We start from the raw sequence: 57671 nt of genomic DNA, 5'->3' as shown, positions 1-57671 counted from the left end.
GCCGAGCATGGCTTTGCGTGCCCCATCAAAAGCGTCCCACTGTCCGTCGTCGTGAAGCGGCGGTATCGTCACCGGTTCGCGACGATCAAAGCCGACCAGGGCAGCATCCACCAGATCGCCCACTTCCATGACATTGTTCATGGCGTTTACATCTGCGCCGACATGATCCCAGATTTCGGTGCGGGTCGTTGCAGGAAGCACAGCCTGAATGTAGACGCCCTTGGGGCCGAGTTCGTGCGCAAGCCCCTGCGAGAGGAACAGGACAAAAGCCTTGGTCGCGCCGTAAACCGTCATGCCGAATTCCGGCGCGAGGCCAACGACCGACCCGATATTGACGATTGCACCCTCACCCGCTGCGGCAAGACGCGGCGCAATGGCGCCGGCAAGCCGGACAAGCGCGGTGGCGTTGAGTGCAACGAGCTTGGTCATGTCGTCTATGCTCTGGTCGACGAAACTTCCGCCGATTGCCGTTCCGGCATTGTTGACGAGAATGCCGATGCGCGCATCGTCCCGCAGCCGGGTCTCTACCTTAACAAGGTCCGCCGTATTCGTGAGATCGGCCGGGAGGATATCGATCGTCACGCCGGTTTGCTGGCGAAGACGGCTGGCAAGCGCTTCCAAGCGGGCCACGTCTCGGGCCACTAGCACAAGATCATGGCCCCGACGCGCGAAGCGTTCGGCATAGGTTGCGCCGATGCCAGTTGAGGCACCCGTTATCAGGACTGCAGGAATTTGGCTCATCGGATTGCTCTTTTCTGTCGTTGATCCTATATTCATGACGATCATCATGAATGGATTTAAATATGATAGCCATCATGTAAAAGTCAACTGTGATTACGGAGAAATTTGAAATGAAGGTCAGCCGGGAACAAATGGCGGAGAACAGACGCCGCATTCTGGACGTCGCCAGCCTGTTGTTTAAGGACAAGGGGTTTGAGGCGGTCAGTGTTGCAGAGGTTATGAAGGCGGCCGGCCTGACCCATGGCGGGTTCTATGGGCATTTCAGCTCAAAGGATGATCTGGTGGCGCAGACGCTGGCGCACGCGCTTGCGGCAGATAGTTTCGCAGGCGCAACCTTCAGCGATTTCGTTGCCTCCTATCTGGCGCCTCGACACCGTGACAACCCCGGCAATGGATGCCCGACCGCCGGTCTGGCCGCCGCCATTCGCCACCAAACGCCCGCAGCGACAGCCGCGATGACCGAAGGTCTGCGCGCACAACTCGCCCGCATCGAAAAGGCGCTTCCGGACCAAGGTGCGACCGACGCGCGCCGTGCAGCAATAGGAAGCTGGGCAGCAATGGTGGGCGCAATCATTCTGGCCAGAGCGGTCGATGATCCCGAATTGTCAAACGAGGTTCTTGATCAGACCCGCGCCTGGATCGACACGCGTGTCGGAGAGGTCGCGCATGAGTAGAACATGCGCACTCAAGCAACCGAACGCAGAACGGCAAAGACTGGCGTGATACGATGTGCTCACAACCCTTCTCAATCCTGAAAATTTGGTTGATGGCACCGCGGTTACCATAGGGGCGAAAACGGCAAAACAGTCGTGACCTCACCGTGACGCGCGGCGTGAACACCTGCCCCCAGGGGCAGGCAGATTTGTCTGGACAAGCGATCTCCTCAATGACATTGCCCCTCAAGAGCAGCGTTAAGGAAAATTACAGTTTTTTGCTAAATGTTTGAGGCGGTTGTAGACTGACGGCTTGACCCCACTCACAGCACATTTTGACACGAGTGCCAGGCACAGACTTGACCCGATCGCATCCGACATTTCACACTGAACGTCTTCAGCATCTTCATTACGCATGCCGCTGCGCGTTGCCTCTAGCCGCCCTGGTAAGCGGCGCATGGATACCGTTTTTTGTTCTAATCCAGAACTGGCACCTGGTCGCCATCGAGAGCACGCTGTTTGCGTTCTTGACCTTGAGTTGGCAGATTGGCCGTCACTGGAACATGTCTCTTGGCATGTTGCTGGCCCAGATGGCCTGCTTACTGTTTATATTTTACTTCTCGATCTATTTTGATGTCCCGAGTGAAGAGGTTCCGCGTGTCTCTCATTTGTATCTACTCATCATTGCGTTAGCTGGTTACGGAAACTTCCAGAGAGACCGCAGTCAGTTGCAGCTTGCGATAATTTTCTTGTCGCTCGCCGGTTTTGCTGTCTTTTCCAGTACGTCGTTGAGGTTCGACTTCGCCCTTCCCCTACCCGATTCAGTGCGTTTGATAACGGCATGGATACATGTGAGTTTCCTTGCTGCGCTGTTGTGCGTTGGTGTTATTCTCCTTCAGGAAGGCATGACCGTTGATAGCAAGTTACGCCGGGAACTGCGGTCCGCGATTCCAAGGCAGCAGTTCGAGCTTTTTTTCCAGCCTCAAGTCAATCGTGATGGCCGATTGATAGGAGCGGAAGCGCTCATTCGCTGGAAGCATCCGAAACGTGGTTACATCCAGCCCGGCCACTTCATCCCTACGGCAGAGCGCGCCGGATTAATGGCCGATCTGGGTAACTGGGTCGTAGAGAACGCGGTTAAAACGCTAGCGGATTGGACAAATCAGGAAAGCACACGTGATCTCGTCATAGCTGTCAACATTAGCGCAGACCATTTCTTGAAACACGACTTCGTCAGCAGACTGATAGCTACCCTCAACGCGCACCAGGTCTCGCCATCCAGATTGAAGCTCGAACTGACCGAGAGTGTGTTTGTGACCGAGGTAGACGAACTGATTGGCAAGATGAAAGTCCTGCAGCATCATGGTATTTCGATTGCGCTCGATGATTTCGGCACCGGTTATTCATCGCTGAGCTATCTTCGCCGCCTGCCGCTTCAACAGCTAAAAATCGATCGAAGTTTCGTTCGGGCCATAGCGGAGGGCAGCCGGGGCGCATCGCTGGTCACACGCATTTCGCAGATGGGACAGGACTTGGGCCTCGAAATGTTGGCGGAGGGGATCGAGAATGATGAGCAATTTCAGTTTATGCTGTCTTGCGGCTGCCAATCTTTCCAGGGCTATTATTTCGGACGTCCGGTCGCCCTCGAAACATTTGAAGAGCGGATACGAGGTCTGATCAATCCAGCAGATCATTGAAACACGACTTCAAAACGCCCGACCGGCGCTCCCAACGCGCCGTACTTAGGGAAAATTTGCATCATTGCCGTCATCCGGTTTCCTTGGCATCGAGCGCTTTACGTTGCATGCCAAGTTCAGTGGGACAGGATCAAAAACCGAAACCGAGAGGGATGGATTGGCAGCAACACCGCGGCCTTGGTATTCGACGCTGCATTATTGCCTAATGCTGTGTCCAACGAATAAGGCTCACGTCATAACCTAATGACTTGGCTTTTCTCGCCAGCATCTCCCGCGTGCGTTGTGAAGGGTTGGCGGTGCGGGTCAGAATCCAGAGGTACCGCCCTGACGGTTCGCCCACTATCGACCAAGTGTAATCAGGGGCGCGGTCAAGTACCCAGTAATTGCCAAAGAAAGGCCCGAAAAACGAAACTTTTAGCTTGGCATTGCCGCTGGAAGGCACGATTTTTGCCCGACCTTCAACGGATTTGACGCTGCCATTGATCCCGCCCTGACGGCAGGTATTGATCACCTTGATCATACCATCATCACGCAACGAGTAATCAGCAGTGACGCCTTCGCAGTCAGTTTCAAACCGGTTTTCATAACGAGCCTGTTCGAACCAACGTCCAAGATAGCGGTTCAGTTCTACCGCTTTGACAGGCTGGGGAACTGACGTATTGCCAACCGGCCCGGACGGACTGCAGGCTGCGAGCAAGCCGGCGATAAGAAGTAATGAAAGTGATTTCGTTTTCATGAACCGTTAAATGAAGCACCCCGCCTAAAGTTCCAGCCTGTACCTTTCCCAAAGCAATGCTTTGCACATTAAATGCATGCGCCGGTCACTTTGGGCAGATGGCAGTGCAAGCAAGGCTTCGCCGTGTCTGTACTATAGCTTGGGAAGTCAGCCGAACATCGCTTGCAATGTGTCAGGCGGCTACGATCGTCCCTGGCCTTGCCCTGATGAGTTTGCGGATGGGGGATTTAAGTTCAACTGCCATGACGTCGGAAAGCGCACCTTGGACCGCTTCTGCGATAGTCGAGGAAATGAAATCGGCACTTATTTCGCCCGGGTCAATGGCAACGATTTCTTCTGCTTCGAGCAGCGGAATGACGATTCCCACCCGCAGGGACGGCTTTTGACGCTTCAGTCTTCTTATGATCTGACGGGCGTGTGGCTTTGATTTCGGGTTCAGGAAAACGATAATCGCGGTGTCTGCCTCACCAACATTTGGCAATTTTACACGGTTTACCGCAGGCATTGCTAAGTCATCCGCGAGAACGGTTGCCCCCTGGACCGCCAGTACCTGCGAAATCATCGCCGCAGCTGCCATGTCTATCGGGCCTCGCCCACCGACGCATAGAAGCGTTTTACCTGCCCCGTCGGGCAGGGAATTTTCCAGGGCTTCGGCATCCTGCGAACCGTCACTCTCCTCCTCTAAGGCGATGTCAGCCAGGTTGCCAACCAGTGTCATTGTCGTTGCCGCGAAAAGAGCCAGTTGCTCGTCCGTCATTACCCCGCGTTGGCGATCAGCCTCGCCAAGAGACAAGGCAGGCAACCCCACCTTGTCATAATAGTCGATGAGATACTCCTCTTCGAGGAATTCCTCAGCGTTATCAGTTGCCTCGCTAGGATCTCCTGCAAGCAATCGCTGGTAGAGCTTCTCTTGAGGCTCGAGCACCGGATTATTGCCCAAAAGTACATCGAGGAAGCTGAATTCCGGCACATATCGTCCCAGCACGACCAGACACACTGTCAGTGGCGTGGACAACATGAGCCCTAAAGGTCCCCATAGCCAAGACCAAAAAATGGCAGATACGATAATAGCCAGAGGTGAAAGTCCTGTGTGGCTCCCGTATAACCAGGGCTCAACCACATTGTTGCTGATCAGCTCAGTGACAATGAACAAACCAGCAACCCAAGCCAGCAATGACCATCCAGGCGCGATTGCAAGTGCTAGGAAAAGCGGGAGGATCATTCCTATGACAGGTCCAATATAAGGCACAAAACGAAGCACCAGTGTCAGGAGCCCCCACAAAATCGCATTCGGGATTCCCAGCCACCACAGCCCGAGTGCAATAGGGATCGCGTAAAGGGAGTTCACGACCAGTTGCATCAGCAAGTATTTTCCCACGCGGCTGCCGGCATCCTTGAGCGCCGCAGTTGTTTTATGCAGGTCGCCCAGCCCAACTAACCTTATAAACCGATCACGCAGATCTTCACGTTCGAGCAACATGAAAACCACAAGGACTATGACCAAACCGGCAGTCGCAAATGGGCTTATCAGGGGGATGATGAAATTTCCCAGTGTCTGGACCGGATTAGACCTCGTGACGATTTCAACGGGCATGGGTTCCTGACGGGAAGGCCCAACTGCCTGACTTTCACTTGCCCTGTCCTGCAGCTCGGCCCCTACTCGCTCAACGACCTTGCTTAAGTGTTCGAGAACCCCGTTTCCCGAACCAGGCTGGCTAAGTGTCTGTATCTTGAGAACGATATTTCGTTGATATGTCGGAATATTTTCAGCAAGATTTGCCACTTGGCCCGCTACGACGAAGCTAAACATGGCAATCGCCAAGAAAGCCACCACCACAGCGGAAATCACCGCTGCGACCTTTGGAACGTGTCGACGCTTCAGGAATGTAACAATTGGGGAAAGGGTGAATGTCAGAAGTAAAGCGAGCGCAAGCGGTACAAATATCTCCTGCCCTACATGGAGAATAACGGCGACCGAGACCAAAATCAGCAACGTTCTGCCTGTAATCGCAGACGTTATATGCCCGCCGGGCTGAGGCCCTGTGCTTGCGGCGACGAGGATCTTATTTTGTTCTACAGCCAAGGGAACACCTCTAATGTTAGCCGCCAATGAACAAAGATTGTCTGCGTAGACCGTATTTTAGCTTGATGATTCGACCCGGCGGGCAGTTTCGGGTTTGAAGGTAACGACCCTGTACGCGTAAGCGAGTATGATCCCACAAAGCACCGTTGATGCCACTGGATCGACGTAGTCTTTGACCGTATCGTATGCCTGACCCAAGCCAAATCCCGCAATTGCGAGGATCGTCGTCCACATAATGCTGCCTAACGCGGAGTAAAAGGCAAACTGCCAAAACGGCATGCGAGCCAACCCTGCCGGTATGGAAATGAGTGTCCGTATGGTCGGTATAAGGCGGCCTAACAGCACAGACATTTTGCCATGACGGCGAAAGCGGCCGCGTGCGACCTGAATGTCATTTGGCGACAGTGTAAGCCAGCGCCCGTGGCGAGAGGCTATTGCCTCGATCTGCTTCTCGTTCACAACTCGCCCTAGAACGTACCAAGGCAAGATCCCCATGACGGCGCCGACTGACCCGGCTGCAATGACTGAGAAAACGTTTACTTCCCCTTTTGCGGCCAGATAGCCCGCCAAGGGCATGATAAGCTCGGAAGGAATTGGCGGAAAGATATTCTCAAGGAACATCAATAAACCAATGCCAAATAGCCCCAGTTCCTGCATGGTCCATTGAACAAAACTTTCCATACTCACGCCGCCAGTTTTTATTGCGACGCAGTCGAGCTTTGCTAAGCCTATGCGATCAGCAAGGATGATCGCATTTAACTCGCTGGAGATCGAAAGGATGCATCAACAGCGAGATATATATTTAAGGCCGTTAGATAACCTCACAGCACTGGCTCAAGCGGTGCTGCCATTGCGAAAATCAAGTTCATAGCACCATTCGTTTAGACGATTGCTGCGAAAGAAATTCACCGATATCAGGTTCTCTCATGGGCCGCGCATAAACATAGCCCTGCACCAGGGTAGCCCCGAGACCTTCCAGAGCCGCGAGCTCCTCAGGTATTTCGACCCCCTCAACCACGCATTCCAGCCCCATGTCTCGACTTAGGGTCAGGAGGGATTTCACGATTTTATAACTGGCTGGCTTTTTATGCAGATCAGTCACGAAGCTGCGATCAATCTTGATCTTGGTGAGTGGTAGAGCATGCAGCCGTGTCAGGCTGGAATAACCCGTGCCGAAATCATCCAGCGAAATACCACAACCCAGGCGCCGCAACACCTCGACCGACTGTCTGACCTGTTCGAAATCATGCGCAAAGGCCGTTTCGGTAATTTCAAGGTCAAGCCTTTGCGGATCAAAGCCGCTGTTTTCAATGATGCCGACTAATCTCAGCACGCCTTCGCAAGAGTTGAGATCATGGGCGGAAAGATTGAAGGACAACCTGAGGGATGGCTCCCATGCCGATGCAGCAGTCAGGGCCGTTTTGAGAAGGGGCCGAGTGAGTGAGCTTACGATACCAGCCCGTTCGGCAATAGAGAAAAACTGGTCAGGTGGCACTTGGCCGAGGACCGGGCTGTGCCAACGCGCCAGTGCTTCAAAACCGTTGGCTCGTCCATCGCGTATATCAACGATAGGCTGGAATACGACAGAAAGCTCTTTTTCCATATCTTTCTGTTTGAGCATATGTTCGATGCGGGCCTCTATATTGATCTGCTTTTCATGCTCTGCATCGAATAAAACAGCATCGCCACGCCGGGTCTTCTTAGCGTGGTAAAGCGCATAATCTGCTCGGTCGAAAAGCTGTTCAAGCGTCGAGGCAAGGTTTGGAAAAACCGCGATCCCCATGGAAGCGGACACATGCACTGTTCCTTCCGGCATGTGGTAGGGCGCTCTCAACTGCTCCGAAATAGCATTCGCATTGGCGACAAGTTGCACATCGTCCGGTATGATCGGGGCAACAATGGCAAATTCATCGCCACCGAGCCGAAACGCCCTGCTTGCCTTGAGAGAAGCGCTAAGACGTTTACTTACATTGACCAAGAGCCTGTCGCCCACAGAGTGTCCATAGAGGTCGTTGACTGGCTTGAAGCCATCAAGATCAATAACGCCGAGCGCCAGCCGGGTTCCCGTAATCTTGGCCTTTTCGAGTTCGGATTCCAGATGCGTGAAAAAGGCCCGGCGGTTCGGTAGCTCCGTCAGGCTGTCGATATTTGCAAGCAGCAGGTTCTCATTGCTCAGCGCTTCAGTACGCTGTTGGGAAACGACCATGCGCTCGAAATTGCGATAGTTGGTCAACAAGATGGACATCATGCCCGCACAAACCAGCAGAACATTGATGGCGATGGCAATGAATGTCGGTTGTTGTGAGGCCAGAAAAAAGACAATGAACGCCCCATTGACAATGACCGTGACAATAAAGGCGGCCGACCGCACATACATCAGACAAAAGATGCAGGAAATGACGGTAATTGCCATGTAGAAGGCGACGTGGGATTGCGTGTAGGCGTTCCCATAGGGCACGAGCGAAAAAGACCAGAGCGTGAATGCTATTGCGATCCCGACGGCCAGCCGGTTTGTGCGCTGTAGTGCGGCATGCGCAACCTTTGGCGAGGGATCGACACCGCGCGTCCGCCACCAGAATGCGATCCTGAGTGTACAGCCGACTGTGAACACAGCCGGTACTCCAATTGTGAGCCAAGACGGCGCCACTTCCACATGCGTCGTGGCAAGTGCCCAGGTGCTTGAAAGCAGTATAAAGTACATCATCGGCATTTGCCGGGTGAAGGCACGATATTGTTCTCGTAACAGGTCCGAATTATCAGCCCGTACAGACATAAAATACTGCAGTTTCTGCTTGGCGATTAATATGTTCATTCACACGACCCATCAAGTACAGAGTCGGTTATGTAACAAATCTATCTTTCATCATCGGAAATACAAAAGGTGAATCAAGCGGAAATGAAATCAACTGCAAGGTGTGAATGCATATTGATACATGATGCGTAATCAATACTGTTTCAAATCTGTGCTGGTCGTAAGCCTAAATATACTTGTTTACTCTACTTTCGAAAGCGTATGGCCTTTACCCAGCCCGTCCCGAGGAGCGAGATTTTTGGCATCGAGAATGAAACTCGACACTGCTACTCTGACGTGGTGTGATTTCTGTCCACTGTCTTCGCGTAATTCGCCGGTCCAGACGCTTGGGAGCCGATGTGGCGCAAGTGCATTTCGCCACATCCGGAGCAGATTGAAGCATAGCGGCTAGGGGAATTCCGTCACTTCTAGTTGGCAGGTCCCAACCTTCCCGGCAGCACTCCATGCGTTCGATGGCCCGACGAACCTCTATTCTGCGGCCATCGCCGGCATGGGAGCCGGCTCGTCGATCTGGGCCGGTTGCGCATGGTGCGCCCCCTTTGGCGGCTTGATCCGGCACCACACGGCATAAAGTGCAGGAAGAAAAAGGAGGATCATCACGGTACCCGCCGCCGTACCGCCGATCAGCGTATAAGCCATCGATCCCCAGAACACTGAATGGGTCAGAGGTATGAACGCCAGGATCGCAGCAAGCGCGGTCAGGATCACCGGGCGCGTCCGCTGAACGGTCGCTTCGATGACGGCATGGTAATCATCGAGACCTGCGGTCTGGTTTTCCTTAATCTGCTCTGTCAGGATCAACGTGTTACGCATGAGGATACCCGCCAGTCCTATCAGGCCAAGAATTGCGTTAAAACCGAACGGCTGATTGAACAGGAGCAATGTCGGCACGACCCCTGCGAGACCAAGCGGCGCTGTCAGCATCACCATAGTCATCGTCGACAGGCTGCGAACCTGCAGGATGATGACGATCAACATGGCGGCAATCATCAACGGAAATACTTGCACAAGAGCGACGTTTGCCTTGAGGGACTCCTCGATATTGCCTCCCATCTCGATCCGGTATCCGACCGGGAGCGACGCGATGAGCGGCTGTAGTGCTTTCATGACCTGTTGCGAAACTTCCGGTGGCTGCGTCGCCTCGTTGATATCAGACCTGATCGTGATGACCGGAGTCCGGTCACGACGCTTCAAGATCGGCTCTTCGAACCGGATCTCGGAATGCCCGAGTTGATCCAGCGGCACCTGACGGCCATCCCTGCTCATCAGCGAGAAGTCGGCAAGACGCGACGGGTCGAGACGGATTTCGCCAGCGCTTCGCGCAACGACAGGCACGTTGCGGATGTTGTCGCGGACCTGCGTGACCGGAATCCCGCTCAGAAGCATCTGCAGCTGCTGGGCCGCCTCCGCTGGCGAAAGGCCAATCAGATTGAGCCGCTCCTGATCAGGGACAAATCGCAGAACAGGTGTTCGATTGCCCCAGTCGCGGTTGGCTTGGCGGACATCGGGAACGGTCTTCATCAGCGCCAGAGCTTGCTCCGAGATCTTGTAGAGTTCGGTTTGATCAGGTCCCATGATCCGGAATTCGACGGGGAACGGCGTGTACGGACCAAATACGAGCTGCGTCACCCGGACAGATGCTTCGGGGACAAGTCCTTCCGATATGGCAGCGCGAAGGCGGTGCTTGAGTTCTTCGCGTGCATGGGCATCGGGTGTGAGCACGACGACCTTGGCGAAGGCAGGGTCAGGCAGTTCCGGTGCCATTGCAAAGAAGAAGCGCGGTGCGCCCTGCCCTACGTAGGACGTGACGATGTCGGACTCAGGCTGGGTCTGCAGCCAGTCTTCAACTTTCTTGACCGCAGATGTCGTCGCCTCGATGCTCGTGCCCTCTGGCATGCGCACTTCGACCAACACCTCAGGACGGTCTGATGTCGGGAAGAATTGCTGTTTGACCCCGCCCATCCCAATGACAGAAACTGCCATAGAAATGCCCACCACGGCGCAGACCATAAATTTATGGCGAACTGCAAACTCGATGGTTGAGCGCAACCGGCGATAATTTGGCGTATTGTATATCGCCTCGTGGCCGCCCTCGACGGGTTTGATGTCCGGCAACATCTTCACGCCGAGGTAGGGTGTGAAGGTCACAGCGACAATCCACGATACGATCAGGGCAAAGCCGACGACCCAGAAAATGTTGCCGGCATATTCGCCGGCAGTGGACTTCGCAAAACCGACGGGCATCAGTCCGATGATCGTAACCAGCGTGCCGGATAGCATAGGGGCTGCGGTATGGCTCCAGGCATAAGCGGCCGCCTTGATGCGGTCCATGCCTTCTTCCATCTTCACGACCATGACTTCAATGGCGATGATAGCGTCGTCAACTAGAAGGCCAAGCGCGAGGATCAGTGCACCAAGCGTGATGCGATCGAAGAACCGTCCCGTTTCCAGCATGATCAGGAAGACGAGGGCAAGCGTCAGTGGCACTGCAAGCGCCACGACAATGCCGACGCGCCAGCCGAGCGCCACCAGGCTCACGAACAAAACAACGCCAAGCGCCATCGCAAACTTGAGCATGAACTCGCCAACGGCTTCATCGATGTTGACGGCTTGGTCGCTGACCTTGGTGAGTGTCATCCCCAGCGGCAGCGTCTGCGCGATCGCAGCCGACCGGGCCTCAAGCGCCTTGCCGAGATCAAGACCGTTCCAGCCCGCTTGCATGACGGCACCCAGCATAATCGTGGGTTCGCCTTCGTGGCGGATAATGTAGGTCGCTGGATCCTGATAGCCTCGACGCACCTCCGCCAGGTCGGAGAGCTTCAGCGTTCGTCCGGCGGCAACGATCGGCGTGTCGGCGATGGCCTGCACACTGTTGTAAGCTCCATCGAAGCGGATGAAGACCTGTGGTCCTTTGGTGTCGATTGATCCCGCGGGCGTTACCGTGTTCTGTCTTTGCAAGGCGGCAGCGATATCCTGCGCGGATATGCCGAGCGTCGCGAGTTTTGCATAGGAGAACTCGACGAAGATCTGTTCGGGACGCTCGCCGACGATGTTGATTTTCTTGACACCAGGCACGTGCAGGAGATCCTGCCGGATGACTTCCGCTTGCCGAACCAGATCGCGCATCGGCATTCCCTTTGCCTTCAGGGCATAAAGGCCGAAACTCACGTCGGAATACTCGTCGTTGACGAATGGGCCCATCACGCCCGGAGGCAGGTTTCGAGCCTCATCGCCGAGCTTTTTGCGCGCCTGATAGAATTCTTCTGCCACAGCACTGGACGGCGTATTATCCTTGAGGGTGACTGTCAGGAACGCGTAACCAGGCCGCGTTGTCGTTTCGACGCGGTCGTACCAGGTCAGTTCCTGAATACGTTTCTCAAGCGGCTCAGCGACGAGGTCCTGCATTTCTCTCGCGGTGGCGCCCGGCCAGACTGACGTGACCGTCAGTGTCTTGATCGTGAACGACGGATCTTCGGCGCGTCCCAGCTTTACAAAGGCATAGGCCCCAGCGGCTGCCAGCAGCACGATAAAGAAAAGAGTGATGGCACGTTCGCGAACCGCGATGGCGGAAAGATTGAAGCTCATTAGTTTTTAACCTCTTGTTGCGAGGCAATCCTGACGTTTGCGCCATCGTTGAGAAGATGTGCCCCCAAGGCAACGACCTGCTCTCCAGTCACAATCCCGGTAACAAATGCCGTCTCCTCGCCGATCTGGCGAACCTTGACTGGTGTGAACTTCACAGTCGAAGTGGTGCTGTCGACAACCCACACGCCTGTACGATTTCCGTCGTCCAGGAGTGCACCCACGGGTATCGCAACTTCCGACTGGCGGTCAGTGTCGGGGATTTTGATTGTCACAGTCGAGCCAAGCGGGGCTGAAGCCGCATTGCCCTCAAGAATGTAACGAGCCTCGTAAGTCCGGGTTTGGGGATCGGCAGAATCGGACATCTGCCGCAGCCTGGCCTTGCCGCTCAGACTGCCGCCTCCGTAAACATCGGCCTGAGCCTCGGAGCCTAGAGCGGGCCGTAGGGTCTCAGGAAGCCAGACGATGGCTTCACGTGGTCCGGACTGCGCCAGTTGCACGACCGTCTGGCCTGCGGCAACGACCTGCCCGGGATCTCCAAGGGTCTGGACTATGGTTCCGTCAGCGTCTGCGACGAGAAGCGTGTAGAGGGTGTTGTTTTCAGCCACTTGGGCGTCGGCTTCTGCTGCCGCGAGTTGAGCCGTCGCAGTGTCAAGCGCTGCTTTTGCCTGTTCATATCGCTGTGGAGTGGCTGCCAAACCATTTTTTACCAACGCTGCATAGCGTTTCTCGTCTAACTGCGCCTGGACCAGAACGGCGCGTGCTGCGGTGACTGCATTTCGTCTGGCGATGAGCGCCAGTTGCAGGTCGGTTTCATCAATTCGCATGAGCGCCTGGTCTTTGCTGACCTGCTGCCCCACATCGACCATCCGCTCGACAATCTTGCCCGGAACACGGAAACCAAGGTTGCTCTGGACGCGGGACGCGACCGTTCCTGTGAAAGAGCGCTCAGTCATTCCGGTGTTCGTGACCTCGGCAACCCGAACCAGGGGGGAGGCTGTCCTCGGATCAGCCGCCAAAGCTTCCTGCCTCGTCGGCTCGTAGAACATGAAGAAGGCTCCGGCAGAACCTGCTGCTGCCACGAGGCCTACGAGAGACAGGACATATTTGCGTTTCATTGTTGCGTTCTCTTCTTGACCAGCGATCCAAACGAATTAGATTGCGACCTAACTCTATTTTCATTATAGATGTCAATCGAAATCTAATTGGAGGTCGAAATGCGAGTGAGCCGCGCACAGGCTGAAGAGAACAGGGACAGGGTCATCGATGTGGCAAGTCGCCTGTTTCGAGAGCATGGCTTCGATGGGATCGGCCTCAAGGACTTGATGAAGGGTGCTGGACTTACGCAAGGCGCCTTCTACAAACAGTTTGCGTCAAAAGAGGACCTCGCGACCCTTGCGTCGGCGAGAGCAATGGAGAGCGCCACGGCACGATGGTCGGACGCCGCCGCAACCAGCTCCGATCCCCTCAAGGCGGTGATGGGCTTCTACCTCTCCACAGATCACCGGGGAGAAAAGGCCGAAGGTTGTCCTTTGGTGGCTCTGGGATCGGATGCGGCTCGTCAGAACGCTGAGGTCAAGCAACCATTTGAAGACGGAATTCGCGCTCATTTCGATGTGCTGGAAAATTTGGTGGGCGGACCCGAGGACCCAACAGCCAATGGCAAAGCCTTGGCGATACTCTCACTGATGGTCGGTGCGGTCACGCTTTCACGTCTCATACAAGACGAAACCTTGTCCCGTGGCATCCTGGATTCAGCAGCTGGCGAGGTCCGCAGGATCGCGGGTCGCGATGTTCCAGCGTGACGTTCATCAACTCCAGCGCCTGACGTTGACAGAGCCAGACGACATGACCGGCACGGGTGGTATTCGGATTGAGATTTCGGTTTTGGCGAGGTTAATACCAGAGCAGTTTTGATCGGTTTCGCGTTGTGACGAAGACGCCCACGTTGACGCGGCGCGTCTGTTGTATTTCGTTTCTCGGTTAATGACGTTGGCGGAAAAGATTGACAGGTTTCAAATCAGCGCACGGGAGGCTGCGGCCTCACGTATTGTCTGCATCAAAAGAGACATAGCCACCGAAGGGACAGCATCCGTTCGCATTGTCAGGCCAACGGGTCCTCGCGTTTCGTTCGTATCAATCGGCAATACGCACAGCCGTCCGTCATCGATATCACGCGCCACGACACCGGCAGATATGATCCACACCGCATCGCTTGAAAGAACGAAGGCACGGCCGAAGGCATCTGACACGGTCTCGATCTGGTTCGGCAGGCCGGAAATGCCATTGGCAATGAGAAACCGATCAACAAATGGCCGAATGATCGACGACGTGGTCGGCATCAGGATCGTGTACTCTGCAAGTTCGGCAAATGGCGAGCGGTCCGACGCGAGCAGCGGATGTCCGGCTCGCACGGCAAACACCACCTGCTCGGAATAGAGATGCTCGAAAACGAATCCCGCCATCCTGTCGGCTCCCGCGAGCCGGCCGACGACAAGATCAAGCTCTCCAAAGCGCAGTTGCTCAAGGAGCACTGCATTTTCACCCGTTACGATCTTGATACGGCTCCAGGTCTTTTCTTTTAGAAAAATGTCCATGGCACGTGGCATGATATGGCTTGAAACAGTGGGCAGCGCACCAATGCGCAGAAGCGGAGCTTCCCCTATCCGTTCATGCGACACAGAATCGAGCCCTTGGCGAAGCGCTGCAATCGCCGATCCGGCATGTTTCAGGAAAACGTCTCCATAACGCGTTATCCGGATCCCTCGCCCATCACGTTCCACCAGCGCGACACCAAGTACGCCCTCAAGTTCTCGTATCGTCTTGGTCACCGCCGGCTGGCTGACATTGAGGAACCCTGCCGCCTTGACGACGCTTCGGTGGCGGGCAACCTCGATAAATGCCTGAAGATGGCGAAATTTGATCCGGGATTCGTTCATTTAATCGATAACCATATGGATATGTAAGACGCTCAAGAAGTTATTTTACTTAACCGGTTCAATATACCAAGATCATTGTGGGAGATATTTTTCAATGCAGTTTGCACACGTCAACGGAGTCACGATCCATTACCAGGTCATCGGCGGACCAGCCGATAAACCAGTTATCGTGTTCGCCAATTCACTGGGCACGGATTTCCGGATCTGGCGTGATGTGATCGTACGCCTTGCCGGGGATTTCCCAATTGTTCTGTATGACAAGCGCGGCCATGGTCTGTCCGATGTCGGAAACGCGCCGTATTCGATTGAAGATCATGCCGCAGATCTTGCCGGTCTTCTTGACCTGCTCAACGTAAGCCAGGCTATTCTCTGTGGCCTTTCCGTTGGAGGGCTAATCGCACAGGCGATGTATCAGACGCGACCCGATCTGGTGAGAGCACTCATCCTTTGCGACACGGCAAGCAAGATCGGGTCTGCCGAAATGTGGAATTCGCGCATCGAAGCAGTCGAGGAGCACGGCATAGCAAGCATAATTGATGCCGTCATGGATCGATGGTTCACACCATTGTTCCGCAGCCCTGACAACATTGCCTATCGCGGTTACCGGAACATGCTGGCACGCCAGCCTGTCGAGGGTTATGCCGCAACCTGCGCTGCCATTCGAGACGCCGATTATACGGAAGCGGCAAGGCACATAGCGGCTCCGACCCTTTGTATCGTCGGCGACCAGGATGGCTCAACACCGCCCGAACTTGTCAGGTCAACTGCTGGTCTTATTGCGGGAGCGCAATTCGAAATCGTCAAGGACGCGGGCCATATTCCCTGCGTCGAGCAACCCGAAGCACTGGCCGACCTGATCCGAACTTTCATCAATAGCGCGATCACCCGAGGCAAGCTCAATGAGTGACACCGAAACAGACCGCCACCGGCTGGGCATGGAGACACGGCGCGAAGTATTGGGTGACGCCCATGTCGACCGCGCCATCGCCAATTCAACCGATTTTGACCAGCCGTTCCAGACGTTGATTACAGAATCCGCCTGGGGGCATGTCTGGTCGCGTCCCAATTTCACCAAACGTGAGCGGTCAATCATTACAATCGCGCTATTGGCGGCGCTTGGCCAGGATGAAGAGGTCGCCATGCATGTGCGCGCCACCGCCAATACCGGTGCTTCACGCGAAGATGTTCGCGAAGCGCTGTTGCATGTCGCCATCTATGCAGGCGTGCCCGCCGCAAATCATGCCATTAAGATCACGAAGCGCGTCTTCGACCAGATGGACGCCGAAAAGACATCAAGGGAGGAGACCTAAGGATGTCCGATAATTCCAACCAGAGGCCGGAAACAGGTGCATTTTTTGCGCGGGATCGCGAATGGCATTCACCGGCTTTGACTCCGGGATACAAAACATCGGTTCTTCGCTCGCCGCAGCGCGCATTGCTGTCCCTGGACGGCACCATCTCTGAAATTACCGGCCCGGTTTTCGGTCATTCCATGATCGGCGAACTCGATAACGACCTGATCCGGAACTATGCCAGCCCGGGCGAAAGTGCCATCGGTGAACGTATCATCGTCCACGGTCGCGTTTTGGATGAACGAGGGCGCCCGGTGCGCGGTGCACTGCTCGAATTCTGGCAGGCGAATGCCGGCGGGCGATATCGCCATAAAAAAGAAACGTATCTTGCTGCAATCGACCCCAACTTCGGTGGATGTGGTCGCGCCATTACCGATGATGACGGGCACTACGCATTTCGAACGGTCAGGCCCGGAGCCTATCCATGGCCAAACGGCGTAAACGACTGGCGCCCTGCCCACATCCACTTTTCTGTTTTCGGCCACGGCTTTGCCCAACGGCTTATCACACAGATGTATTTCGAAGGTGATCCGATGATCTGGAAGTGCCCGATCGTCAACACCATCCCGGATCGGCGCGCTATTGAACAACTGATTGCGCCACTCGACTGGGGGCAGACGATCCCAATGGATTCGCGAGCCTACAAATTTGACATCGTCTTGCGCGGGAGGCGCTCGACTATTTTTGAAAACCGGCTGGAGGGTAACTGATGACCCAGGAACTTCACAGGTTGAAGGAAACACCGTCGCAGACGGCCGGTCCCTATGTCCACATCGGGCTCACTCCTAATTTCTGCGAGATTGGCGGCATCTATGGCGTTGATCTGGGAACCGAAATGGTCAATGAGCAGACTGTTGGTGAACGCATCACGATCTGTGGCCGGATTTTCGATGGCGCTGATGTGCTGGTGCGCGATGCGGTCGTGGAAATCTGGCAGGCCGATAATGCAGGTCTTTACAACAGCCCTTCGGAAATGCGCGGCACCGCTGACCCGAACTTTACCGGCTGGGGTCGCTGCCCCACCAACAGCGAAGACGGGTACTTCCGGTTTGAAACCGTCAAGCCCGGCCGAGTGCCGTTCAGGGACGGGCGTTTGATGGCACCGCATGTAACGCTCTGGATCGTTGCCCGCGGCATCAATATCGGGCTGCATACCCGCCTCTATTTCTGCGACGAGAAAGAAGCCAATGCCGCAGATCCGCTATTGTTGCGCATAGAGCATCGCCAGCGGGTGGAAACCATGGTGGCGCAAAGAGATGGCAGCGTCTACAGCCTCGACATTCATTTGCAGGGGCCAAAGGAAACCGTTTTTCTCGATATTTAAGTCCTTTGACGACATGTCGACAAACGTTAATCTGGACACATGATGTCATTTTCTCCATTCGACCACCCCTTTCTGTCGGGCCTTCTCGGCGATGGCGAAATCGCTGGCTATCTTTCGGCTGAAGCCGATATCAGAGCTATACTGTCCTTCGAGAGCGCATTGGCGCGTGCGCAGGCAGGGATCGGCGTTATCCCGACCGAGGCCGCAAACCGTATTTCGATTGAGTGTATTAGACTTAACCCAAATGTGGAGCAGCTTGGCGCGGCAGTAGCAAGAGATTCTGTAGTCGTGCCGGAATTGGTCAAGCAGCTGCGCGAGGCAGTTGGCGGTAGTGCTGCAACCCATGTTCATTTCGGCGCGACCAGTCAGGACGCAATTGACACAAGCCTGATGTTGAGGCTTCAGACAATCGTGCAGATTTTCGCAGATCGCACAGCAGAAGTTGTAGATTTCCTGCATGGGCTCGAACGTCGCTTTGGCGACTGCCTGTTAATGGGGAAGACCCGCATGCAGGCAGCCATACCAATTCATGTGTCAGACCGTTTGCGGAGTTGGCGAGATCCGCTCGAGCGCAGCCTCAAGTCGCTGGAGCACTTGGAATTTCCCATTCAATTCGGAGGTGCGGCGGGCTCACTCGACAAACTAGGCGAGCATGGCGCCGCCATCCGCGCTGCGCTTGCCAAGGAGCTGGGCCTTGCCGATATCAGGCAATGGCAAAGCCAGCGTGACCCCGTCGTCGCCATCGGCCATTACCTTTCATTGCTGACTGGAGCACTGGGCAAGATAGGGCAGGATATTGCACTCATGGCGCAGGCAAGTGGCGAGGGAGAAATCTCCCTTGAGGGCGGCGGCACATCTTCCGCCATGGCGCATAAGCAGAACCCGGTGGCGGCTGAAACACTTGTTGCACTCGCTCGCTTCAACGCCGTACAGGTTTCTGGTTTGCATCAGTCGCTTGTCCATGAACAGGAGCGTTCGGGCGCGGCTTGGACCCTCGAATGGCTAATATTGCCACACATGGTGATGGCAACGGCCGCATCGCTTCGCTTGAGCATGCAAATGCTCGCAAGCATCAAAAGCATGGGGACGACAGATCTGCCATGAATCGGGGAAAGTACCCGCCTGACGATCAAGAGTTCATCGCATCATCGATCAATTCCTGCGGTCGCACTGGCCTTCTCTCACGCGCCGATCTGGCGATGGTCAAAGTGGTCGCCAGCGTCATCATGCCATCGCGCGCAGAAATCAGCGGTGTTGCCGTTCCGGCGATGATGTCGATGAAATGGGCAAGCTGGTTGTCATAGGCTCTGCTACCGTCGAGCGTGACGTGCCGCCGGACCAGAGGGTGCCGCCAATCTCCATTCAGCGTCTCATGCGTCCACAGATCCATCGAGGGTACAGCCAATGCGGCCTGCGTACCCGACAGAAAATATGCGTTTTCCGGCTGGTGTGGGAAATACAGGGCCTGCCCGGCTGCCGTGTCCCAGTTGTAGGGCGAAACGGCAGCATCACTCATCAGGAAAGTTCCAAGTGCGCCGGAGGTGAAACGTACGCTGATGCTGGCACTATCCTCGACCTCGAATCCCCGCACTGTGTTGGACGTGAGCGCCATTACCTCCTCGATATCTCCGCAAATGAAGCGCAAACAGTCGACATCATGAATGAGGTTGATGAGGAGTGGGCCTCCACCCGGTTCGCGACGCCAGGCGGTATCGAAATAATGTCCAGGCTTGTCAGCCATCCACATTGCGTTGACAGCAACAAGGCGCCCCAGTGCACCCTCTGCCACCAGTTGTCTCGCCTTAGCAATATCCGGGCTGTGGCGCCGATGGTGGCCAACGAGCACGGGAACGCCCGTCCTGTCAGCCGCCGCAACGAGCAGCATTGCGGCCTCCAGAGTATCGGCCACGGGTTTTTCCACCAGGCAAGGAATGCCGTGCTCCACACAGGCGATCACAGCGGCAGCGTGAAGAGCATTCGGCAGCGCGATAATAACGCCGTCCGGGCGAATTTGCTCAAACATCGTGACAGCATCGCAATAATGCCTGGCTCCATATTGGTCAGCCACAGATTTTGCCGCTTCAGCAGGATCAACAATTGCGACCAGTGCCGTTTTCGGGTTTCTGAACAGCAACGCTGCATGTTCACGCCCGATCAGGCCCGCACCGAACAACGCAATTTTCGCAGGTTGGGAAACCATGCTCATCCTTCACAATCTGGCAACAGCGCGCAGTTCCTCGGCCGTTGTTGTCGGCAGGTCAAAAAACTCAAGATATGCGGGGATTTGCTCGAACAACATGTCGGTCCCCACCTGATATCCGCAACCGCGAGCACGAGCAGCAGCCAGAAACGGGGTGATTTCCCGGCTCAACACAACCTCCCCTGCAAAAGCAGATGGCGAAATATGGGATACATCGAAAGGAAGCGGATCGTTCTCGTTCATGCCAAGCGGCGTTGCATTGATGACGATATCGTATCCGTCGGGATCGGTTTTGCCGATCTCCACCTTCAAGTCAGGATAATGGCGGCGTAGCCGATCCGCGAGCCCCTGCATCATGGTGGCGGAAGCGTCTGACAGCGCCAGTTCCGCCAGTCCGGCCTTGGCAAGCGAGGCTGCGATCGCTGACCCGACCCCGCCAGTGCCCGCCATGATCGCTCTCACCCCACTGATTTGCCTGCCCTTGCGCAAAACCCCGCGCACGAAGCCCTCACCATCGAACATATCGCCAATCAGCCGGCCATCCAGTCCAATCCGCACCGCGTTGCAGGCTCCCGCCACCTGTGCATTGGTGGAAATCTGGTCCAGCAGTTCCATGGTCGTTATCTTATGCGGCATGGTGATGAGTGCGCCGTGAATATTGGACAGGCGGAAAACGAGTTTGAGAAACGCCGTGTAGTCTTCCGGGCGACATCCCATGGGTACGACAACCGCATCAATGCCGTTCTTTTCGAAATAGGGATTGTAGATCAACGGCGCTTTGAAGGAGTGCGTCGGAAAGCCGAGATGTGCTATGAGTTTTGTGTTGCCGCTGATCATCGGCCTACCTTCCGGCTGCGAATTGTGACCGCATCAATGCCGCCCAAGGATCTCACCAAGGAATTTCCTGGTGCGTTCATGTTTGGGATCGGAGAAAAATTCTGCAGGTGGTGCCTCTTCCACGATCACTCCGCTTGCCATGAAGACGACACGATCCGCGACCTGACGCGCAAACCCCATTTCATGGGTCACGCAGATCATTGTCATGCCTTCATCAGCAAGAGCGATCATCGTATCCAGCACCTCCTTGACCATCTCAGGGTCCAGCGCAGAGGTCGGCTCGTCGAACAGCATCGCCTTGGGACGCATGCACAGAGCGCGGGCAATCGCAACGCGCTGTTGTTGCCCGCCGGATAGCTGAGCGGGATATTTCTCTGCCTGCTCAGCAATCTTGACCCGCTCAAGCAACTGCCGCGCGCGTTCCTCCGCCTGCGCCTTGTCGAGGCCGAGTGCCTTTATCGGAGCAAGCATGCAGTTTTGCAGCACGGTGAGATGCGGGAAAAGATTGAACTGTTGGAACACCATGCCGACCTCGCGGCGTACCGCATCGATAGTTTTGGATCCATGTCCCAGCATGATTCCGCCAACATGGATATCGCCCTTTTGATAGGTCTCAAGGTGATTGATGCAACGGATAAGCGTGGATTTCCCACTGCCTGAAGGACCGCAAAGCACGATTTTTTCACCCTTAGCCACCGACATATTGATGTTATCGAGGGCCTGAAAGGCGCCATACCACTTGTTCACACCTGACAAGGTGATCATCTGTTCGGTTGGGTTTTCTGTGGCTACTGTCTGGTTCATCAACGAAACTCCGGAATTGTGCGCACGCATAAAGTTAGCGGCTGGCTGCCACGAACTTTCGCTCGAGGTGAGCGCCATAGATGGTCAGCGGGCAGCACATCAGAAAATAGAGAACTCCAACGATGCCGAAGACGGTTAGGGGCTGGAATATCTGGTTGGAAATGATGTTTCCTGCACGGGTCAGCTCGGTGAACCCGACGATCGAGGCAAGTGAGGTCCCCTTGATCAGCTGCACCAGAAAACCGATCGTCGCTGGAAGCGAAATCCGTATTGCCTGTGGCAGAACGACGTCTTTCATTCTGGAGATATAGCCGAGGCTCAGTGCCTTTGCTGCCTCAGTCTGGCCGCGCGGTACAGCTTCGATCGAACCGCGCCAGATTTCCCCCAAAAACGCACTGGCATGGAGCGTCAGACCAACAGAAACCGCAGCCCACGCATCCATCTGGATGCCGATCAACGCAAGGCCGTAATAAACAACGAAGAGCTGCATAAGAAGCGGCGTGCCCTGGAAGATGGCGATGTAGCCGGCAGTCAGGCGCTCCAGTATGGCAATGCCGGATGTGCGTGCCAAGGCGACAAGAAGGCCGGAAATGCATCCGAACAGGAAGGCAACCACTGACAAGGCGACGGTCCATTTAAGACCTGCCAACAGGAAAAGAAATTCATCGCGTCCCATGGGATTGTCTCCTCACTTGACCGGATAGCTGAAGTAGCGGGAGGAGAAGAGCGCAAAAATCCGCATCATCACCCAGGATATGACGAGATAAAATGCTGTCACGGTGAAGTAGACCTCGAAGCTGCGGAAGCTGTCGGACTCGATCCGCTGCGATACTGAGGTCAGTTCGTAGGCTGAAATCGCCGATGCGATGCTGGTCGTCAGCGTCAGCAGAATGAATTGACTTGTTAGCGACGGATAGATCGCACGAAGCGCCGGCTTTAGAACGATCAGCCGGAAGACCTGAGCCTTGTGAAGACCAAGGGCCAGCCCCGCTTCTACCTGCCCCTTCGAGATGGACTGGACCCCGCCGCGGATAATCTCGATGGCATAGGCGCCGCCATTGATACCCAATGCAATGATTGCGGTCGGGGTTGGATCAAGGCGGATGCCCGCCAGCGGCAAGGCGAAATAGATAAAGAATATCTGCACCAGGAAAGGCGTGTTACGGATCAGCTCAACGAAGGCAATCGTGAGCCAGCGCAACAGCTTGACTGGAGACTGGCGCAAAATAACGCCACCAATACCGATAACGATCGCCAGAAGCATGCCACAGATTGCCAGCGTAAATGTGCCAAGACAGGCCCATAGCAGGTTTGGCAAACCTTCAATGACTGGTGTGAAATCCAGGGTATAGTTCATGACGTCTCCTGCAATGCTCTCAGGATGATCTTGCCAGGTCGGCCATGGCCTCGATCGCCAGTTCATATCCGCGCGCGCCGAAGCCAATCATGATGCCGGTCGCGGTGCGGGAGATCAGGGAATTGTGGTAGATACTTTCGCGTGCATGCACGTTGGAAATGTGCAGCTCTATCTTCGGCCCGTCAAACGTCTTTAGGGCATCCAGCAGGGCAATGGACGTGAAGGTATATCCTGCCGGATTGATGATGATGCCACACGCTTCTTTCCGTGCCTGGTGAACAGATTCAACCAGTTCACCTTCGAAATTCGTCTGGCGGAAATCAACCGAAAAGCCCAGTGACGCGGCTTTCGCCTCGCACCGATCGCGAATATCGGCGAGAGTGGTGGTGCCATATATGGAAGGTTCCCGCTCGCCCAAAAGGTTGAGATTAGGACCATTCAGGACAAAGATCTTATTTGTCATGCAAAGTCTCCAGGCGCATCGGCGCACCGGCTTTGGCCGGGCACCGATGCGGACACCTGCACGTCAGGTGCCGCCTCGTAAATGTTGGGGTTGTGAAAGTCGAAACTCAGTTCGCAGTAAACGAGATGCCTTCGAGGCTTGTCGGAAACTCCGGAACCGGAACCTTCATCCAGTTGGCATAGATCTTGTCGAGTTCGCCATTCGCCTTGATCTTGTCGATGAACTCGTTCACCGCAGCATTGAGCTCTTTTTCACCAAGACGGGTGCAGGCACCATTATAAAGCTTCTGGAATTCGAGCTTGTTTTCAAATTTACCAGGGACAGCCTTTTCGACGCGGTCCATGTAGAAGATGTTTCCGCCAAGGGCGTCAACCTGACCGGAGGCTAGTGCCTGGACACTTGCAGCGTCGCCATCATATCGACGGATCGTCGCTGTGGATGGTGCGTTCTTGGTGACCTGAGTATCCTGGGCAGCACCCTTGGCGACACTGATCGTCAAGCCAGCCATGTCTTCATTGGTTTTGATCGACTTGTCCTTTGGACCGATCAGAACGATGGCATTTGCATTGTAGGGCTTGCTGAACTGAACGGCTTTTGCGCGATCCGGCAGCATGGCCATCGTTGCAAAAAGGATATCAACCCGACCCGAGGTCAAGGCGGGAATACGGTTGTTGACTTCGAGCGGAACGAATTCCACATCCACGCCAAGCTCCTTGGCGAACAATGCGCCCATCTCGGCGTCAAAGCCGTCCTGTTTGCCAGCGCTGGTGACAAAACCCCATGGCGGGTTATCGCCCTGGATTCCAACGACCAGCTTGCCCTTGGCCTTGATCTCGTCCGGCGTGATAGCTGCGGCCGGTTGCGACAGTGATGCCGCGGCCACCATTGCCGCTGCGCCCAACAGGACACTGCGTCGGTTCCATTTGAATCCAAACATAAGGTGCTCCTCCTCTAATAGCCCAAGGGCCAGCCAACTCTCCTCCAGCTGGCAACACGTCAAAATTGACATAAGGCCATTTGCAAATCAACAGAGTTTTTCTATAATCTCATATAAAATGCATTTCAGCATTCACACGAATTACTGAATGACGAATATCGGTGATGATTTGCCTCTGGAGGAGCGAATATGAAAACATCAATTGCCACGGTATCGATCAGCGGAGATTTTCCCGAAAAGCTTGCGGCGATCGCCGCGGCAGGTTTTGACGGCGTTGAGATCTTCGAGAATGATTTCCTCGCATTTGATGGCAGTCCTGCTGACGTCGGACGCATGGTTCGTGATCACGGATTGGACATTACGCTTTTCCAGCCATTCCGTGATTTTGAGGGCATGCCCGAGCCGCTGCGTGGCCGCACCTTTGATCGCGCCGAACGCAAGTTCGATGTCATGCAGCAGCTGGGAACCGATCTCGTTCTCGTCTGCTCCAACGTCTCACCTGCCTCGCTTGGCGGCATAGACCGCGCAGCCGCTGACTTCCATGAGTTGGGTGAGCGGGCGGCAAAACGTGGCTTGCGAGTGGGTTATGAGGCCTTGGCGTGGGGCAGGCATATCAATGACCACCGCGACGCCTGGGAGATCGTGCGACGGACTGACCATCCTAATATTGGCCTGATACTCGACAGTTTTCACACATTGTCGCGCAAGATCGACATCAATTCTATCCGCTCCATACCTAAGGAAAAGATCTTCATCGTGCAGCTTGCTGACGCACCGCTGATAGACATGGATCTGCTCTACTGGTCGCGTCATTTCCGCAACATGCCGGGTGAAGGCGATCTGCCGGTGACAGAGTTCACCGCCGCGGTCGCTGCAACTGGCTATGACGGATATCTTTCCCTGGAAATTTTCAATGACCAGTTCCGCGGAGGCTCTCCCAAAACAATTGCCGCTGATGGCTACCGCTCGCTGATATATCTGGGTGATCAGGTTCGTCGTCATCCTGAAGCGGCAACGCTGACCCTGGCGGAAATGCCGGCGCGCGCGCCTGTATCCGGTATAGGTTTTGTTGAATTTTCAACAGATGAGGAGGACGGTGAAAACCTCGCAGGCATCTTGAAAACCCTTGGTTTTCGCAAGACGGCTTCTCATCGCTCCAAGAAAGTCGCGATTTTCCAACAGGGCAACATCCGCCTTTTGCTCAATACCGACGACAAGGGTTTCTCCAACGCGTCCTTTGCGGTACACGGCACGTCCGCCTATGCGGTCGCGCTCATAGTCGATGATGCCAAGCAAGCCTATTCGCGCGCAATCGCGCTTGGTGCCGAGCCCTTCGAGCAGTCTGTCAGTGAAGGTGAGATTGAGATACCCGCCATACGCGGTGTCGGTGGTGGACTGATTTATCTGATCGATGACAAAAGCGATCTCGGCCGCTTTGCGGAAATCGATTTTCTCCCCGCCCATGAGGAAGCGGAGATTTCGTCTGCCCACCTTACTCATGTCGACCACGTCGCTCAGACCGTAGCCTATGACGAAATGCTGACCTGGTTGCTGTTTTACACAGCGATTTTCGACGCCAACAAAACTGCAATGGTTGATATCATCGATCCCGCAGGCGTGGTGCGCAGTCAGGTGGTCCAGAATGCCTCGGGCAGTTTGCGGCTGACGCTGAATGGAGCAGAAAACCGTCGTACGCTGGCGGGCCATTTCATTGCTGAAAAATTTGGATCGGGCGTGCAGCATCTGGCCTTTCATACCTCGGATATCTTCGCAACAGCCGCGGCCCTGCGTGCCAATGGGTTCAAGCCACTGCCCATTTCGCCCAACTACTACGACGATGTAGAAGCACGCTTCGGTCTCGACCCGGAACTGACCGAACGGCTGAAAGTGGAGAACATTCTCTATGATCGCGACGACCATGGAGAATATTTCCAGCTTTACAGCACGACATTCGGTGAGGGTTTCTTTTTTGAGATCGTGCAGCGTAGTGGTTACCGGGGATATGGCGCTGCCAACGCCATTTTTCGTATCTCGGCATTGAAAAAGGCACTCAGACCGGAAGGCGTGCCAAAGCCCACGCCGGATGTGCGATAGGAGCAAACATCGAAGCTCTTCAACGCAAGGAGGCTGGATTTATGCACCGCCGCAAAATATGTATGACGATTAAGAGAATATCCGAGATCCTGATATGTCGTCTGAAACACTGAACGAAACCGTTGCCGAGAGTAGCTACAAGCGTATTCGGGCCGATATTATCTTCGGTCGCCTTGCTCCCGGACAAAGGCTGAAACTTGAAAAGCTCAAGGATACCTACGACACCAGCATCAGCACGCTGAGAGAAATTCTCAATCGGCTTGCATCCGATGGCCTCGTGATGGCTGAAGGCCAACGTGGCTTTCAGGTAATGCCCATGTCATCCGTCGATCTCAAGGAAGTCGCAGGCTTGCGCTTGCTTCTGGAAACGCACGCGCTGGAGCAATCCCTCGAAAGAGGTGATGTCGACTGGGAGGCGCGGCTGGTTTCTGCCCACTACAAGCTGGCGCGGATGGAAGGTGTAATGGCCAACGGCGATACCAGCCATACGGAAGATTGGAAGCGCTATGACTGGGAGTTTCACCAGGCACTGATTTCAGCATGTGGATCGAAACTGCTGATGGAGGCACATGCGGCAGTGTTTGATAAATACCTGCGTTATCAAATGGTCGCGCTCTCCTACCGCGGTAAAATTGCTGCAGACGAACACAAGCAACTGCTGGATGCGGCGCTCAACCGTGACCAGAAGAACGCAAAGAAAATCCTTGGCCTGCATATTCAAGGCGGCGTCGAGCATGCGCTAGCCCGCAAGTCGCCGCTTCAGGATTGACCATGGGCGAGGAACGAGTGACAGACAATAATGACGCAAAGGCATCGCTTGAAACCGTCAGCGACGCCGTTTTCCGCCGCTTGCGGCAGGACATCATACTTGGCATTCTACCTCCAGGTTCCAAGATCAAGCTCGAAAAAGCCCGTGAGCGATACTCGATCAGCATTTCTTCGCTTAGAGAAATTCTTAGCCGCCTCAGTGCGGAGAACCTTGTTCTGGCTGAAGGGCAGCGTGGTTTCGAGGTTAGCCCAGTCTCGCAAAGAGAACTGGAGGAACTCGCCGATTTGCGAATTCTCTTGGAGTGCCGCGCAATCGAGCTTTCCTTTGCCGCTGGCGATCTTGAGTGGGAAGGTACAATTGTCGCAGCCCACCATCGCCTTAAGACTGTCGAGCAAAAACTTCTCGCGGGGGATACCCTGCAGACAGCCGAATGGGTCCGTTTTGACTGGGAGTTTCATCTCGCAATTGTCGCCGCATGCAATTCCGCAGTGCTCGTCCAGAGCCTCTCATCCGTTTTTGACCGCTTCTTGCGTTATCACATGCTTGCGAAAAACTTTCGTGGGCAAGGTGTTGTTGATGACCACAAACGCCTGTTTGAGTACGCCCTGGAGAAGAACGTTGATGCGGCCAAAGACATGATAAAACGTCATGTTCTCAACGGGGCAAACCATATTTTGGCAACCCCTATGTTCATTCAGGAAAGTCCCGAGGTGGACCAAGCCCGGAGGGGATGAATTTCGTTTATTGGAGACACGAATGATCATCCGGTGGGCTTTCGAAACATCGTCCGCGTTGGGGATGTGAAGCTGTGACCAGCAGTTTGCTTGTCAACCCGTTCCACTCAACACCGCCCTGCTTGTCATGGTGTGCTGAAATCACTGCTCTGGGTTTAACAATAATTGGACGCCTGCGCATTGCGGGTGTACGCTTTAGGTACTGTGCACGCATGCGATGAATCTCGAGAGGACCGGGAGACAGCTATGCAGACGACGTCCACGACCTCAAAGGCTGCAAAAGACCCGCCTGATACAGGGGAGATTCGGTCGCAACTCGAACACATACTGGCAAGCGCAGAGTTTCCAGGCATTGGTCGAAGTGCTGCATTTCTGCGGTATGTTGTGGAAGAGGCCATCGCGGGACGAGCGAACCGCATCAAAGGCTACTCAATCGCGATTGAAGTGTTCGGCCGCAACGAAAGTTTCACGCAAGATGATCCGGTCGTTCGCATCGAAGCTGCACGCCTAAGACGCTCGCTCGAACGATATTACCTGGTGGCGGGGCACAGCGATGCGGTCAGGATCGACATACCGAAGGGTGGTTACGCTCCTGTGTTTTCTTACAACACTGCGGAGGCTTCCAAGCAGCAGGCACCTGCGCCCGCTCTGGTGTCGCCACATGCCATCAGTGGGCGCTGGTGGAATGCAAAGGGACCTTTGCTTGTTTGTCTGATCTTGGCTTTGGCGACGATTGCCCTTCAACTCACCGGGGACTTGATATCGACACAGACGCTGCGGCCGCAAGAAGGCGTAGCTCCCGAAAGGCCGACCCTTGTCGTTGCTCCTTTCGCCGATCTGGGCGATGGCACGAACGCTCATCTCTATAGTGCCGGGCTTACAGAGGAACTGCTGACTGCCTTGCCACGTTTCAAGGAAATAAGGGTCTTCGGTCGCGAGACGTCGAGATCTCTGCCACCTGACTTGGATTTGTCGAAAATTCGCAAAGAACTCGGCGCAGGCTATCTTCTCACAGGAAGCGTACGGACCGCTGGGAATAGCATGCGCGTCAATGCCCGTCTTCTGGACACGGATGACGGCGAGATTGTCTGGTCGCGGGACTATGACAATGATCTGGCGGCGAGCAACCTGTTTTCCATACAGTCGGACGTGGCCAAGAGGGTCGCCACCACCATAGCCCAGCCCTATGGCGTCATGGCGCAGGTTGATAACGCAAACCCTCCACCGCAAGACCCTGGCGCTTATGAGTGCACACTGCGCTTTTACGCATATCGCAGCGAACTCAGCCCTGCAGAGCACGCAAAGGTTCGCGACTGCCTTGAAGACGCAGTTGCGCGGTATCCCGGCTATTCAACGGCTTGGGCAATGCTGTCGATTATCTATCTCGACGAAGACCGCTTCAAATTCAACACGGATCACGGCCCGGAAGCACCACTGCAGCGAGCCCTTCGTTCAGCGAGACGCGCGACCCAGCTTGACGCGAACAATACCCGGGGGCTTCAGGCTCTGATGATGGCTCTTTTTTTTAACAGACAACTGCCCGAGGCCATGCGCGTGGGCGAAGAGGCCCTCATCACCAATCCCAACGATACTGAGCTGATGGGCGAGTTCGGCACTCGGCTGGCAATGGGTGGCCAATGGCAACGAGGTGCAAACCTGCTTGATCAGGCTATTGCACTCAACCCGGGCGGCGGTGGCTATTATCACGGCACGCGCGCTCTGGCCGCTTACATGCTGCGCGACAATTCAACCGCCGTTCGTGAAATTGCCAAGGCGGACATGCAGAAATTTCCGCTGTTTCACGCCGTCGCTGCCATCATATATGCAGATGCCGGCATGATGGATCAGGCCCGACGCGAGGGAGAGGCATTCGTGCGGATGCGGCCAGACTTCCTGCCGAACATCGTTGCGGAACTTTCGATGAGAAACGTGCAGCCGGCTGATCGTGACCAGCTGATGCGGGGACTTCGCAAGGCAGGAATGCTTGTTCCTGCAGGCGAAGAGCCAACCGCAATAACACTCAGCGCGTCGGATTTACAGCCGCGCTAGGGCCGACGTCCAACAGGAACCTCCCCTGCCCACGCGCACGCAGGTGAGAGGTGCAGAAATAAGCGGCTTATATTTTTCAGGAGCCAGTATGAGTCGATTTTCGCTGTTCGGATGGCTTTGCGCTCTCGCAATTGCAGCAGCGAGCGGTGCTCTCTACAGCACCTACATTTTCGGCGGCAACGCTTTAATCGGGGCCGCTTATGCACTGGTTATCATTGGCCTTCTTCTGGCGTTCGAGCAGGATCTGATTCTGGTACGATTTCGCCTCTGGCTCATGGGACTTCCTACCGCGGCATACTTCCTGCTCACGCTCCTGCTCAACATAGTGACCATTGTGATTGGCACTTTTGTTGTCGGGACGCTGCTCTGGTTGTTTGGTTTTCTAGACTCGTGGGTGGGTTCTGTCGTCCCAACGGGTGGGATCCTTATCTATGCTCTCATTGTTTCCGCACTTATTGTTTTCGTGTTGCGCATGAGAGACCTTGTAGGACCCGAGGTATTCTCCAGTCTCCTTCTGAGCCGTTATCGGCGGCCACAATCAGAAAACAGGGTTTTTCTCCTCGTCGATCTCATGGGATCGACAAGCTACGCAGAGCGCTTTGGCGACTTGCGAACCCAGCAATATCTCGGTGAATTCTTGAAAACTGTTGCACTGTCGGTTCGCCGGTTCGAAGGTGCAGTTGACGATTACATCGGTGATGCGGCCCTGATCACCTGGCATTTCAAAAAGGGAATACACCGGTCTGCAAGCATTCGATGCGTCCTACACATTTTTGACGCCATTCAAGCGAAAGAAGATTTCTGGATCACTGAATTCGGGGAAGTTCCCCGTTTGCGGGCTGCTCTGCATGGCGGACCGGTCATCGTTGCAGAAATTGGCCTGGATCATCGTAAAATCACCTATTTCGGTGACACCGTCAACACAACAGCGAGGATTGAGGGGCTTGCCCGAGAACTGGGTAAGAGCTTTCTCATTTCAGACAGCTTACTCAGTCAGTTCCCGCCCATGGAATTTGCGACGACCGAACCGCTCGGCAGTTATGCGGTAAGAGGCAAGGGGCAATCGCTGTCAGTGACAGCGGTCACTGCTACGCAACAACTGCCTTGATCCAACGTGCGCCGGTGAGCGCCCGGCATTTGCTCATTCCTTCAAAGGCGACGATTTCTCTGGTTCGGGCGATCCCGATGGTCACCGGCCCCAGGGCTCGCACTTTCAGGATCGGTGTCAAATATCGCATATGACGTTGGGGCGCGTCTCATCCAAATGCACACCGGTCGACCGACGGGCATGAGGTTTCGAAGTCTGAATGGGCGCCAGAGCGCGCCTTTGGATGCTCCCCGTTCTGTGATCCCGGTCAGTCCACTATCAGTTCCCAATTGTCATCAGGGTTGAAAGTCATGATACCTGCGGCCGTCTTTTCGGTGTTGCGTCCCAGATCCACCTGATAGACAGTTCCATTAGCGTTTACCGCAAAGGTGTGCACGCCGGTTTCACCGTATCGGATTGGCCATGCAATGAGCGCGAAACCCGCGATCATGTTGCCGTTGATGAGATAATCGTGCTTGCCACCTGCTATATTGGAACCTTGCCTGGAGATGATCCGGTAGCGATAGCCATAATAGCCCTCACCGCGCTTTGCCTTGTCGAGCGCGGCATCGTTTTCAAGTGCACTGCCCGCCGGGCTGTCGCCCGCCCCCAGATCGGACGGCCAATAAAGGCCATCCGTATTCCCGTCGCTGCTGATAAGCCTCTGCGCGTACTCTAGGACACCGTCCCCGTCGCGATCCTGCGAGCGGTATTCCTCTTGAGCACCGACATAGGCCTGAACGGTCGCGATGGTCTGCAGCTCGTTTTCGCCGACACGGCGTTGAATTATCTCCTCAAATCCCGCGTAGGTGTCGAAGCTCCACTTGCGCTCATCGATCTTCACTATTGGAAATGGTAGCGGCCAGAGCCTGGCGCCGATCTCGACAAGCACGCGCCCATCACCATCCTTCAAAACCAACTTATTAGCAGCTCCATCCCTGATCTGCGCATAGCTGTCCATCACGCTTTTGTCCCCACGGGCCTTCGCCCCATCGATACCGAGAATGGTCACGAACTTTTCGAAGTCGTCGGCGGCGAGCGCTGACTTTAGAGCCTCGGCGGCGTCTTCCGGTGTTGAGAAAACCAGGGGATCGCTTCGCGAGGCGAACCCGAAAATCGCACTTGCCTCGGATCTCTCCCCCGTGGCCGAGGACACCGGACTGATCGTGAGGCCCAAAGTGGCAGCAAACACGCAACCCAACAGCGCAGGTCTCAATGACTTGGTCATGACGTCCATCCCATCTTGATGTTGTTACCGGCGACGTCCACCACCGCCGCCTCTGATTTCCCTGGCTGCACCGCGACCGCCATCACCCATCGCCTGCCGCCCCCTCATCGACTGTATCTGAGCGCGTCTGCCGCTATCCACCTGGCCCAGTGCCGATGGCATCCTTGGACGATTGTCCACTCTTGCCGCCGGCTTCGGTCTCGCCACCGGGCGGGTGGCGTTGGTTTTGGGCCGGGTATTTTCGACGTTGGTGTGTGCGATTTGCGGACGGCGGTCCTGCGCCGTCTTCACATTTCTGCCCTTGCCGCGATCAGATGCACCTTTGTCTGCATCGATCTTGCTCCTGCGAACGTCACTGACGGTGACTTTCCCGGGATTGTGACGGATCGTTGCGGAACGGCCGCTGGTTCGGGCACCAAGCCTGTTGGCGGGGTTCGCTTCAATATTTCTTCGGAAAACACCACGATCCATCTTGTCGAACTGTGCGCGATCAAAGCTGATTTTGCTACGGTCGACATTCTTCCAGTCAATGTCGTTGATATTGACTTTGCCATTGATGTTGTTGAAGCATTTGTTGCAATCGATATCGACATTACCGTTCCAGCGGCCTCCCCAGACGCCCCAGCGGTTCCAGTCGACTGCAGCCGCCCAGACAGCCCCTGTAACCACGCCTGCGAAGAACGTCGCAGTAGGATAGTAGTAGCTTGGATAGGGCTCTGGATAATATGCGATTGGCGCGGCTGCATAACCGGGCTCGTAAAGCATCTCGGGAGCATACTGGGGGACGTAGATTTTTTCCGGGCTGGCGGATACGATGACTACGTTGTTGTTTTCCTCCGACACCTTAATCTTGTCATCCGTCTTGATGATGCCGTCAACCACCGCCTTATCGCGCAGTTGTTGAATAGCAACGAGAACGTCCTTCTGCTGATAGGCGAGCGCCTCTCCGAGCGACTGCGTCCAGTCTAGATCCTCGCTCATCATGGTCACGATCTGCGGATAGTTCAACAGCGAGACCACACTACCGTCCCAGGTGGTCTTCGGCTTGATACTTGGTTGCTTCTTGATCCCTTCGAGAAACCGTGCTGCTTCCACGATCTGCAGCGGGTATTGCGAGGCCGACGTGACGAGTGCGACCAGTTCGTCCGGATATAGGGCGATCCGGGCAACGAGGATTTCCAGTTCGTCTTCGCTTAAGGGGGCCGGCGCCTCCTCTGCTGCCGGATCGGCAGCGGCTGTCTCCTGCGCAGCTGCAGTCGGAATGGCATATGGCGTCGATGGCAGGCCCGTAATGGGCAGGCACAGGCTCGTGGCGAGAAGAAACAGTGCGTGAGACTTGTTCATCTCTTTCCTCCTTGTGCGCGGACACTCGTTCAGACTGCAGATGTCAGTGCAGATGTTATAGCAAGGCGTGGTCGCAGTCCCGATCCGGAGTGTATGTTACAGTAACATCGGGGCTGAGCAGGCACTGTGTTGCAGCATCGCTCCTGCTCACCAGCCTGATGGCTCAAGGCTGCAAGCGCGTCTGGTGGAGCCAGTCATGGCCCCGCTTGCTCGAGTCCCGAAGCTCTTTTGAATTCACGAACATCGGCAAAGGCAGAACCAGTTCTCAATTATTGAACCCATTGGGTCTGACAGCTTGAAGGCTCGCACTGCCAAGGCGCCTGCAGAAGCGCTTTTCTCACCGGACTGATCGAATCAGACAGCACATCTCATGGGTTTATCCGTCTCGGATCTGGTCTCCTTGACCACAGAATGGTGGCGAGCAAAAGAGCGTAGATCAAAGCCGCAGCGATATAGACAATGCGGGTAGCGAAGCTTTCGGCAGCAGTGCCGGGTAGAGGTGAGACACCAAGCCCGAACAAGATGAGGAAAATGGTCAATGCACCGGCAAACAGCGGCGCGTCTTTGGTCATTGCTGCTGCCCTGCCACCCAGGAAAAGCGCAACGCTCAGCACAATCAGAAAGATCGACAACAGGTTTGGACGAAGGGTCAGTGCCGCATAGGCCGCAGATGCCACAAAGCCGCCGAGCAGGTTAACGACGACGAGGCCGAATGCCGCTCTTGTGCCAACGGCGACATCGAGCTGGCCGAGCAGAGATGCGACGGTAATGGGAATGACCGCCGCAGCTGTCAGATTATTGCTCGTAAGGCAGATCACAACAGACGCCAGAAGGATCAGCGTATTTGCAAATGCTCGCAGTAAATCCATCGGCTGAGCAGGCAACCGCTCGGTGTTGTCTTCGCAACAAGCGGGTTCAGGAATAATGGCGTGGGCCAGCCACATCAAAAGCGTGCCCGACAGCACGCCACCGACAAGGATCGACAGTATGGAGTTGGCCAGTTCCTTGTTCAGGATGCCGAGAAGCGGTACCACGATAGCAACGACCAGTACGAGAAAGACAGCCGGCCCGCCCTTGCCCGAGGTTTGCACTGCAAAACACAGAAAATAGGTCAGTCCCAGAAGCAGGAGAAAAGGTGCTGGACGGTCGGCAAGGCTGCTGGTCAAAACCATCATCGCAATTCCGGCAACCAGGATGACAATGGCTGCGCCGACAGTCTTGCCAAGCGGCATTGGTCGAGAGCTCGCCAGTAGAAACTGTGCAGCAAAAAGCGGTCCGAGAAACGGTATGAAAGCCCTCCAGTACACCGCCAGCACAAAGCCTAACGAGACTGCAAGAGCGACCCGCAATCCCTTTCGCTTCTGCTTTGCGGCGGTGGTGTCAGTTGACATAGGTGAGTACCGACACGATGCGGACCCACAGCGATCCCCACGCATTTGTCACCGGATTGTCACCGGTATAGATGATGACCGTCGCCTGCGAGCCGTAGCGCACACCACCCTGTGGTCTGTCGGCTTCGGCGATGTTGAGACGAACAGGGAACCGCTGTGCTTCTTTGACCCAGCCGCTGTCACTCCTGATGGTGGGCAATCCGGTGGTCGGATCCGTGTTGCCTTGCGACACGCCGAAGCCAACGCTCTCCACCGTAGCGGGAAACAGGCGCCCGGGAAGGGCATCAAAAAGGATTTCCGCCCTGTTGCCAACGACGACATTTTCGAGGCTGTTTTCCTTGAACGCGGCATTGATCCAGATGGTGCCGACATCAATGAACGTCATGGCCGGTTGACCCGCGGGTAAAACCTTCCCGGTGGTGAGCTGAAGATTGGTGACAACTCCAGGCGACGGCGCCCGCACGGTCGTATGCATCAGATCCAGCCGTGCCTTTTCCAGTCCCGCAAGGGCAGCACGCAGCTGTGGATTGTCGTTTCCGGAAGGACCAAGCTGTTCGCGGGCCTTGGCGAGATCAGCTTCCGCCCCCGAAACCGAGGCCTCCGCCTGCTCGTAGGCGGATTTGGCCGTATCAAAGCGGGCCTTCGAAAACACGCCGGACTTGAGGAGTGCGGAGGCCCTGGCATACTGGTCGCGAAGATTATCTCTGTCCGCTCGTATCTGCACGAGTTTGGCCTGAGCAGCGTCAACCGCCGCAGTTGATGCGCCGATTGATTGACCGACACTGGCAAGGCCAGCTTCCGCCTCGTTCACAGCAAGTTCGTAGCGCTGGGGATCGATCCGGAACAATATCTGATCGGCCTCCACGCGTGTGTTGTCCGTAACACCCACCTCCACAACACGACCTGTCACTTCAGGCGCAATGCCAACCACATAGGCTTGGACCTGCGCCTGAGACGTTGAGGGTGCCCGCCGCTCCATGAAGACCGAGAGTACGAACAGGCCCAACGCCAAAAAAACAACAATGAGAGCGACCTTCCGCAAGGGATTGCGAGGCGGCAAAGCAGGTGCTGGCTCGTCTATAGTCTCGGAAACCACGATCTTGTTCCTTTAACTGTGTGTTTGATGGAGTTACGCAGGGCGGGGGCGGGTTGGGCGATGAATCGAGACCACAATGGCGCGGTCGAGGGCGTCTTCAATCTCTTTGCCAAGCGCTGCCAACAGTTCCCCGTATTCGGCTATACGTTCCTCCCGAACCGGATCCGGAGATGTGTTCCATTTGGCCAGTTCACTTTGGGCTTCGGCGTAGTCCCGGCAGATCTCGCAGAACACGACGTCTCGCAATGCGAGTTCGTCAATCGCATGAGCTCTTTTCGGAAATCGCAGCCTGACCGCAGCCACGTTTTCATCCATTGTCCGCTCCCACCGTCAAAGCGCCACAGCGACGCCGAATGTCCTGAAGTCATATTCAGTGATCAGGGGCAGTTCGTGCAGTATGTTACCGTAAGATACGGGTGGGCGATCGCAGACCGAGACCAACGTATGCCGCCGCTACCAGCGGCTCGTCTCGTCGACACCGGAAAGATGCTCACCCGATCAGGCAACTGGCGCTGACGTTTGATTGCCTCGAACAGTTTCGCAGCTTTCTTGCCTGCAACGAGGAGTGCTGCTCCGTAACATACCCGATGTTACGGGAATGCTGCCCGTCATTCGCATAGATTTTCCTGGTGCCGAAAATGGCGGCGAAAAGTTCTGGCAGCTAGGGCAGGTGAACGGGTGAACAGCGCCGAGACAAACGAACTGCGAGATGGACGCGTTCCCTGTCGAGTGGAATGGCTTGTCGCATGCACGGTTATTGCCGCACTCGCCGGGTGTGGCGGCCACGCCAAAAATGTTCTCGTCCCGGTTGCTGACAGCGCACCGAACGCCACCAGGGTCGACATGCTGGTTACAACAACCCGCAGCCGCTCAACGGTGAAAGGCGAAATGTTTACCGGCGAACGCGCCAAGGTTCCGTCTTTCGCGGAGATTACCGTCTCCATACCGCCAGGCAATGCGAGAAAGATTGGCGAGGTTGCATGGCCGAAGAGGCTACCCTCCAATCCAGCGACCGATTTCGCCACATTGAAGGCAAATGAGATCAGTCGCGACGATGCCAGAAAATGGTTGACCGCTTCAGTGCGCAAGAGCCGTGACGGAAGTGTGCTGGTGTTTATCCACGGCTTCAACAATCGCTTTGAAGACTCGGTCTATCGCTTCGCCCAAATTGTCCAGGATTCCGGAATTGCCAGCGCTCCGGTTCTTGTTACCTGGCCGTCGCGCGCAAGCCTACTCGCTTATGGTTACGACAGGGAGAGCACCAACTACACGCGCAATGCCCTGGAGATGCTGTTTCAGTATCTGGCCAAAGATGTACGGGTGAAGGAGGTTTCCATCCTCGCCCACTCCATGGGCAACTGGTTGGCCCTTGAGGCGCTTCGTCAGATGGCCATCCGTAATAACGGCCTTCCAGCCAAGTTCGAGAATGTGATGCTGGCATCGCCTGATGTCGATGTCGACGTCTTTCGACAGCAGATTTCCGATATGGGCAAACAGCATCCCAAGTTCACATTGTTTGTCTCGCGGGACGACCGGGCACTGGCCGTGTCCCGCAGGGTGTGGGGCGACGTCGCAAGGCTTGGTTCCATCGACCCCGAGCAGTCTCCTTACAAGAAGGAACTGGCTGATAGCCAGATATCCGTCGTTGATCTGACCACGATCAAATCCGGCGACAGGCTCAATCACGGCAAGTTTGCGGAATCCCCCGAGATTGTTCGTCTTATCGGTGCGCGGATTTCCGAAGGACAGACTTTGACGGACAGCAAGATTGGCGTTGGGGACACAATCCTCGCGGCAACCACAAGCACGGCAGTTGCGGTGGGCAGCACCGCCGGGCTGATCCTTGCCGCTCCGGTTGCCGTCGTCGATGCCAACACGAGAGACAACTATGCCGGAGGCGTTCAGTCGCTCATTGGTCCGTCTGGAACGACAGCGCATTCATCAAACTTGCAACGCACCGAACAACACGACTGAGGCCATCGATTGAGGTCGCGTGTCCTCTAGGGGCACGCCGAGCGATAACAATAGGACAGAAAATGGCATGGCGCCTGAAATTACTGCTGATCAAAGTGTTTCTTACCGCGGCTGCCCTGGCGGGTGCGACACTGGCTGATATTTCCGCGGCAGCAGCACAAGCGCCTGCTTCTCTGGCGGAGCAACCCGCCAGTGTCCAACGTTTTATCGGCCTGATGTCAGATCCTGACGTTCAGAAATGGCTGCAGGGCGTCGCTCGCGAAACAGAGAGTGCTACGGTCCCAGCGACCGCCAGCCAGGACCCGGCGTCGTCGTTTGCCGGATCAACGATGCGTTTTCGCGCCCACGCCGCTTCGATGGTTGCAGCTGTGCATTCTTTTCCCTCCGAGGCGATGCGGGGCGCGGCTTTGCTTGAGCAAGACGTCAAAGCGATTGGCGGAACCCGGCCCATCGTCTTGCTGGCCGCTTTCGTTGCCGCAGGATTGGGGGCGCAATGGTTGTTCTGGCGGTTCAGCGCTGGTTGGCGGTCATGGATGGCTGGAGCATCAGTCACATCCGTTTGGCACAGGGTCGTTGTCATAACTGCCCGGCTGCTCTGGGCGGTTTGTTATGTCCTGTCGTTTGGTCTTGGCAGCATAGGGTTCTTCCTGCTTTTTGACTGGCCGCCGATCATCAGGGAAATCGTCGTCGGCTTCCTGTTCGCTGTTGTCATCTACCGCCTCGCTTGCGCTTTGCTGGATGTATTTTTGGCGCCGCGTTCAAACGAACAAGGCCGTTTCCGCGTGGTCCCGATCACTAACGAGGCGGCAGGCCACTGGGCAAAACGGCTGAGCTATCTCATTGGCTGGTACGCCTTTGGCTGGGTGACAATCCGGCTTCTTGGCACGCTCGGCCTGTCGATCCCATCGCGTCAGCTCGCTGCCTACTTTCTGGGGTTCATACTTTTGGGCATTGCCATTGAGGCGATATGGCGACGCCCGCCTGGTTCACCCACGCAACAGACGAGCCGGATCGGCCTGCATGGTCGGAACTGGCTTTGGACTGCCTATTTAACAGGGATATGGCTGCTGTGGGTGGCTGGCGCGGTGGAGCTCTTTTGGGTCATGGTGGTTTGCGCCGCATTGCCAGGGGCGATCGTTTTTACAAAGGCGTCCATCAATAACATTCTGCGCCGTTCAGAAACTGATGAAGATGGGCGCAGCCGCGTCACGGTGCTCTCGGTCATCGTCGAGCGCGGGATACGCGCAACCCTGATCGTTGCAGCGATCGTTTTCCTTGCAAATATTCTGGATGTCCGGCTGACCCAGATGACAATGCAGGATTCGCCCGCGCTCCGTCTTGTACGTGGAGTGTTGAGCGCGGGCATTATCCTTCTTGTCGTCGACTTGGCATGGAATGTCGTGAAGGTTTTGATCGACCGGAAGATGGGAGACACCGAGACAGCGCTCGAGATAGGAAGTGAACGTGAGCGACGCCGCACCCGCCTGAGAACTCTGCTGCCCATCCTACGCAACTTCCTGATGATTTTATTCGCTGCGATCGCAATCATGATGGCTTTGTCGTCACTCGGCATTGAGATCGGACCGCTTATCGCTGGCGCCGGCGTTGTGGGCGTCGCCATCGGTTTTGGCGCGCAGACCGTCGTAAAGGATATCATCAGCGGCATGTTCTATCTCCTCGATGATGCCTTCCGAATCGGCGAGTACATTCAGAGCGGCAGCTACAAAGGCACTGTAGAGGCGTTCAGTCTCCGCTCCGTAAAGCTAAGGCACCATAGGGGGCCCATATTCATCGTCCCGTTTAGCGAACTGGGCGCCATCCAAAACATGAGCCGCGACTGGTCAGTGGTCAAATTCCTGCTGTCCGTGTCCTACGAATCCGACGTCGCCCAGGTCAAAGCGATTACCAAATCCGTAGGCAAAGCTCTGCGAGAAGATCCCGAGTTCCAGCCGTTCATCATTGAGAACCTCAAGATGAAAGGCGTCGAGGAGATCAGCGATTATGGAATCAAGTTGAGCTTTGGAATGACGCTAAAGCCCACCCAGCTGCAGTCGGCAATCCGTCGCAGAGCTTATGCGATGCTTCGCGAAGCATTCAACGAACAAGGCATCAAGATTGCTGTCCCGACCGTGCAAGTTGCTGGTGGAAAAGAGGACAGTCACACAGCCGTAGCCCAGCAGGCTCTCGCGAAACAAAATGTGGTGGCTGCGCCCGGGCCGACTTGAATTTGGCACGACACCACCCGAATCGAGACCGAGTATCAGAGGGAGGATATTAAATGAATATCTCAAAACCAGTTCAAACCTGCCCAGTCTGCTCGCCTACAAGGACGGCGGGTTTGTGCGACGTTTGCCAGCACTGATAATTTCACAGCGAGCAAATCGTATTTCTTGCTACCGCCTTCGTTGATGGAGCGGTGGCGAACAAGGCACCATCAAAAAGGGGATCTTCCATGGACTTCTCGACTATCGACGCCACGCTCGTCGGAAAGCTTCTACTTTTGCTTTTAATTGGTATGGGGCCGAAAATCGCCCTCGTGCCGTTTTTGGAGAAAACCCATGGCTTCGATGCGGCGACCAAGGTGCGCATCGGTCGCCAAATGGTGGTGACGGCGTTCGTCACAGCATTGATCCTGTTCGCAACAGGAGCACTTTTGATGCGGCTTCTCCACATTACGGGCGGCGCCGTCGCGGTGGCAGGCGGCATCATTCTTGCACTTATAGCGATCAAGATGGCGTCCGGACCAACGGACAAGCCACATGACGAGCTTACCGCTCCGATCGATCCCGACAAGCTCGCGGTGTTTCCGCTCGCCGTTCCCTATTTGCTTAACCCTGTTGGCATTACCGTCATCATTCTCGCATCTGGAGAAGTCGTCTCGGTCGCCAGCGCGGTGGTTGTTGTCGTTCTGATCATTATTGTGGCTGCTTTCGACTATCTCGTATTCACCAATACCGACAAGCTTTCCAAACGCATGAAACCGGCCGGCATGGTCGTCTCAGAGGTCGTGTTCGGGATTTTACTGACTGCGGTTGCAATTCAGTTGATCGTCAGCGGACTGGGACGTTTGGGTATCATTACGGCGCCAGCAGCTCATTGAAAAAAGGGGCGAGGTCCTGCACAGGCAAACGGGAATGCGAATGGATGATTGATCGGACGAGAAATGCCTTCGCTTACGGAGCACTCATTGTGCTTCAATCACTGGCCGTCGCATTCCTGCTTCGGACTATCTTTCCGATATTCTATTACGTGGTCACACATCTTGGCGAACGCCAGGAACTGCCCGTCTCTAAGTTGCTGTTAATCCTCGCGGCTTCTCTTGTTTTGCAGGCAAGTTATTGGACGCGGCTTCGGTGGGTCGAAGTCCCCTCGCCTTTCCACTCCACATTGGTGTCTCACGTGCTTTCCTTCGCTGCGCGCCTCGCATTCCTGTTTGGTGGCGTCCTGTTTTCGACGATCTTCTTTCGGCACTTGCCGGAAACCGAAGCGCTGCCGCCGCTTGGACAGGCAGTACTGCACGGTGCATTGATCCTGTTGGTATTGTTCGGGTTCTTTTGCTACTCGGTCGAACTCGAAAGGCTTGCAAAAGCGATCGAGGATCCGACTTGAGGCGATAGACGGCTTTGCACGTTCACTCGTGAAATCCATGCTTGGCGAGAAAACCTACCTTTCTGGCGACAAGATTGAGGCCGCGTAGATTTCATCGAACTGCGACAAGCAGCAGCAGGCTTCCCGACAAGCGCCGAATTCATCCGTTGTGCAGTGGGCAACGAGAGGTCGAGGCCTTCAGCTGGTTTTCACTAAAGGCACGCGCGAGCGGCATTTTACGATTTGCGGCGCGACTGTAGGCATCCCGGATCTCTCACATACGCGCATCGTTGGTAGTCGAGTTGGCGCCCTTCGACCGGAAAACTGGTCATGGTCTTGGAGGGTACAATGGACGACCTAGATATCAGAGTGTGATCCCAACCATCCGCCCATCGGAATGGAGTGCAGTGCCGCAGGCCGTCCGAATGAAAAGCATGCACCCCACCCGCAATCCAGAGCTGTCGTATGTGCTGTACGCGCAAAGGAATTTGTTATCAGAGGTTTACACCAGCGCCTGAACATATCAAATTCGATCCAAGCCTCGCGCTAAACGGGGCGGCTGTCATCGAGCGACGCAAATGGTCAACAGTCTACAAACAGGGCACATTCTGCTCTAAGCGATATGGCAGTCCGGAAGCCCCGCTTAACTGACACGTATCTCGGGAATTGCCTATGCCTGAAATGTCCTCACTTCCCGGCAACTATACCGCTCTCGTCATAGGCTCGAGCGGCGGGATAGGGTCGGCCATACGACAGACACTCAGTGCTGATCCGCGCTGCAACGAGGTCATCTGTATGTCACGCAGGGAAGACGGGCTGGATATTACCGAGGAAGCATCGGTCGTTTCTTGCGTGCAAAAGATCGCCAGCAAAAAAATCCATTTGTTGATATGTGCGACGGGCGCTTTGACGATCAATGGTGTCGGCCCCGAAAAAACAATCAGGCAGCTCGATCCCGACGCGATGACAGCGCAGTTTCGGTTAAATGCCATCGGGCCTGCACTTGTAATGAAGCACTTTCTTCCGCTCGTTGATCGTGAAAAGCGTGGCATCTGCGCCTTCCTATCGGCAAGGGTTGGCTCGATCGGAGATAATCGCCTTGGAGGGTGGATTTCCTATCGCTCATCGAAAGCTGCTCTGAACCAAATCATCCGTACTGCGTCAATCGAGTTCAAGCGCACGCATCCTGACGCTGTGCTCGTAGGTGTCCATCCTGGGACAGTCGAAACCAGCCTGTCGGAGCCGTTCTCGCGCGGGCGTGAGAGAATGCGACCGGATGATGCGGCAAAGATGATTTTGGAGGCGCTGAACGCAGTTGCCAGTACGCAAACGGGAAGTTTTATCGCATACGATGGCTCATCCATCGAGTGGTAGTGCAGGCATTCGAAAGCGAAAAAAGTCCGCTTAAATATCTCCGAGAGGGATATGGAAATGCGATCACTTCAGGTGCCTGGAGCCAAGAAACATAAATGAGAGCAATGTCTTAGGCTGTTGGTAGTCCCGTAGATATGGCGGTGAACTGACACAAAAGTTGCCAAACACCAGCGCTGACAAAGGAAGAATTTAGCGGCAGGGACGTTTTTATCAGTCCGTATTGAGCATTTTGTGTCTCACGGTCGGGTAGCGCTCTCTCACTTCGATCATTCGATGTCCAATCACAAACTTTCCGGGATGGGGAGAACGCACCGAATTTGAGGCAAGCGCGAGAGAGAACATGATCGCTTCGCGAGCGGTAAGTTTCTCGACCACAGAACAATCATACGCGCGCGTCACCGCGATAGACATTTGGCGTAGCGCCGGTCAGCCTGCCAAAAACCTTTCGAAAGGCGGCTGGATCGGTATAACCAACCGCCCAGGCAATGCTCTCGACAGAACCATTCGTCGTCTCAAGCAACTGCCGCGCCTTCATGATGCGCACATTTTGTAGATATTCGGTCAGCTTGAGCCGTGTCGCACGCAAAAAGCGGCGCTGGAGTGTCCTTTCGGAAAGACGCACGCTGTCTGCTAGCTCACCGATCGATTTTTGCATCTCAGGCGTCGCATGAAACTGGTGCTGGACCTGCAGGACCTCCTTATCGCCATGATCGAAGCGGGGAAGAAAAGCCTTGTACTGGCTCTGACTGCGACGCGGCGGATCAACAACAAGAAAGCGTGCAGTCTCAAGCATCACGGCCTGCCCAAGCAGCTTCTCGACAAGGAGCAGGCCCAGATCAGCCCAGGCCAGAATTCCGCCAGCGGTGATGACATCGCCATCATCGATGATCATGTTATCGGGTGACACGTCAATCTTGGGAAACTGTTCAGCAAGCCTGTCTGCAAAAGCCCAGTGGGTCGTGGCGCGTCGGCCGTCGATGAGCCCGGTCTCAGCAAGGACAAACGCCCCGGCACAAATTGAACAGACAGTAACGCCGCGCGCATGCTGGGACGCGAGCCATTGCGACGCCGGGCTCATGCTTTGCATCTTCTCAGGCATGATGATGCTAGGCGGCGCGATGACGTAGCTCAACGCGTGTGGGATGCCAGGGCTTGAATCCCATGTGCAGGATACGTCACCACCCTCCATCTTCCAGTGACTGACCCGAATGTTGCGATAAGTTGTCGGCGCCTGCAAATTTGTAGACCAGTCGTTGGCGACGCGAAACAGATCGGTCAGTCCATAGACGGCAGCCAGCTGACAATCCGGGTAAACCAGTAAGCCCACCTCTATGAAATCAGGCGTTTTGGTATTTGCCACTTTTGCCTCGGATAAAGTCATTTCCGCCACGTGTTTTCGATAGAAGATCGCGATACCTTCTCTTTGTCAAATACGGAATTCGCAGACAAAGCGCGACAGGAGAAATGCCATGACATCTGATACAAACCGGTTTTTCGTGTCGAGACGCAGCGTACTGATCGGAAGCATCGCCCTTGCCAGCGTGAGCGTTCCGGCGATCGCCTTCTCGCAAAACTCATCCACCAACAAGTCATCACAAGGAGAAATCGACATGGGCTTTGTAACAACCAAGGACGGCACCGAAATTTTTTACAAGGATTGGGGTCCAAAGGACGCGCAGCCAATCGTTTTCCATCATGGCTGGCCGCTGTCGTCGGATGACTGGGACGCCCAGATGCTGTTCTTCCTGTCGAAGGGTTACCGCGTTGTTGCTCATGACCGTCGTGGTCACGGTCGCTCGGCACAGGTGGCGGACGGTCACGACATGGACCACTACGCAGCCGACGCATTTGCTGTCGTCGAGGCCCTTGACCTGAAGAACGCCGTTCATATCGGCCATTCAACCGGTGGCGGTGAAGTTGCCCGCTATGTTGCAAAACATGGTCAGCCCGCAGGTCGTGTTGCCAAGGCTGTTCTGGTTTCTGCGGTGCCACCACTGATGTTGAAAACCGACGCCAACCCGGAAGGTCTGCCGATCGAAGTGTTTGACGGCTTCCGTTCCGCACTGGCTGCCAACCGCGCCCAGTTCTTCCGCGATGTACCGGCTGGTCCTTTCTACGGGTTCAACCGCGATGGTGCGACGGTCCAGGAAGGTGTGATCCAGAACTGGTGGCGTCAGGGCATGATGGGTGGCGCAAAGGCCCATTATGATGGCATCAAGGCTTTCTCCGAAACCGACCAGACCGAAGACCTGAAGGCGATCACCGTTCCAACGCTTGTTCTGCACGGTGAAGACGACCAGATCGTGCCGATCGCAGATTCTGCCCACAAGGCGATCAAGCTCCTGACGAACGGCACGCTCAAGACCTACCCTGGTTTCTCTCACGGTATGTTGACGGTTAATGCCGATGTTCTCAATGCTGACCTGTTGGCCTTCATTAAGAGCTGATCTTGAGGAAATTTTGCAGCAACCGTTGCTGCGATCGCCAAGCCACGGAAGCGAAAGAGGAGCGTTGACGCCCCTCTTTCGCAACCGTCTCTTAATTAATTATGCCACTCGACGCCTCCGCCGCTCTATCGTGTGATTTCTTGACCAATTCGAGGTTTAATCGCGAGAACGCGCAACGCGTTGAGGATCACAGCCACATCGATCAATTCCTGAATGACGGCGCCCTGTACCGGCGTTAAGTATCCAAAGGCCGCCGCGGTCATACCGATAGTCGACATTCCGATACCGGCCATGACACTTTCGAGCGCTATACGCCGCGCGCGTTGCGCAATTTCGATACCCGGAAGCAGGCGGTCAAGATGATCGACGAGAAGAACAATATCCGCAGCCTCGGCTGAGGCGGCGGCTCCACGAGCCCCCATGGCAACGCCAATATCCGCAACAGCAAGTGCCGGTGCATCGTTAACACCGTCTCCTACCATCATCACTAGCCCGTTCTTGCGTTCAGCAGTCACAAGAAGAACTTTCTCGTCTGGCGTTAGATCTGATTTGACCGCATCAAGCCCCAGGTTTTTTGTAACATCTTCCGCGACTGCCTTTCTATCGCCAGTGGCTAGCAGGATACGGCGTATGCCGAGTTGACGCAGGTTTGCTATAAGCTCTGCGACACCTGTGCGAAGAGCATCGGCCATGGTGATGTAGCCAGCAATTTTATTATCGACTGCAAGCGTGACAATTACCGCACCAACATTCAAGATCGGGCTGGGAATGGGCGCTGCGCCGATTTGCTGATTGACGAACGAAACTCCTCCCACACTGACCAGGTGACCCGAAACGGTTCCGCTAACTCCCTCTCCAGGACGCTCCGTAACGTGATCTGGCGCCGGCAGCACTACACCCCTGCGGTGCGCCGCAGTAACAATCGCCACGGCCATCGGATGCTTTGACGCCTGTTCAAGAGCCGCAGCGAAATATAAAACTTCATCCTCCGACATACCGTTGCATGGTTCAATCAACACGATCTGGGGACGTCCATCTGTCAGTGTACCGGTTTTGTCGAGAACCAGTGTCGTGATCCGTGCCAGGACTTCCAATGGCTTTGCGCCCTTGATGAGAACACCAAAGTGCGCCGCCCGCGACAGCCCAGCCACGAGAGCGACAGGTACGGCAAGGATTAACGGGCAAGGCGTTGCCACGACCAACACCGCCACGGCCCGGATAGGATCACGAGTGAGCCACCATGCAGCTGTCGCGAGTGCAATTGTCACCGCGAGGAAAAGCATTGAATATCGATCCGCAAGCCGCGCCATCGGTGCCTTGGATGCTTGCGCTGCTTCAACCAACCGGACGATCCCGGCGTAAGTGCTGTCAACCGCCCGACGCCGAACGCGCAGGTCAAAAGGCTCGCCCGCATTCGTACAGCCGCTCATCAACTCGTCACCATGCACAAGTCGCACGGGCATTGATTCACCCGTGATGGCAGACTTATCGACGATCGCCTGCGCGCCCTCAATATATCCGTCTGTCGGCACGATGGCGCCCTGATGAATGAAAAGGAGGTCGCCTGGTTCAATCGTGTCGAGCGCGACAACCTCTAGAGTGCCATTTTCATGGCGTGTGGCAGTTCTGGGAACCCGGGACAGGAGTGTGCTCATTTCGCGCCTGGCACGGCCCTCCGCAAAGTTCTCAAGAAAAGTGCCGCCGGCATACATTACGGCGACCACCGATGCGGCCAGCGTTTCACCGAATAACAGCGCTGCCGTCATCGAAAGCGCCGCGACAATGTCCAGCCCAACTTCACCTCGACAGAGACTGCTAAGGATTTCGACGACCAGAGCAATCAAGACCGGAATAACCCCAAGACGCCAAGCAAGGACGGCCATATCGGGCTTGTCGTATGCGAAAAAAACCAGCCCACTTATGAGACCGAGTATCGCAATCGAGAGCAGCACAGTTTTGACGCGGTCATAGGTCAGAGAGAACATGACGTCCTTTCATCGCCCCTTCGAGCGTGTGGATAGTGGTCCTGCCGTCTTTCTATTTGGTTCAACTGCTGGCTTGTTTGTCGTGCTGTTACGACTTGCCAATTCGAAGCTTTTTCTCGTGTAGTCGGTATGAAGCTCTAACAACCATTAACATACCAGAGATGCGCGTCCGCGGCACCAGCGGGAATGGTGCAATTCGAAAGTTACTCTCCCAGGGAGGCTGGCATCCGTTATTTCAGCTGATGAGCTCATCAAGTCTCGCTCAAAGCTGACTGAGCTTTCATTAGCGATTTCTGGATTAGCGAGCACTCGCCTTGAAGAAGCGGAATACACGTACACTTATCTTACCGCATAAGTCGAAGAGCCGACCCGACAAAGTCATTTTCTATAGTTGCTTCGCCTGGTATCCAAAAATCCGCGCGTATTTTTCCCTCTGCCAGCAAACCTGCTCGAGAGGTACCAGCTACTCTGGTATATCTGAACCGCCGCGTTGAACTTTGCCAGTCAGCGTGAATGGTCAGGAAGCGTGCGCTGGGCGAGAATACATCCTTAGATAGATGTTCGGAAATGCTCGCAAAACTAAAAGTTGACAATCAGATTTAGATCCACTATTTATTCATTATCGATATTTTCTTGCTGAGCTTTGGTTACCGCGCGATTAGCACCGCGCTTTCAACGAACCCTCCCTTTAAAACAATCGTTATCATCATCCGCAGCGCAGTCGCGCTGAGGTCATCTATATTGCTATGAAAGGGTTCATTATGATCACCGGCACAGTTAAATGGTTTAATTCCACCAAGGGCTTCGGCTTCATCCAGCCTGACAACGGCAGCGCTGACGCGTTCGTTCACATCTCTGCCGTCGAGCGCGCCGGAATGCGCGAAATCGTCGAAGGCCAGAAGCTCAGCTACGATCTGGAGCGCGACAACAAGTCCGGCAAAATGTCGGCTTGCAATCTTCAGGCTGCTTAAATCGGTATCTGCTTTCCTTTGACCACGGATGTACTGGCACTGTTGAAAGCACAATACCTACTGAGGTCAGGCAAGTTGCCTGGCCTTTTTTTTGCCTGATGACACCGCAACTGCGCGGGTGCCCAGGTGGCCAATGGCCGCAATAACAGGAGTTCTCGATGACGAACCCAGCCAACGAACTTCAGGCAATCAACACGGCTTGGCAGATTGCCGTGCAGGAAATTCTGCGGATGGTCGTTCGAGACCTGTACAAATCAGGGGACGAGGCGTCCTTCCAAGCGCATATCAAGAGAGTTGAAGAGGCGGCCGTTGACAGCATCTACACCGGACTGATGCTTCGCGGGACGGATGAATGGACGGAAGTCTTGGTCAAGGAAAAGGCCAGTAACTTCGTCACGACGCTTTTGACGTCGTTCACTTATGACAAGGTTTGATCATCGCAAGCGGTTCGCCTGTTTCAATGGAGAGCCATGATAGTGACGACGCGCTTAAAAAAACAAGTTTGTCGCTAACAGTTTTTCCACCCGCCAGTCTGTTTCAAAACTCACTTAACGAACGGTCATTCCCCAACAACGGCAACTCTAGGTGACAAGACGCCGTTAGCCTGTTGGTATGAGCAAGCGTTTCACTTTCAGGCTGTTAGCCGACTTTCCTTTACCCAGAGCGTCACGACAACTCCCCCTTCAATCCAGTTAAAGTCAATTGACCCTCCCAGCTGCCCTGAGACGGTTCGATGAAGCAATTTGCTGCCGTAGCCTTCGGCAGTCTCCGCCGCACCGATACTATCACAGCCGTGCTCGCTCCAAACGATCTCGATGTCGTCTTTGGCTGATGCCCCGGAAATGTCGAGGGACCCCGTTTCGTTTGAAAGGGCACCATACTTCAGCGAGTTCGTTGCGAGTTCGTGAATGATGAGCGCGAGACTTGTCGCGGCCCTCTACCCAAGCCCCATGCGTGGAACTGCAACGCGGATACGCCCGGCGAAAGCGCCATGGTCGTCGTATGGCGCCAACAGCACACTAAACAGATCACCCAGCAAAGCCGCGCGCCCCTGACCATCTGGAAGCGGGCGGACAAGCTCATGGGCGCGTCCGAGTGCGGTAAGGCGCTGCGTCAACTGCTTTGCCATCTCCTCCTTCGTTTCAGTTGAACGCGACGTGATGCTCGTGAGGCCGGAAGCCAAAGCGAGCAGGTTCTTAACGCGGTGGCTCATCTCACCGGCGAGCAGCTCATGACTTTCCTCCGCCTGCTTGCGCCCCGTTACGTCAAGAAAAATTCCAGTCGTCTTTTTTGTTGACGTATCGCCGTCGTTCCCCTGGCCACGCGCGGAGATCCATCGGACATCAGAGGCGGTCGTGAGGATGCGGAAATCGATTTCAAAGGGCCCATCAATCGCACGAGTGGCAACAAACGCCGCCCTGACGCGGTCTCTGTCCGCGGGATGGACCTTAGCTGAAAGATGCTCAAAGATGAGATCGGTCTCTGCTGGTATGTCCCAAAGTTCGTATGCCTTGGTGTCCATGACGAACGTATCGTCTTCCAGCATCCAGGTCCAAAGCGCCACCCCCGCCGATTTAATAGCCCGTCTAAGCTCGTCTGCACTCCATTCAGGCTGCGACCTTGATGCGCTCATCGTAAATCTCTTCTGACAGATGCCACTCACTATTTTCAGAACTACCGGGCCGGACTAAGGTTATCAATGGCCTATGCAGGCTTTGTGATGCTAATACCACAAGCTTACACGTTGAAAAGTGGGGCAGGATGCCTCTGTCACCGACGACAAATTGTGCCATTGAAGCGATATAAGCGCGCCCCGATTCCGCTGTGCTTTGGTAACATGATCTGCGCGCACGCAAATGCAATGTCACACCGATGCCGGGCGGCGTGCGATAACGTGGCGCCTCGCGGCTGCGTTGTGCAGATAGCAGGCGCTTTAATTCTGTATGGAGTTTGAGCGCGTACACATCGCGGCTCGATTGGTCGGAGCAGCCATGGACGCCAGTGGCGTTCCTGGCGAAAGGCAGGTGAAACGTCCGCTGGGCTTGCCTCCACCCCTAAATCACGCCAAAAGGCTCCCCGTCTTAGTGCCTTGTACCACCGATACCCAACAGGCGCTTTGACCTGAACGGGATCCTGAAATCTTGTTTGCAATTTGATGTCTTTGCAGCTTGGAAGTGACGATCTCCTCAGAGATGAAATGAGGACGCAAATGAAACAAAATCAGAACTTTAACCCCCTGTCTCCCTTTTTCGCCATTGCAGCAGCCCTGCTCATTCTGTCGGCGTGTGATGACAACACCTCCAGCCAGACAGATCGTGCGCGAGAGACACAAACCTCCAGCGAACAGTCAGAAGTTCAAAAATACAACGCCTATGTCGAGGTTGCCAATTCGGTGCACCGACCTTACGCCGAGGATCTGGCAACATATCAGCGCTATATTCAGCCTGTACTTGACGGCAAGGAAGAGAATGACGACCTCCTTTTCCCTTCATCGTCGACGATGAGCCGGGTCAAGGAGAATCTGGACAAAGCGCGAGCCATGAAACCCGACATGGCCGAACTTGACGTTTCGGCGCAGACCTATAGCGATGCGTTGGACAAGGCTATCCCTCTTGATCGCGACCTGGACAATTACATCGAGGCCAAGACCTATCTGAGCGATAAGGGCGCGCATGGACGCGAGATTCAACCCGCCTATATCTCCGCCATGGAAACCCTCGCAAAGGCCCAGATGAATTACGCCAAAGCGATCGAGGCAAAGGACCGCGCCCGCATCAAGTTGGAATTTGACGAGACGGAAAAGGACACGCTCGCCTATTTCCGGATCGGCATGGTCTATCATATTAAGGACAGCATCGACCAGGCCTCTAGTTTCCTGAATGGCGAGGGTTTTGGTGACAGCAAGGACGTGTTCAAGGCTGCGCTCGACGCGTTCGCCACCATGGCGTCAGGCTATGATCGCAAGGTGCGAGACCAAAACAGCACGGGTTGCCCGGCCATCATGTCCAATGCCAATGCCTATCTCTCCGTCGGCAGGCAGATCATCCACAGGACCGAACACGGCTCGTATGAAAAGGACAAGCAGCAAGGCTCCCAGTTCCAGCTAATGCAGTCGCGGGAGCAGCAGGACGCAAGCTCCCTCCTCCAGAACTATAACAATATGATCAGCCAACTGAACATGAACCAATGCTGAGCTGAACCTGAACCTGAACCTGAACCTGAACCTGAACCGCGTTATGCGGGCTGCGTCCCCAACGCAAAACCTAAAGATGCCACACATTTCGTTTGAGCGTGGAATGTGTGGCTCCGAATTCGATGATGTCGATGCGACACGACATCTCCTTGCCTGAAGCAATGGAGCAATCAAAGCATAAATCCGTACGGTAGGATGCGAGCGATTACAACAACGCCGCGCCAGCATCGAGCAGCAGTACCCCATATGACAGCCGTTCCGCCGATCCCAAGTCGCAACGAACTCGATGAGCTTATGACAAACCAGGGCTCTGAACGTTGGCCATCTCGTTAACCCAACGCCGGCGTCTAACAATCCGCAGTGATGGCCGCGCGCGACCCGAAGCGCCAAACGGGCGTTCTCCTAACAGCAGCCATTGAGCAGTCAAAGGACAAGGCTATCCACCAGACTTCATAGCGATAAAACAGCATGGTTTTTGTCTTAGCTTAAGGTCCATTATCTCCAAGTCCTCAAACCAGATTGCTCCTCGAGCCTTGATTCTCTTAAGACCTGTATCTAAGTATTTTAGGAAGTGCGGAGGAAACATGGACGAGATTTTAAGTCAGAGCGCTAGAACAGGCGTGCAGGGATTGGATGATGTTCTTTCCGGTGGCTTAACTCGCAGGCACGTGTTCCTCTTAGAGGGATCTCCGGGGACGGGCAAAACGACAATCGCCCTGCAGTTCCTCATCGAAGGCGCAAAACTCGGCGAGCGCTGTCTGTACATAAGCCTATCGGAGACGAACGAAGAGCTGCGTGATTGCGCAAAATCACATGGTATGGAAATCGGTAGCGAGATCGAAATCTTTGAACTCGTACCGCCAGAAAGCCTTCTCGACGCCGACCAACAGCAAAGTCTGCTTTATTCCTCGGATCTCGAGCTCGGTGAAACCACAAGAATGATTTTCGAGGCGTTTGATCGCATCAAGCCTCAGCGCGTCGTAATAGACAGTCTTTCCGAAATCCGCTTGCTGGCACAAAGTTCGCTGCGCTACCGCCGACAGATACTTGCTTTGAAACACTTTTTTTCACGTTCGGATGCCACCGTCCTGTTGCTCGACGACATGACGTCGGAAAATTTCGACAAGACTGTGCACAGCGTTGTCCATGGCGTGATCTATCTCGAACAACTGGCTCCAGATTACGGTTCTGAACGTCGTCGCCTGAGGGTGATAAAATATCGCGGACAGTCGTTCCGTGGTGGCTATCATGATTTCGTCATCAAGACCGGCGGCGTTTCGGTGTTTCCGCGGCTTCGTGCAATTGAGCACAAGACCGGTTTCGAGCGAACCACCTTATCCAGCGGTCTTCCCGAGTTCGACGATCTCCTTGGCGGAGGCATCGAGCGCGGGTCCAGCACACTGCTTATCGGGCCGGCAGGCACCGGCAAAAGCTTGTTCGCCCTGCAGTTTGTGAACGCTGCAATCCAGCGAGGGGAAAAAGCCGCGATCTTTATCTTTGATGAGGAGCTTGGCCTGCTTTATGCCCGTACCAAGACCATGGGTATCGACCTGGAAACACTGCACGCACAGGGCCATATCCACATAGAGCAACTGGATGCCGCCGAACTGTCACCGGGTGAATTTGCGCAGCGTGTTCGTGACCGGGTTTCAACCTATGAAGCCAAGACGGTCGTAATCGACAGCATTAATGGCTATCAAGCTGCGATGCCGGAAGAGAATGCTCTCATCCTGCACATGCATGAACTTTTGCAATACCTCAACAGGCAGGGTGCAAATACCTTTTTGACGGTCGCGCAGCATGGTCTGGTCGGCGACATGAAATCGCCTGTTGACGTTACCTATCTTGCAGACAGCGTCATTCTTCTGAGGTATTTCGAGGCACTGGGAAAAGTTCGGCGGGCAGTATCGGTGATCAAGAAACGCACCGGGCCACACGAAGATACTATTCGTGAATTTAAAATATCCGGTGGCGGACTAACGCTCGGCGAGCCGCTTTCGGCCTTTCAGGGAATTCTGCGTGGCGTCCCTAACTTTGTGGGGGATCAAAACCCTCTTCTTCCAATGACCGGTGAGGGTAGCGACAATTCCTAATAGCGACACAAGCGCCCTAGTTTACGCTCCTATCGGCCGTGACGCGGAGATTGCAGTTTCGCTCCTGAAAGAAGCTGGGGTGGCCGCCACCGCAGTGAGTGATATTGCGTCGTTTGTGGCGAAGTTGAGTGACGACATCGCTTTCGCAGTTGTGACAGAGGAGGCTTTTCGGTCTGCCGATCTGAGAGGTTTTTCCGCGTGGATCGAGGCACAGCCGAGTTGGTCTGACCTTCCGTTCGTCATCCTCACGAACCGTGGTGGTGGACCTGAACGCAATCCGGCGGCGGCAAGATTATCTGAAGTCCTGGGCAACGTGAGCTTCATTGAACGGCCATTTCATCCAACCACCTTCATAAGCGTTGCGCGATCCGCCATGCGGGGCCGTCGCCGCCAATTCGATGCCCGAGCTAGAATAGAGGCTCTTGATGAAGGCGAGAGACGTCTTCAAACGGCGCTCAGTGCTGGCAGACTGGGTGCGTGGGAATTCGATCTTGCAACCGGCGAACTGATCACTTCGACGACCTTTCGATCAATATTCGGTCGCAATGCCACCGAGGAGTTCTCCTACACGGATCTGTTGGCCACTATCCATCCTGAGGATGTCGACCGGATGCAGTTGGCCGTTCGAACGACCATTGAAACCGGTGCCGACTACGCCATAGAATACCGCACGATCTGGAGTGACGGCTCTGTCCATTGGGCCGAGATCCGCGCCCAGCTCTACAGAGACCGCGAAGGTAAGGCCATAAAGCTCGTCGGCGTCTCGGCCGACATCACCGCACGACTGAAAGCGGAAGAGCACCAGCGACAACTGAACGAGGTTCTCGAAGAGCGCGTTGCAGAACGGACCCGTAAACTGGAAGAGACCCACGCCAGAATGATGGCAGAGGTCAACCAGCGGGAGAGCGCCGAGCAACAACTTCGCCAGGCTCAGAAGATGGAGGCGATCGGCCAACTTACTGGCGGCGTGGCGCACGATTTCAATAACCTCCTGATGGCGGTTTTGGGAAACCTCGAATTGCTGCGAAAGCATGTTGGAGAGGATAACAAGGCGGTTCGTCTCATAGACGGAGCCCAGCAGGGCGCAAAGCGCGGTGCATCGCTCACCCAGCGGTTACTGGCCTTCTCGCGCAAGCAGGACCTCCGTATCGACCCGGTCGACATGCGAGCGCTGATAATGGGAATGGAAGATCTGCTGAAACGCTCGGTTGGCGCAAATGTGGTGATTGAAACGCATGTGCCGCCCCATCTTCCTCTGGTCTCGGCAGATGCAAACCAGATTGAACTGGCGCTCCTCAATCTCGTTGTCAACGCCCGTGACGCAATGCCAGACGGAGGCGAGATCCGCATTGGGCTGGACGAGGTTCATCAGTCCAGGCCGGAAGGTGAGCTTGCCGCCGGCCATTACGTCGTCCTTTCGGTCGTTGACCAAGGTCAGGGCATGGATAGTGAAACACTTAGAAAAGCTGTCGAGCCGTTTTTCTCCACCAAGGAGCTCGGAAAGGGTACCGGTCTGGGACTCTCCATGATCCACGGTCTGGCGTCCCAGCTGAAAGGCGATCTCAAGCTGACAAGTGAGTTGCAGCGCGGGACAAAGGCGGAACTATGGATACCGGTATCCACATCCGGCGCGGCAACTGAAACCGGGGTGATTGATATGCCGATTGAGATAGCGCAGAAAGCCAAAGGGCCGAAAAGAATTTTGCTTGTGGACGACGATGCACTCATTGCCATGAGTTCAGCTGACATGTTGACGGACCTTGGTCATGACGTGGTGGAAGCCTATTCGGGAAACGAGGCACTTCAGCGCCTGGGCGACGGGTCCGAGTTCGACCTTCTCATCACGGACTATTCCATGCCGGGAATGACCGGCGGAGAGCTGGCAATTGCTGTTCGGGATATAGTTCCAGATCTTCCGATACTTATTGCGTCCGGCTATGCCGAGTTGCCACCTGGAGTGAACCTTGACGTGGCACGGCTTGGAAAACCCTACACCCAAGATCAGTTGGCGCGAGAACTCGACCGGCTGTTTGCTGATAGGATTTAGGCAAAAGGCTGCGAAATCTGAGTTCGTTTTGAGATTTCTGGCGCCATCTTTCGCCGTGATGAAGAATGCAGGCCAAAGGTATTATTGGGACGTGACTATGTCAGCGGGATATAAAACAGAGAACACGCACTCTGCTTAGCCTTATATATGCAATACGAACTCTCCCGGCGTCAAAGCTGAAATGTCCTGCTTCTGATTAACGCCAAATTCTACGAATGCCCCTAGGACAACCGGTGGTCGGTAACTCGGAGCAGCGTTACTTTTTGGCGCAGGCTTCTCAAAACAATGTCGCTACAGCCATCCTCAGGAACGGATTAGTATCAAGGGTCCTACCCGAGTTGTTTTTACGCCTAGTGCTGCGCGAAGGAAGGATAGAGCGGCTTCCGTGTCCGTGACATTGATCGTTCCGCTGATCCTACGATTTGCGACGATATCACTCGCGATGACAATCCTGCCGGAGAAATGACGACCGATTTCCTCGACGACCTTGAACAGTGGGGCATTCTCGACGGCAATCTGGCCACGCCGCCAGGATAGTGCAACATTGCTATCAACACGCTGAACAACGGAGCTACCGCTCCGGCGGTCCACAAGCGCTTGTTCACCTTCGTGAATCTGCAGGGAGCCGGAATTGCCCATTTCCCGTTCAATCATCACAGTATTTTCTGTGACGCTCACCTGGAGGTCGGTGTCGCTGTAACGTACGTCAAAGGCGGTGCCTAGAGCTGTCACCCGGGCTGGGCCTGCATCGACGCTGAACGGGCGTTCCGGTGCATGGGCAACCTCGAAATAGGCCTGGCCGCGCAGGAGCCGCACGACACGTCGCTCTGCAGTAAAATCGACTGCGATGGCTGATGAGGAGTTAAGTTGAACCGTTGATCCATCCTGTAATGTGACGACTGGCATTTCATCGACGCCCGCAACGACATCCGCCTGCATTCTGATGGGGCCATCAAGCGAGAGGAATGCGGCGCCAGCAATGGCGAGAAAAAACAGCGCTGTGACGACAGGTTTGACAGGACTGCGGGGTTTTATACGAATGTTGGACAGCGCGGTATCAGACTGAATGGCAGATTGGGCATCTCCCAGAAGCTGTTCGGCCGTATTGTATGTTTGACAGTTTTGCGGATCGGCGTTTATCCATGCCTGAAAACGCGACTTTTCTTCCGCTGGTTGGCGGGGGTCGTTGTTACGCAAAATCCAGTCCGCAGCCTCCCGGTTGCGTTTTCGTTGGGCATCTTTCGCCCGGTTGCCTGGCATATCCCTCTCCAGCCTGTGTCCTCTATCGTATAGACGCTTGGCTATACCGAATTGGGACTACGGCCCATTTAGAACATTTCGGGGATCAGGTGAAGCGGGCTAGACTTGCAAGAGGCGATCAAGGCAGTGCGCAAAGGCACGTCGCAAATGTCGGTCCACCATGTTTCGTGAAATGTTGAGCTTCACGGAGATCTGGTCCGGCGTCAGATGATGAAGCCGGTGCAGGATAAACACAACGCGTCGTCGCTGCGGCAGATCGGCGATTGCATCACGCAATACGGCAACGCGCGCTTCGATCTGCAGGACGTGGTCAGGAGCTGGTGCGGCGCTGGCGACCGCCAAAGCCTCCTTTTCGGAGCCTGAAAACAACCGTGCCTCGATGTTTTCACGACGAAGTCTATCAAAACCGAGATTGATGGCCGCTCGGCAA

At 55.2% G+C, this 57671-nt stretch carries 48 protein-coding genes and 1 pseudogene (2 of these 49 running past the window's edge); 24 read left to right on the top strand and 25 right to left on the bottom strand.

Annotation, left to right across the window (positions count from 1 at the left end):
• Positions 1-741: the 5' portion of an SDR family oxidoreductase gene (locus M2418_RS24875; protein ID WP_192490117.1), read on the bottom strand. 48 nt of this gene lie to the left of the window's left edge; 741 of the gene's 789 nt are visible here — the first part of the coding sequence; it begins with the start codon at positions 739-741; its stop codon lies beyond the left edge, outside the window.
• 110 nt (positions 742-851) lie between these two features.
• Here M2418_RS24875 and M2418_RS24870 point away from each other — a divergent pair, with 110 nt between their 5' ends.
• On the top strand, positions 852-1415 hold the full coding sequence (locus M2418_RS24870) for a TetR/AcrR family transcriptional regulator (RefSeq protein ID WP_250984687.1): 564 nt from the start codon (positions 852-854) through the stop codon (positions 1413-1415).
• A gap of 338 nt (positions 1416-1753) precedes the next feature.
• Entirely contained in the window at positions 1754-3091 is a 1338-nt protein-coding gene (locus M2418_RS24865) for a bifunctional diguanylate cyclase/phosphodiesterase (protein WP_250984688.1), read from the top strand.
• A 202-nt stretch (positions 3092-3293) separates the two neighbouring features.
• Here the strand turns inward: M2418_RS24865 and M2418_RS24860 are convergent, their stop codons facing one another.
• The 6 genes from M2418_RS24860 to M2418_RS24835 all read right to left on the bottom strand — a co-directional run bounded on the left by M2418_RS24860 (position 3294) and on the right by M2418_RS24835 (position 13422).
• A complete protein-coding gene (locus tag M2418_RS24860) occupies positions 3294-3827 on the bottom strand; it encodes a lipocalin family protein (protein WP_259149706.1) in 534 nt (177 codons plus the stop codon).
• A 172-nt stretch (positions 3828-3999) separates the two neighbouring features.
• On the bottom strand, positions 4000-5910 hold the full coding sequence (locus M2418_RS24855; protein WP_405049483.1) for an AI-2E family transporter: 1911 nt from the start codon (positions 5908-5910) through the stop codon (positions 4000-4002).
• A 57-nt stretch (positions 5911-5967) separates the two neighbouring features.
• Positions 5968-6591 carry a DedA family protein gene (locus tag M2418_RS24850; protein WP_259149705.1) on the bottom strand — a complete coding sequence of 208 codons (624 nt, stop codon included), beginning with the start codon at positions 6589-6591 and terminating at the stop codon, positions 5968-5970.
• Between the two features lie 184 nt (positions 6592-6775).
• Positions 6776-8722 carry a bifunctional diguanylate cyclase/phosphodiesterase gene (locus M2418_RS24845; RefSeq protein WP_250984691.1) on the bottom strand — a complete coding sequence of 649 codons (1947 nt, stop codon included), beginning with the start codon at positions 8720-8722 and terminating at the stop codon, positions 6776-6778.
• A 468-nt stretch (positions 8723-9190) separates the two neighbouring features.
• Complete coding sequence (locus M2418_RS24840) at positions 9191-12307, bottom strand: efflux RND transporter permease subunit (protein ID WP_259149703.1); 3117 nt, start codon at positions 12305-12307, stop codon at positions 9191-9193.
• Entirely contained in the window at positions 12307-13422 is a 1116-nt protein-coding gene (locus M2418_RS24835; RefSeq protein ID WP_259149702.1) for an efflux RND transporter periplasmic adaptor subunit, read from the bottom strand. Before M2418_RS24835 ends, M2418_RS24840 begins: the two co-directional genes overlap by 1 nt.
• Positions 13423-13521: 99 nt before the next feature.
• Between M2418_RS24835 and M2418_RS24830 the strand changes: the two genes are divergently transcribed.
• The gene (locus tag M2418_RS24830; protein WP_259149701.1) at positions 13522-14109 is read left to right on the top strand and encodes a TetR/AcrR family transcriptional regulator; all 588 of its coding nucleotides are present in this window, start codon (positions 13522-13524) and stop codon (positions 14107-14109) included.
• A 210-nt stretch (positions 14110-14319) separates the two neighbouring features.
• On the opposite strand, the gene pcaQ is transcribed toward M2418_RS24830, so the two are convergent.
• Complete coding sequence (gene pcaQ, locus M2418_RS24825) at positions 14320-15243, bottom strand: pca operon transcription factor PcaQ (protein WP_259149700.1); 924 nt, start codon at positions 15241-15243, stop codon at positions 14320-14322.
• Between the two features lie 94 nt (positions 15244-15337).
• Between pcaQ and pcaD the strand changes: the two genes are divergently transcribed.
• The 5 genes from pcaD to M2418_RS24800 are packed head-to-tail and all read left to right on the top strand — an operon-like array spanning position 15338 to position 19023.
• Positions 15338-16150, top strand: coding sequence for a 3-oxoadipate enol-lactonase (gene pcaD, locus M2418_RS24820; protein WP_259149699.1), 813 nt, complete (start codon positions 15338-15340; stop codon positions 16148-16150).
• A complete protein-coding gene (pcaC, locus tag M2418_RS24815; protein ID WP_259149698.1) occupies positions 16143-16553 on the top strand; it encodes a 4-carboxymuconolactone decarboxylase in 411 nt (136 codons plus the stop codon). The genes pcaD and pcaC overlap by 8 nt, the downstream gene beginning before the upstream one ends.
• Positions 16554-16555: 2 nt before the next feature.
• On the top strand, positions 16556-17305 hold the full coding sequence (pcaH, locus tag M2418_RS24810; protein WP_259149697.1) for a protocatechuate 3,4-dioxygenase subunit beta: 750 nt from the start codon (positions 16556-16558) through the stop codon (positions 17303-17305).
• Positions 17305-17919, top strand: coding sequence for a protocatechuate 3,4-dioxygenase subunit alpha (pcaG, locus tag M2418_RS24805; RefSeq protein ID WP_259149696.1), 615 nt, complete (start codon positions 17305-17307; stop codon positions 17917-17919). The genes pcaH and pcaG overlap by 1 nt, the downstream gene beginning before the upstream one ends.
• A 42-nt stretch (positions 17920-17961) precedes the next feature.
• Positions 17962-19023, top strand: a complete 1062-nt coding sequence (locus tag M2418_RS24800) for a 3-carboxy-cis,cis-muconate cycloisomerase (RefSeq protein ID WP_259149744.1) — start codon at positions 17962-17964, stop codon at positions 19021-19023.
• 25 nt (positions 19024-19048) lie between these two features.
• Here the strand turns inward: M2418_RS24800 and M2418_RS24795 are convergent, their stop codons facing one another.
• The 7 genes from M2418_RS24795 to M2418_RS24765 form a co-directional block, all read right to left on the bottom strand.
• Positions 19049-20119: a Gfo/Idh/MocA family protein gene (locus tag M2418_RS24795; protein WP_259149695.1), complete on the bottom strand. Its 1071-nt coding sequence runs from the start codon at positions 20117-20119 to the stop codon at positions 19049-19051.
• 9 nt (positions 20120-20128) lie between these two features.
• Positions 20129-20956: a shikimate dehydrogenase gene (locus M2418_RS24790; protein WP_259149694.1), complete on the bottom strand. Its 828-nt coding sequence runs from the start codon at positions 20954-20956 to the stop codon at positions 20129-20131.
• Between the two features lie 33 nt (positions 20957-20989).
• Complete coding sequence (locus M2418_RS24785) at positions 20990-21721, bottom strand: amino acid ABC transporter ATP-binding protein (protein WP_259149743.1); 732 nt, start codon at positions 21719-21721, stop codon at positions 20990-20992.
• 73 nt (positions 21722-21794) lie between these two features.
• Positions 21795-22436: an amino acid ABC transporter permease gene (locus M2418_RS24780; protein WP_250984702.1), complete on the bottom strand. Its 642-nt coding sequence runs from the start codon at positions 22434-22436 to the stop codon at positions 21795-21797.
• 12 nt (positions 22437-22448) lie between these two features.
• Positions 22449-23117 (bottom strand): amino acid ABC transporter permease, encoded by a 669-nt coding sequence (locus tag M2418_RS24775; protein ID WP_192490099.1) that lies wholly within the window; start codon positions 23115-23117, stop codon positions 22449-22451.
• Between the two features lie 19 nt (positions 23118-23136).
• On the bottom strand, positions 23137-23580 hold the full coding sequence (aroQ, locus tag M2418_RS24770; protein ID WP_250984703.1) for a type II 3-dehydroquinate dehydratase: 444 nt from the start codon (positions 23578-23580) through the stop codon (positions 23137-23139).
• A 106-nt stretch (positions 23581-23686) separates the two neighbouring features.
• Complete coding sequence (locus M2418_RS24765) at positions 23687-24517, bottom strand: transporter substrate-binding domain-containing protein (RefSeq protein ID WP_192490097.1); 831 nt, start codon at positions 24515-24517, stop codon at positions 23687-23689.
• A 189-nt stretch (positions 24518-24706) separates the two neighbouring features.
• Between M2418_RS24765 and M2418_RS24760 the strand changes: the two genes are divergently transcribed.
• The 5 genes from M2418_RS24760 to M2418_RS24740 all read left to right on the top strand — a co-directional run bounded on the left by M2418_RS24760 (position 24707) and on the right by M2418_RS24740 (position 31271).
• On the top strand, positions 24707-26611 hold the full coding sequence (locus M2418_RS24760) for a bifunctional sugar phosphate isomerase/epimerase/4-hydroxyphenylpyruvate dioxygenase family protein (protein ID WP_259149690.1): 1905 nt from the start codon (positions 24707-24709) through the stop codon (positions 26609-26611).
• Between the two features lie 94 nt (positions 26612-26705).
• Positions 26706-27380, top strand: a complete 675-nt coding sequence (locus tag M2418_RS24755) for a GntR family transcriptional regulator (RefSeq protein ID WP_259149688.1) — start codon at positions 26706-26708, stop codon at positions 27378-27380.
• A 2-nt stretch (positions 27381-27382) separates the two neighbouring features.
• Positions 27383-28114, top strand: coding sequence for a GntR family transcriptional regulator (locus tag M2418_RS24750; RefSeq protein ID WP_259149687.1), 732 nt, complete (start codon positions 27383-27385; stop codon positions 28112-28114).
• 246 nt (positions 28115-28360) lie between these two features.
• Positions 28361-30163 carry a FlgO family outer membrane protein gene (locus M2418_RS24745; RefSeq protein WP_259149686.1) on the top strand — a complete coding sequence of 601 codons (1803 nt, stop codon included), beginning with the start codon at positions 28361-28363 and terminating at the stop codon, positions 30161-30163.
• A gap of 88 nt (positions 30164-30251) precedes the next feature.
• Positions 30252-31271, top strand: coding sequence for an adenylate/guanylate cyclase domain-containing protein (locus M2418_RS24740; RefSeq protein ID WP_259149685.1), 1020 nt, complete (start codon positions 30252-30254; stop codon positions 31269-31271).
• Between the two features lie 247 nt (positions 31272-31518).
• Here the strand turns inward: M2418_RS24740 and M2418_RS24735 are convergent, their stop codons facing one another.
• The 5 genes from M2418_RS24735 to M2418_RS24715 form a co-directional block, all read right to left on the bottom strand.
• Positions 31519-32478 carry a DUF2950 domain-containing protein gene (locus tag M2418_RS24735; RefSeq protein ID WP_259149684.1) on the bottom strand — a complete coding sequence of 320 codons (960 nt, stop codon included), beginning with the start codon at positions 32476-32478 and terminating at the stop codon, positions 31519-31521.
• Between the two features lie 24 nt (positions 32479-32502).
• Positions 32503-33822 (bottom strand): DUF3300 domain-containing protein, encoded by a 1320-nt coding sequence (locus M2418_RS24730; RefSeq protein ID WP_259149683.1) that lies wholly within the window; start codon positions 33820-33822, stop codon positions 32503-32505.
• Between the two features lie 368 nt (positions 33823-34190).
• The gene (locus M2418_RS24725; RefSeq protein WP_259149682.1) at positions 34191-35213 is read right to left on the bottom strand and encodes a hypothetical protein; all 1023 of its coding nucleotides are present in this window, start codon (positions 35211-35213) and stop codon (positions 34191-34193) included.
• Positions 35203-36309: an HlyD family secretion protein gene (locus M2418_RS24720; protein WP_259149680.1), complete on the bottom strand. Its 1107-nt coding sequence runs from the start codon at positions 36307-36309 to the stop codon at positions 35203-35205. Before M2418_RS24720 ends, M2418_RS24725 begins: the two co-directional genes overlap by 11 nt.
• A 33-nt stretch (positions 36310-36342) precedes the next feature.
• Positions 36343-36624 carry a hypothetical protein gene (locus M2418_RS24715; RefSeq protein ID WP_192490087.1) on the bottom strand — a complete coding sequence of 94 codons (282 nt, stop codon included), beginning with the start codon at positions 36622-36624 and terminating at the stop codon, positions 36343-36345.
• A 387-nt stretch (positions 36625-37011) separates the two neighbouring features.
• Between M2418_RS24715 and M2418_RS24710 the strand changes: the two genes are divergently transcribed.
• From M2418_RS24710 to M2418_RS24690, 5 genes are all read left to right on the top strand, one after another.
• Positions 37012-38283 carry an alpha/beta hydrolase gene (locus M2418_RS24710; protein WP_259149742.1) on the top strand — a complete coding sequence of 424 codons (1272 nt, stop codon included), beginning with the start codon at positions 37012-37014 and terminating at the stop codon, positions 38281-38283.
• A gap of 62 nt (positions 38284-38345) precedes the next feature.
• Positions 38346-40508 carry a mechanosensitive ion channel family protein gene (locus M2418_RS24705; protein WP_259149678.1) on the top strand — a complete coding sequence of 721 codons (2163 nt, stop codon included), beginning with the start codon at positions 38346-38348 and terminating at the stop codon, positions 40506-40508.
• Positions 40509-40735: 227 nt separating this feature from the next.
• The gene (locus tag M2418_RS24700; protein WP_259149741.1) at positions 40736-41383 is read left to right on the top strand and encodes a MarC family protein; all 648 of its coding nucleotides are present in this window, start codon (positions 40736-40738) and stop codon (positions 41381-41383) included.
• A gap of 89 nt (positions 41384-41472) precedes the next feature.
• Positions 41473-41892, top strand: coding sequence for a hypothetical protein (locus M2418_RS24695; protein WP_250984715.1), 420 nt, complete (start codon positions 41473-41475; stop codon positions 41890-41892).
• A 651-nt stretch (positions 41893-42543) separates the two neighbouring features.
• Positions 42544-43245 (top strand): SDR family NAD(P)-dependent oxidoreductase, encoded by a 702-nt coding sequence (locus M2418_RS24690; RefSeq protein ID WP_405049482.1) that lies wholly within the window; start codon positions 42544-42546, stop codon positions 43243-43245.
• A gap of 382 nt (positions 43246-43627) precedes the next feature.
• On the opposite strand, the gene M2418_RS24685 is transcribed toward M2418_RS24690, so the two are convergent.
• The gene (locus M2418_RS24685; protein ID WP_250984716.1) at positions 43628-44626 is read right to left on the bottom strand and encodes a GlxA family transcriptional regulator; all 999 of its coding nucleotides are present in this window, start codon (positions 44624-44626) and stop codon (positions 43628-43630) included.
• A gap of 229 nt (positions 44627-44855) precedes the next feature.
• On the opposite strand from M2418_RS24685, the gene M2418_RS24680 reads away from it, so the two are divergent.
• Positions 44856-45692: an alpha/beta fold hydrolase gene (locus tag M2418_RS24680; protein WP_259149739.1), complete on the top strand. Its 837-nt coding sequence runs from the start codon at positions 44856-44858 to the stop codon at positions 45690-45692.
• 125 nt (positions 45693-45817) lie between these two features.
• Here M2418_RS24680 and M2418_RS24675 read toward each other — a convergent pair whose 3' ends face one another.
• Positions 45818-47677, bottom strand: coding sequence for a heavy metal translocating P-type ATPase (locus M2418_RS24675; RefSeq protein WP_259149676.1), 1860 nt, complete (start codon positions 47675-47677; stop codon positions 45818-45820).
• A 761-nt stretch (positions 47678-48438) separates the two neighbouring features.
• Between M2418_RS24675 and M2418_RS24670 the strand changes: the two genes are divergently transcribed.
• Positions 48439-48648 (top strand): cold-shock protein, encoded by a 210-nt coding sequence (locus M2418_RS24670; RefSeq protein WP_192490079.1) that lies wholly within the window; start codon positions 48439-48441, stop codon positions 48646-48648.
• Between the two features lie 158 nt (positions 48649-48806).
• The gene (locus tag M2418_RS24665) at positions 48807-49082 is read left to right on the top strand and encodes a hypothetical protein (RefSeq protein ID WP_250984718.1); all 276 of its coding nucleotides are present in this window, start codon (positions 48807-48809) and stop codon (positions 49080-49082) included.
• Positions 49083-49279: 197 nt separating this feature from the next.
• On the opposite strand, the pseudogene M2418_RS24660 reads toward M2418_RS24665, so the two are convergent.
• Positions 49280-50281 (bottom strand): annotated as a pseudogene (locus tag M2418_RS24660) (sensor histidine kinase).
• A gap of 522 nt (positions 50282-50803) precedes the next feature.
• On the opposite strand from M2418_RS24660, the gene M2418_RS24655 reads away from it, so the two are divergent.
• The 3 genes from M2418_RS24655 to M2418_RS24645 all read left to right on the top strand — a co-directional run bounded on the left by M2418_RS24655 (position 50804) and on the right by M2418_RS24645 (position 55981).
• The gene (locus M2418_RS24655; RefSeq protein WP_259149675.1) at positions 50804-51841 is read left to right on the top strand and encodes a YiiG family protein; all 1038 of its coding nucleotides are present in this window, start codon (positions 50804-50806) and stop codon (positions 51839-51841) included.
• A gap of 584 nt (positions 51842-52425) precedes the next feature.
• Positions 52426-53934, top strand: a complete 1509-nt coding sequence (locus tag M2418_RS24650) for an ATPase domain-containing protein (protein ID WP_250984879.1) — start codon at positions 52426-52428, stop codon at positions 53932-53934.
• Positions 53912-55981 carry an ATP-binding protein gene (locus M2418_RS24645; protein ID WP_259149674.1) on the top strand — a complete coding sequence of 690 codons (2070 nt, stop codon included), beginning with the start codon at positions 53912-53914 and terminating at the stop codon, positions 55979-55981. Before M2418_RS24650 ends, M2418_RS24645 begins: the two co-directional genes overlap by 23 nt.
• A gap of 303 nt (positions 55982-56284) precedes the next feature.
• Here the strand turns inward: M2418_RS24645 and M2418_RS24640 are convergent, their stop codons facing one another.
• Positions 56285-57241 (bottom strand): FecR family protein, encoded by a 957-nt coding sequence (locus tag M2418_RS24640; RefSeq protein ID WP_259149673.1) that lies wholly within the window; start codon positions 57239-57241, stop codon positions 56285-56287.
• A 99-nt stretch (positions 57242-57340) separates the two neighbouring features.
• On the bottom strand, positions 57341-57671 hold the 3' portion of the coding sequence (locus M2418_RS24635) for an RNA polymerase sigma factor (RefSeq protein ID WP_259149672.1). It continues 218 nt past the right edge of the window; the window shows 331 of its 549 coding nt (coding positions 219-549); its start codon lies off the right edge, out of view — the gene reads right to left on this strand; its stop codon occupies positions 57341-57343.

The organism is Rhizobium sp. BIGb0125, assembly GCF_024810055.1.
Taxonomy (GTDB): domain Bacteria; phylum Pseudomonadota; class Alphaproteobacteria; order Rhizobiales; family Rhizobiaceae; genus Agrobacterium.
This window is presented reverse-complemented; position numbering and strand designations above follow the sequence as displayed.

What these genes read in the sequence shown, in the direction of transcription:
- M2418_RS24870 (WP_250984687.1), top strand. Translation starts at nt 852, where the DNA reads ATGAAGGTCAGCCGGGAACAAATGGCGGAGAACAGACGCCGCATTCTG.
- M2418_RS24860 (WP_259149706.1), bottom strand. Translation starts at nt 3,827, where the DNA reads ATGAAAACGAAATCACTTTCATTACTTCTTATCGCCGGCTTGCTCGCA.
- M2418_RS24850 (WP_259149705.1), bottom strand. Translation starts at nt 6,591, where the DNA reads ATGGAAAGTTTTGTTCAATGGACCATGCAGGAACTGGGGCTATTTGGC.
- M2418_RS24845 (WP_250984691.1), bottom strand. Translation starts at nt 8,722, where the DNA reads ATGAACATATTAATCGCCAAGCAGAAACTGCAGTATTTTATGTCTGTA.
- M2418_RS24840 (WP_259149703.1), bottom strand. Translation starts at nt 12,307, where the DNA reads ATGAGCTTCAATCTTTCCGCCATCGCGGTTCGCGAACGTGCCATCACT.
- M2418_RS24835 (WP_259149702.1), bottom strand. Translation starts at nt 13,422, where the DNA reads ATGAAACGCAAATATGTCCTGTCTCTCGTAGGCCTCGTGGCAGCAGCA.
- M2418_RS24830 (WP_259149701.1), top strand. Translation starts at nt 13,522, where the DNA reads ATGCGAGTGAGCCGCGCACAGGCTGAAGAGAACAGGGACAGGGTCATC.
- pcaQ (WP_259149700.1), bottom strand. Translation starts at nt 15,243, where the DNA reads ATGAACGAATCCCGGATCAAATTTCGCCATCTTCAGGCATTTATCGAG.
- pcaD (WP_259149699.1), top strand. Translation starts at nt 15,338, where the DNA reads ATGCAGTTTGCACACGTCAACGGAGTCACGATCCATTACCAGGTCATC.
- pcaC (WP_259149698.1), top strand. Translation starts at nt 16,143, where the DNA reads ATGAGTGACACCGAAACAGACCGCCACCGGCTGGGCATGGAGACACGG.
- pcaH (WP_259149697.1), top strand. Translation starts at nt 16,556, where the DNA reads ATGTCCGATAATTCCAACCAGAGGCCGGAAACAGGTGCATTTTTTGCG.
- pcaG (WP_259149696.1), top strand. Translation starts at nt 17,305, where the DNA reads ATGACCCAGGAACTTCACAGGTTGAAGGAAACACCGTCGCAGACGGCC.
- M2418_RS24800 (WP_259149744.1), top strand. Translation starts at nt 17,962, where the DNA reads ATGTCATTTTCTCCATTCGACCACCCCTTTCTGTCGGGCCTTCTCGGC.
- M2418_RS24795 (WP_259149695.1), bottom strand. Translation starts at nt 20,119, where the DNA reads ATGGTTTCCCAACCTGCGAAAATTGCGTTGTTCGGTGCGGGCCTGATC.
- M2418_RS24790 (WP_259149694.1), bottom strand. Translation starts at nt 20,956, where the DNA reads ATGATCAGCGGCAACACAAAACTCATAGCACATCTCGGCTTTCCGACG.
- M2418_RS24785 (WP_259149743.1), bottom strand. Translation starts at nt 21,721, where the DNA reads ATGATCACCTTGTCAGGTGTGAACAAGTGGTATGGCGCCTTTCAGGCC.
- M2418_RS24780 (WP_250984702.1), bottom strand. Translation starts at nt 22,436, where the DNA reads ATGGGACGCGATGAATTTCTTTTCCTGTTGGCAGGTCTTAAATGGACC.
- M2418_RS24775 (WP_192490099.1), bottom strand. Translation starts at nt 23,117, where the DNA reads ATGAACTATACCCTGGATTTCACACCAGTCATTGAAGGTTTGCCAAAC.
- aroQ (WP_250984703.1), bottom strand. Translation starts at nt 23,580, where the DNA reads ATGACAAATAAGATCTTTGTCCTGAATGGTCCTAATCTCAACCTTTTG.
- M2418_RS24765 (WP_192490097.1), bottom strand. Translation starts at nt 24,517, where the DNA reads ATGTTTGGATTCAAATGGAACCGACGCAGTGTCCTGTTGGGCGCAGCG.
- M2418_RS24760 (WP_259149690.1), top strand. Translation starts at nt 24,707, where the DNA reads ATGAAAACATCAATTGCCACGGTATCGATCAGCGGAGATTTTCCCGAA.
- M2418_RS24755 (WP_259149688.1), top strand. Translation starts at nt 26,706, where the DNA reads ATGTCGTCTGAAACACTGAACGAAACCGTTGCCGAGAGTAGCTACAAG.
- M2418_RS24750 (WP_259149687.1), top strand. Translation starts at nt 27,383, where the DNA reads ATGGGCGAGGAACGAGTGACAGACAATAATGACGCAAAGGCATCGCTT.
- M2418_RS24745 (WP_259149686.1), top strand. Translation starts at nt 28,361, where the DNA reads ATGCAGACGACGTCCACGACCTCAAAGGCTGCAAAAGACCCGCCTGAT.
- M2418_RS24740 (WP_259149685.1), top strand. Translation starts at nt 30,252, where the DNA reads ATGAGTCGATTTTCGCTGTTCGGATGGCTTTGCGCTCTCGCAATTGCA.
- M2418_RS24735 (WP_259149684.1), bottom strand. Translation starts at nt 32,478, where the DNA reads ATGACCAAGTCATTGAGACCTGCGCTGTTGGGTTGCGTGTTTGCTGCC.
- M2418_RS24730 (WP_259149683.1), bottom strand. Translation starts at nt 33,822, where the DNA reads ATGAACAAGTCTCACGCACTGTTTCTTCTCGCCACGAGCCTGTGCCTG.
- M2418_RS24725 (WP_259149682.1), bottom strand. Translation starts at nt 35,213, where the DNA reads ATGTCAACTGACACCACCGCCGCAAAGCAGAAGCGAAAGGGATTGCGG.
- M2418_RS24715 (WP_192490087.1), bottom strand. Translation starts at nt 36,624, where the DNA reads ATGGATGAAAACGTGGCTGCGGTCAGGCTGCGATTTCCGAAAAGAGCT.
- M2418_RS24705 (WP_259149678.1), top strand. Translation starts at nt 38,346, where the DNA reads ATGGCATGGCGCCTGAAATTACTGCTGATCAAAGTGTTTCTTACCGCG.
- M2418_RS24700 (WP_259149741.1), top strand. Translation starts at nt 40,736, where the DNA reads ATGGACTTCTCGACTATCGACGCCACGCTCGTCGGAAAGCTTCTACTT.
- M2418_RS24690 (WP_405049482.1), top strand. Translation starts at nt 42,544, where the DNA reads ATGCCTGAAATGTCCTCACTTCCCGGCAACTATACCGCTCTCGTCATA.
- M2418_RS24685 (WP_250984716.1), bottom strand. Translation starts at nt 44,626, where the DNA reads ATGACTTTATCCGAGGCAAAAGTGGCAAATACCAAAACGCCTGATTTC.
- M2418_RS24680 (WP_259149739.1), top strand. Translation starts at nt 44,856, where the DNA reads ATGGGCTTTGTAACAACCAAGGACGGCACCGAAATTTTTTACAAGGAT.
- M2418_RS24675 (WP_259149676.1), bottom strand. Translation starts at nt 47,677, where the DNA reads ATGTTCTCTCTGACCTATGACCGCGTCAAAACTGTGCTGCTCTCGATT.
- M2418_RS24670 (WP_192490079.1), top strand. Translation starts at nt 48,439, where the DNA reads ATGATCACCGGCACAGTTAAATGGTTTAATTCCACCAAGGGCTTCGGC.
- M2418_RS24665 (WP_250984718.1), top strand. Translation starts at nt 48,807, where the DNA reads ATGACGAACCCAGCCAACGAACTTCAGGCAATCAACACGGCTTGGCAG.
- M2418_RS24655 (WP_259149675.1), top strand. Translation starts at nt 50,804, where the DNA reads ATGTCTTTGCAGCTTGGAAGTGACGATCTCCTCAGAGATGAAATGAGG.
- M2418_RS24650 (WP_250984879.1), top strand. Translation starts at nt 52,426, where the DNA reads ATGGACGAGATTTTAAGTCAGAGCGCTAGAACAGGCGTGCAGGGATTG.
- M2418_RS24640 (WP_259149673.1), bottom strand. Translation starts at nt 57,241, where the DNA reads ATGCCAGGCAACCGGGCGAAAGATGCCCAACGAAAACGCAACCGGGAG.